The following is a 57,671-nucleotide window of genomic DNA, read 5'->3' on the forward strand; positions in this document are numbered from 1 at the left end:
CCAAGGCCTTTACCTAATATTTTTTTTATTGCAGCCTGGGAGCGGTGTCGCTCAAAGGAATCATTAATTTTCCGGCCGGATTCATCTACCCTGCTTGAAACAATATGCACGTGATTATTGGCGGTATCTTTATGAAAATAGAGCAGGTAAGGATTATTTATGTAACCCATCTTTTCCAGGTACTGTTCGGCGATGGCTTTTAACTCCAAACCAGAATATTCCCTGCCTTCGCAGGAAATAACCGCGTGAAATTGGGGTTTATCGATCATACCTCTTTCATTGGTAGACCAGGCTTTAAAAAATTGCTGGTACTCATGGACAGCTCGGCTCCTGGCGCTCCCATTTAATTCCAGAAGACCGAAATTTTCTACAGCCAACGGTTCAGCAGTGCCTAAACTGACTTTACTTTCATTATATTCTACTCCTGAAAAACTACCGGCAGAAGAAAGAATTTTTACAATCATGCATTTTTAACTATTAAATTGAACAACAAGCATTAAACAATGAACAATGAATAATAAACAATGCACATTACAGGCAAAGAAAATGAACATTACGCAATGCTTATTAAACATTGCGTAATGAGCAGTGCACATCAAACATTACTTTTTAGAAACGGAACGGAGATAAGCCTTAATGGCTAACGTGTATTCTTTCTGTACTTCTATCATCTCCTTGAAGCAGGTACTATATTCGGCAATAAACTTCTGATCCACCATATTATTCTTATCCAGATAATTCACGTACCGGGCTATTTGATTGATGTTGTTACCGACCTTGTTTAATTCGGGATTTAGTCTGTTCAGTGCCTTAAATAAAGATTGTGGGTTATGGTTGGTGCTGTTAGTCTTGGATAGTAACTTATTTCGAAAATACACTAGGGGCTGTTTCCATCCCAAATCTTCACTTTCTTTATAGAGCTGATTTCTCTCGTCTTCAGTGAATTTAATCAGCACCGGTTTATCCCGCCGCTCCTTATCGCTCTTTTTGGGCCTCCCTCCTTTTGGGTTCCAGTTTTTGATTTCTTCTTCCATGCTGATAAAAATTATGAGTTGCGAATAATTTTACCCTTACTTCAGGGCTCCGCCCCGAAGTAAGGCAAGAAGTTTTCGTATATACGAAAACACATCTTGCAAAGCGAACTCCATTAAGGCCAATAGTGATTATTTATTGCAAAGTTTATTCCGATATGCTGTTTCTAACAAAAGGGAGGCAAGTTTATGATAAAGGTTTCAAATTATTTATAGCGTAGATCCAGATGGATCCAAATGGTTAATTGGAAGCTTTGTTCCTTGGGTGGCTTTTTAGGACTAAAGCACAAAGGGCAAGAGAATCGATGTTTAACAGTTTGGCCACTTCATCTACCTCGGAAATTTTTAAACTTGTCGGATCTTCCAGCTTTGCTTTAAATCGAATATGACTCGTATTTAGTTTTTTGGCGATGAGACTATATGGAGCAATATCGAACAAGTCCTTAAACTCATTAATCAAGCCTTGGTCAAAAAGTAATTTAGCTTTATCAAACTTTTTATTCGGCGTGGTCTCGGGGATCATAGTACTGGATTTTAATTAGCTCAATTTTGAGTACATTAAATACCTTTAGTATCAGATTATATATTTATTTCGGTAAGGTATGGTTCAAGTCCAGAAATATCTTGAAATCCGGTCACGTTTTGAATTTCGTTGAGTTCGTGATTATAAATAACCTCAGCATAAAATCCACCCATATCATAGAGGTTACCTCGATCCTGGCAGCACTCCAAGAAGTTACCAAAATGGAAAACGTGTTCCGCTCGTTCCGCAATGGTCAACCGTAAAAAGTCCGCTAGTATCATGATACTATATTTTAACTTGGCTACTAAACAATTTACCATCTGCATCACTGGCCAGCAGGATGGATCCATTTAGTTGTTGCGGTTTAGCCTTCCGGTATTGCAACTGATAGGTAAAAGAAAGATGCACCTGCTTTTGACCTGCTACCCATTTCACTTTTTCAGAAGTGAACACAATTTTAGAAACCTCAAAGGGTTCTGTTTCAAACGCGGACCTTTGTTTGATGTCCCGAATTATAGCGGCTTTGGTTTGGCTCAAGTAATCTACTTCTGCGGTATTACTGTACCGCGCTTCTTCATACTTAACTCTCCTAGCTCGCAAGTTATCATTGTGTTTAATATTGTTGACCTGGGTCGTGTTTTTTCCCTTGATTAAAACTAATAATGCTGTTGGGCCGGTAAAGCTCACTAGGGCAGCTCCGAATACCAGGATACCGATGTATTTTAGTTTCATAAGCTGAATATAAAAGCATCATTGTAAATATGTCAGTTTTAAATAGAAAAGTGAAGGTTTTAAACACAATTTTTTTTTGCATTGAATAAAAAAGCCTACCTTTTACGGGTAGGCTTTAAATATTAAACTTCTATTGCTTCGGTATCCTGTTGTTCTTGATCCTGGTGTTCGGGTTTGTGACCCAGAATAAAACCGGCTGCCTTAAATGCTTTGGTGCTAGCATATATAATCATGGTTTTATCATCCTTTAGCTTCTTGATCCAACCCTGTAAATAAGCTACTGAGTTTTCGAAAACTATTTCTTTAATTCCTGTAAAAGCATTCAAGAAACTCGCTCCCATCTCTGCTACTAATTCTTCTTTGGAATAATTTATATCTCCAAATTGGGTTGCTTTATCTTCTTCGGTAAAGCGGTTTAATCTTATCTCGTGGCCAGTAGAATGAATTAACTCATGAAATAAAGTAGAATGGTAGGCCTGAGCATTGATGAAGGTTTTAATATCAGGCATCTGAACCTTGTCAAAAGCCGGTAAATAGTAAGCTTCTGAACCACCGTGTTCTATCCATGGTGCCGGTTCCAGATAGTTATTTACAACATTCTGGCAAGCTTCTATAATTTGATTGTCAGTCCGCTCTACATCACCCGGAAGATTAAAACTAACACCTTCTACCTGGTCAATATTAAATACGGTCCACATGAAAGGCACAAACTTGGTTTGTACTATATCCTTGGTTTCGCCGGCTGGAGTAGTCTTCTCTCCTATCTTATTATTAAATATTTTCCAGAAGATAATCTGAGTGCCCTTTTCACCTTTTCTCACATTACCTCCTAAATCTTTAGCCTGTTTAAAGGTTAAAAAGTACGGAGTTTTATATTTTCTTTTCCCCGTAATGTAGTTAAGGTAAAAAGCGTTAAAGCCTTCGTACGCACGATCCGATACGTAATTTTTAGGCAATCCATACGAGCTCCACGGCTTTTTCCAGAAAACTTTACCTTGCTCTAATTGAGCGATTACTTCATTTGTTACTTCTTCGGCTAACTGGGTGAATTTTTGGTTAGAGGTCATTAGGGTTAGTTTCAAAGTGCTGCTGTTTGATTAATTACTTATACAAATATATACGTTTTATACATAAATGTGTTTGTTTTGTACATATTTATTTATACACAAAATCAAGTACTTTTTCTTCCCTTTTGTAAAAAACATATTATTTCAGACTCTCAATTGTACGCCCGATTTTAAAATTTATGAAATATGGTTTTCCTTTCAAGATTAAGCAATGCAGATAATTGTGAACAAAGTAATAAAAGAATATTAGAGATATAATATTGAAGTAACATTAAACATATTTATTACTTTTAACAAAATATGGTTAGTAACTTTTATTATCGGTAAGTATTCTATTAATTTGAAGATTGATAGAAACAAAATCTTAAAGCAACAAATGAAAGTATTTGCCCTTCTCAATCACAAAGGTGGTGTTGGAAAAACCACTAGTACCATTAATATTGGTGCAGCACTTAATAGAGCGGGTAAATCTGTTTTGCTGATTGACTTAGATCCACAAGCTAATTTATCGCAAAGTTTAGGCATTCAAGAACCAGCTCAGACGATTTATGGCATTATCAAAGGCGATTACCTCGCTAGTGATGCAGTATTGAATATCAGGCCAGGGTTAGATGTGATACCATCGACCTTAGATTTAAGTGGTTCTGAAATAGAATTGAGCACTAAAATAGGTCGGGAGCTTATTTTACGGGAAGCAATTGAACCATTAAAAAAGAAGTACGACTTTATCCTGATTGACTGCCCTCCCTCACTAGGTCTGCTTACGGTTAATGCCTTAACTGCTTCTGATAAAATTCTGATCCCGCTGCAAGCCGAATTCCTAGCTATGCAGGGGCTTGCCAAAATGTTAGAAGTAGTTTCAATAATTCAGAAACATCTGAACAAATCCTTAGAGTTAGGAGGTGTTTTCATTACCCAGTATGACAGCCGTAAGGTTCTTAATAAAAATGTATTTGATACTATCACAGAACACTTTCCGAAAAAAGTCTTCGCTACCAAAATTCGCGATAATGTTGCTTTGGCAGAGGCACCAGCTACTGGCCAAGACATCTTTACTTATAACAGTAAAAGCGCGGGTGCAGCCGATTATGAGTCATTAGCAGAAGAGATATTATCCAAACATACAAAGAAGAAAAGCACCAAATAACACAATAGTAAGAACATAAAGTAATATTAGTAATATGGCTAAGAAAAATTTCTCAGGCGGTTTAGGCAGCTTGCTACAGAAAACAACTGAAAAGACGGAGCAGGAAAAAGTGCAGAATTCGAATCAAGCAGAAGAAGCTACAAACTTTACCGAGCGCCGCACTACATTAATTATAAGGGAAGATTACTTAGATAAAATAAATGCAATAGCTTATTGGGACAGAACCTTAATTAAGGACCAAGTTAATGCTGCTTTTGCTGCATACATAAAGCAATACGAAATGGAAAATGGTGAAATTAAGGTAGCTCCTCCTAAAAAGAAATAGTAACTATTAAATTCTAAAGTTAAATAAGTTTTAAGTAAGTAATTCTTTAAACAATTTCTGCTGACGCTGTAGATTATCTTGTTTACCTGGTGTTTGGGTATCACTTTCAAAATCACCAATGTGTGATACCAATAGGCCAAGTGATTCTGCTGAGAACGGGCTTTGAGCATGGGCACTTTTTAAAACTCGTTAACTGTTTGAAACTTTAAGTGCAATCCTTGGTCTGAAATAGGTGCCATTGCCGAGTTCGGCGACGAATAGGTTTACCCAATGGCCGGGATTGTTGGTGATACCAAAAGCAATGTCTCCGTTTAGGGTAACTATCTTGAAGAGTTTAAGAAAAAATATTTTAGCTTTATTTCTAGCCATATAGCCAAGAATTTGTAATTCCATGTCAACTGGTTCAAGTTTAGGTAACTAGTCTCCCAGCTAATGCTTACTTTATGATTGCTTTATAGTATAGTCAAGAATTTGTAACCGCTTCGGTAGCCGAATTCACCAGATGAGGACTAACTATATCCTATAATTAAAACGTACTTGCCGCAGAAAATCACTAATCACATCATGGCTTATGCTTATTTGTCGGTTAGTTACGTTTATGCAGATGTAATCGAAAGGTGTACTCAATATAAATTCAATATATTCCTTTTACTTTGACTAGAAAACTTTCGAGTAAGTTCCTATCCTTGGAAATAAGCGAAAATCATTTATTTATTTAATTTACTATATATTAAGATTTGCTAAAATTTTTAGCCATTTGGAAGCTTACTTCACTTATAAAACCTGTTTTTTCGCCCGGCCCAGTTTCCTTCCTGTATCAGATCTTTTTTGACTTGATTTCCTTGATTCCATTGTTTGTGCCGAAATTAAATAACCTAATTTCCTTATTCAGATCACAACTTTGTGATTATTTGAAATTATTTGAATTATTTGTAATAGCCATAAATCGTTGATTATTAATTATATATTTGGTTTTTAAAACAGAAATGATAAGTCAATAAACAGAAATGATAAGTCAATAAACAGAAATGATAAGTCACAAAAACAGATTTCATAAGTTAATTAAACAGATTTCATAAGTTAAAAAACAGAAATGTTTAAAGTCTCTGTTTTTTCTCAAGCCTTTTATATAAATTGGGCTCCATGGAACAGCTGGAAATTAAAGAAACCAAAATCCAGGTACGACATCATAATGTAATAACTAATGCCAGGCACGAACTCTCAGCGGTTCAACTGGACATATACTTTATGATGCTCTCTCGGTTAAAGCCTGGTGATAGCAAGGACACCAAGTATATTATCAGTGTTAAAGAAATCGAGGAGTTAACCGGCCGACAATGGAATTACCAGCAGCTGCGGGAAGCTACTGCTGGCCTGATAGGCAAGGTGTTCGAAATCGAAGAAGAGGATGGACTACTCCAGGTGGCCATGATGAGTAGCGCCAAATACTTAAAAGGACAAGGCCGCATTCAACTTTCTATAGCTGAAGATTTAAAGCCATACTTGGTAGACCTGAAAAATAATTTTACCAGTTTCCAGCTATTCTGTGTACTTTCCATGACTTCCAAATACGCTAAATGGCTTTATGTGCAGTTTTCCAGGTGGAAAGATTTAGGTGCTATGACTTTCGAAGTGGAGCAGTTACGATATCGGTTAAACTTGAAAGACCCATCCGGTAAAGCTCCAGAACAATATAAGCAATGGGGTCAATTTAAGGATTATGTGTTAGAACCAGCTATTCGGCAAATTAATGAAGTATCAGATCTACGAGTGGCCTATGCTGTAACAGAAAAGAAAGGTAAATCCATTCACAAACTTACCTTTACCATTAAGATGGTTTCCCACGTACAAACGGTTATTCCTTTCGAGTCTGAAGAATTAGATCGGGAAGCAGCCCAGCTGAAAGGACGTCTAAGAGACATTGGAATACTGGACACTAACCTTATCAACAAAATTCTTAATAGCACAGAGCTCCGAAAAAAAGCCAATAAATGCCTCTACGATATCTCACTTCGCCGGAAAGATATAATAAATCCAGGTGGTTACTTCCGGACAACATTGGGAATATAAACTTATAAAACCTGTTTTTGTAGCTTATAAAATCTGTTTATACTCCTTAAAAAACTACTTTAAAAAACAGATTTTATAAGTGGTATAATCTGTTTATAGACATATAAAATCTATTTTTTTGATATATAACTTATAAACCCTGTTTTTTCGTTTCTTAGCTTATAAAACCTGTTTTTAGTATTCAATTTTCTCAAAGGCATCTGCAATCTTCAAATTGTAATTTCTTTTGTCTCAAAAGAGCCTTAATGGTTAGATTACTTTCTATATCACAGTTTTCTTTCAACTTACGAGATACCAAATCAAATGCTACTTCTAGGTTTTAAGCATTAATCAAGCGATTGTAGATTCTTTGCACTTGAACAGCCTGGAATGCCCCTCCCCTACTAGCTCTAAATCCGGCATTGTTTAGTTCCAATGCAATATCTTTCCAGGACTTATTTTGCTGGCGGTGTAGCTGGATAAGCGCTGCCGCCCGTTTATTGTTTTCATTTGCTCTAGCCTTTTTTTTATTTACTGCTACTGCTAAACTATTAGCAGTCTTATTTATAAAGGGAGTACTTGCTTTCCGCCACTCGCCCAGCCGTTTGGTTTTTTCAGCTAAAGCATTGGCGGTTCTCAGGCTGATCAACTCCCGCTCCCGGTCAGCGATAGCCATAAACAAAGTAAGCGTAAATTTATCCAAGTTCGGAATATCACAACTCTCTAACCTACCGTCTAGTTCAGAATAAATCCAAAGCGCTTGTTCGGTGTTACGGCTTAACCGGTCAATCTTGGCCACTACTAGCACTGCTTTTTCTTTTTTGCATAAAGCCAACGCCTGCTGTAACTTCGGTCGGTTGCTAATATCCTTGCCACTGACATTTTCAGTAAACTCGGCAATTACATTCTTGCCGGTGTAAAAATGGTCGAGGTAAGTTTGTTGAGATTGCAACCCCAATCCGGATTCGCCTTGTTTTTTGGTGGATACTCTAATATAAGTAACGTACTTAGTTTCCTGCATGGGTAAAGTCTGCCAATTTTACAGGTAAAAATACGAAAGAATTATTTTATTTACATTATCACTACGCACGTAGAGGTAATGTAAATAATAGCTTTAAGATCTTCGGCAAGTAGTAAGCCAGAAGATAATCTTCTAAAAAAAACAGTATTCCTCTTAGAACACCGACAACAGAAGAAAACATTGATGTCAGCAGTTAGGAAAATCAATTAAACCAAAAGGTGAGAAACACCACGTAAGCTCACCTAGTAATTTTATTGGCAACTATTTGCAATTTACTTTTTATAGGAAAGAAAAATTATTTGAAACTGATGGGGAAAAGACCCTTAACACGAAGCCGATTTTATCTAGTCTGGTTAAGACCAAGAGCGGGCTTATGGCAATACCTGCTAGTCCTGAATTGGTAAGCCACCGACAACCAGAATAAACTTAGTTTATGTGTACTTAAGTGTCTGAAGACAAGTAATAAAAAATTACAATAAACAAAGTAATATAATAATAAAATAAAAATAATAATATCTATGTTAGTTATTACAATATTAACTAAACACAAAATAGAATGATAATATAGATGCATAATATTACACTACTACGTCAAAATATTAGTAATATAATATTTTTAATAATATTATATTACTAATGATATAATTTTTCTATCCATATGATAATATAAACAATAATGATGTATAATATTATGCAATAATAAAGTAACATTAGTAATATAGTAAGTAAGCAACATAATAGTATAAGTAATAAAGTTATATAGTAATATAACCTTTCGTGAAAACACAATACAAGATTACGGAATTAACTTATTGATAAATTCTGTAATCCTAGATTGCAATTTGTTAGATTACTTTTTAACAAATTATTTATCTGAATGTACAGCAGATTAGAATTACAAAGTACCATTACTATAAATAAGACTATAATACTAGTAACATCAATAGTAATTCGAATAATGTGTTATTAACAACATTATAAGCCTAATAATATTATATTACTCAGAACATATATGATTATATTACTTTTATTACTTATATTTAAGTAATAAAATATGCTTTCAATATATTGCTCACATACAGCAGAATAAAAGTTAATTTTTAAATTTTATTCCAAAATAAACAGACTGCTTCTCTACTTTTATAAAGTCAGGCACCAGTTTAACTGATATATCAATAAAGGATTACAAAAGGGAAAAGAAAGTCTTAATATATATTACATACAAGCAACGGGTAAGTGTGAGCTTGTCAATCTAGGGTACTCTTTATAATATATATATATGAGTACAACGGTTCCAAGAGTATTTCTACCAGAAAGCTTTAGGGATTAAGAATAATTTTTAACTTGAAGGGATAAAAGCTTTACTACACGTACCAGGCTTATGCAGCACCTTCACATCTTTGCCGACGAATTTGGTAATACTAGCCTGAACCTGGAGAAAACTGACACTTTCTCTCATTTTGTTTTAACAGCAGTACTTATTGAAGAAGCGCAAATAGAGAAAGCCCGGAAGCTGCGAGCAGCTATTAGCCGGCGCTATTTCCAAGGACATCCCATTAAGTCTAGCCGTATTGCCAACGATGAGAATGGTTTTCAGAAACGACTTGATATTTTAAAAGAATTGCGGCAATTGGATTTCCTGGTTCTTAGCTTAGTGATTAATAAAAGTAAGATAATAGGGGAGGGGCTTGACCAAAATACTATATTTTACAAATACTTCAACCGCATCTTCTTACAGCAATTCCCTAAAAACTTTACATCCTTCTCCATTCATGCCGACCAGTTGGGTTGGCCGGAGTTCCGGCGGAGCCTACAGCACTATATAAATACCAAGGTCATTCAACGAGATTTATTTACTCCTGATCGAACCTACCAGTTGGTAGAGGATAGGTTGGAAGAACCATTGGTACAGCTAGCTGATTTTATTTCCGGTTGTTTAGGTAAAATTTATTGTACCAGCCATAGTCACGAAAAGGCCACTTTTTTATTTGATTTGTTGCACGACCGTACTTTTGTAGATTTCTTTCCCTTCGAGAAAACCGACTTTTCAGTTTTTATCTCAGAACAGGATCATGAAAAGAATCAGTTGATCTCCCGAATAGCGGCGGAGTCTGTCCAGGAAGCTTTAGCCAATCGCCATAAATTTTCGGAAGAAGCACAATCTGTTTTGCAATACTTGTACCTCATGTTCCGGACTGCTCCAGACCGACTCGTGGAGAAATATGAAGTTATTGATAAAGTTAAAAGAATGTACCCCAACTTTACGGAGCAGCAACTACGGGTATGTATTCAGCACTTGCGAGATTACGGAGTTCTGATTGCCAGTATTCAGGGCAAGTCCGGATATAAAATTCCAGATAGAGTGGAAGATATTGTCGGCTTCTATAACCGCTACTTGAACAGCATCGTTCCTATGATAAACCGCATCAATATTTGTAACCGTAAATTATTGGTTAATAGCCTTCAGGAAGTAAATATACTACAAGCCAACTTGAATTATTCCTTACTCCATGAACTTATCAAAACCATAGATAAAAGTAAACAACCTCATCCTACTTTGAACCTGCTTTAACTTCTATGACAAGTATTAAGGTAACATATCTTAATAAGCAACTTTACGCTCTTGCTACTTATCATAATGCTGGTTATAAGAATTTTCGGCTATTTACCATTAAATAATTTCCTAGAAAGGTGAGCTTTAAGTCAGCATATGGAATAGGAGAAATGTTTTAGGCAGCAAGAGGTTTTCCCTTTTATTTGATAATATCTAGTCTTCAATTATTGTCAAAAATGCAAAATACAACTGATTTAGGCATATGCATATCCTAAATAGCATAGACAAAGAGCAAGATAAAAAGCTACTAAGCCCGACTACTGGCTTAGCTAAGCTTAGCAGTTATCTATAAGTGTGACTATGCTTATGTTCTGGATACTGCAATCTAAAACGCTATTCCATTCCTCACATACTCATTTTGTTTGCTCTAAGAATAGGTACCTTATTTCGATAAGATTAGCTGTTTGACAGCTACCTTTTTGCCATTCACCACTAAGGTATAAATATAGGTACCTGCCTCTAAGCCTACCCCATCCATTTGCACCTGACCACTAGCAGGAGCCTGTAAGGTTTTTACCAGTTTTCCCGTAGCAGAATGATAAACAAGAATTTGAGCAGTTGTATTAGCAGGAACAGTGTAGCGGAATGTAGTAGTGGAGTTAACAGGATTAGGAGTGTTTTGTTCAAGTGAAACACCCAATAAACCTAGATGATCGGTATTGTTACCGCCACTCATCTTGCCGGCTGCTTCTAACGCCGCTATCTTTTTACTTAAAGTAGTAATTGTTTGTTGCTGTTCCTGCATGGCCTTAATCATGATAGGAATTAGTTCTGTGTAATTTATGGCTTTCGTATTCAGAATGTCTCTTGTAACTTGTTGGGGATCTTCCCCTGGATTAGCAAGCCCCTCGTTTGCAGAGGGTCTCATTTCTTGTGGTGTATTATTATTGTGAGTACCCGCATTCAATACAAAAGGCATCTCGTTTACCAGATTAGGTAAAACTTGTTCTAAATCCTGCGCCAGTAAGCCATAGTGATTTCCTTTGGGCAACTGAAGAGAAGCATATTTTCCATCTTCCCGGTACTGATAGTATTTAGGGTTCAGCTTGTTTATTATATCCAGGGCATTGCCAAAATCCTGTATATTTTTCTTTATTTCTTTATCACTAGGCAGATAGAAGCCATACGTAAAAACATTGCCTTTAAAGGCCCCGGCATAAATACCAGTTGCCGTTGATCCAGTTTCGGCCCATAAACCATGGTTGGAACTAGAGTAAAAGTTCCCCCCGTAATTTCTGAAACTAGAGCCCCAAACCGCAATATTGTTGTTGCTGGACCCATAAACTCCAACACCCCCACTGGTAAACCCATAAACCCCATAACTACTACCCACGCCATAAATGCCCGTATCCGTACCTCTCCCGTATACCCCAACATTGCCATTACCATACACCCCGGTACTAGTGCTACTGTAGCCATTCACCCCATAAGTAGTACCCGTGCCATACACTCCTCTTTTACCCGTGCCAAATACCCCCGCACCGTCGGTATTTTCACTAGAACCAGAAACCCCATAGGTGGTTCCCTGTCCCTGAACCCCGGTTCCGGTACTACTGTTGCCATATATGGATATTCCGCCGCCTTCTACGTGCAGTTTAGCCGCGGGTAAATTCGTGCCGATACCTACTGGACCGAACACGTACAAGCCATTACTAGGAGGAACTACATTGGCGCCGATGGAAACACCACCAACATTATGAGCTAGAAGCTTGGTTACTCCATTTACCTGAACCCGAAAAGGAATTTGAGTACCAGAACTATTCACATGTAGCTTCGCATTAGGCGCTTTAACGCCCAGTCCCCATAAACCCGCCCCAGTAATTCTGCCCCTCTCCAAGTTATTTGTTTCAAATATAACCGAATAGCCCGTGTTAGAACCTATCTTTTCCGCGGAAGTAAGATTGTTTCCACCGAGCTTCCATTGAGCTTGGACCGTAGAATTGACAAAAATTAGGAAACCTAAGGCAGTAAGTATAATTGTTTTCATAAAATTGAATTTAAGATAGGTGACAAGTAATGCTTATTTCAGGAGGGCAGTGAAAACAAGTTCCTAAGGTTATACTAAAAGGAACTACCAGGGTGGAGGAATCTTGCAAGCTAAAGCTTTAGGGAATCAGAATGCAAGATTAAATTTAGGAAATACTCGGTTCGGGTGCCGACTAAGTTATTCAATAATAATCACTTAACCAATATGCTTCTGGAGGATAATAGAGTAGTTATACCGCATTAATTGAGAAGCAATTTTTTCAATCCTCTTGCGGCTTATAGAAGCATTCAAGGGCTCGCCAATAATGGCTTTAAATAATCTATAAAAATGATAAGGAGAATAAAAAGCTACGGTGGAAATCAAGTCTAAAGATAGATCGGTGTCTAGATTAACCTCAATGAAATTCAAAGCAAGGTTTATGCGACGGATATAATCTTTTTGTATTTCATCGGGATGTATCCTTTTAAGAATAAGCTAGACCGCTAGCGAAAATACATTAATATGCCTATAGTCACTGTATGGATCTGAAATAGACTGGCAAGTTTGTCTTCAAAATTAATGGAAAAAGGAAATTGGAATAGCCTTGTTTTACATAAGTGTACTTATTTGATCGTGACACAGCTGTTCCCTTCACTGTTTGATAAACTTGAAAGTTTGGCGTCCCTGATCGGTTTCTAATTGCAGCCAATATAATCCGGCAGAAAGGGATGCCACATTTATTTGCAGCTTATCTTTGTCTATTTGCTCCTGCGCGTTCCATAGTACTTTCCTACCTGTAGCATCCACCACTGCGGTTTGCAGCTTGTCTGTGGGAGCAATAAGTAGCACCGTTAAAGTAGTTTTAACCGGATTAGGGTACAGACGAGTTACTAGTTCTCCTGCCTTTGCCAGCTCTCCTTCCATTTCCTGACGTTCGGCTCCCGCGACAGGTATTACTTCTAGGGCGGCCACACACGCTTTATCTACAATCGAGACAAAGCTTACATTTAAGATCCCGTCGGAAACGGAAACGGTTTTGGTAGCAACCAGGGCCTTTCTCGCTCCTCCCGCTAAGGCAAAAATATCGTAATTGCTTAACCAACTGGCTCCTTCGGCGGTCACGTTAAACTTCCGCTTCCCGCCAGCGGTATGGAAGATTTCGGCAAAATGCAGCTTCACCGTATAGGCGCCATTCTTAACCGGAATGCTGTACTGGAAGCTGCCGCCGTTGTTAGTAGCCCGCCGGTTATCCTGATAAAGCGCATCGTTACTCGTATTGGCAATAGCCGAAGCGGTAGTGGAAATGCTGGTTTCTCCGCTAAAGTAAGTATCGGCGCTAAAACTGCCCAGGGAAGTAGCCACCGCACTGCCACCCGTATTAATTCTTACGGTACTAGCTTGCCCCACGGTAATGGTGATAGTTTTAGTAGTAGAACTCTGGCAGCCCCAAATTACCCGAAAATTAAACGAATCGGTGCCGGTAAAGCCCGGGTTAGGCGTGTAGACGCGTTTAGCATTGGAACCAGTTACCGTGCCGTGTTGGGGTTGACCAGCTATCTTAAAGTCTAACGGCGTGCCGCCACCCGTGGCCGTCAGGGTAATGGCTTTCGGCGTGTTTATAGCTGTAGCAACACGCTGGGCATTCGCCACCGGATTGGCTTTTTGAATAACTAAACTACCTAAGGACTCACTACCATCCGTGGTCAGATTTAAATGACGCAACACGGTAAAAGCTCCCTCAGTACTAATTTTAAATATAGTTCCTCCCCTGTTGTTCCCGCCTCGGTTAGTTATGCCATATAAGGTGCCATTGCTGCCCTGTACTAAATCTCCACTGGGGTAACTGCCATCAGTGGCATTATCAAAATCATGCAGCACTACATACGGATTGCCACTCGGTGCTATTTTAAAGATGACACCGTATCCGCTAGCCCCGCCTTCTTGGGTCATGCCATAAAAGTTGCCATCCCGGCCTTGGATTAAACTATTCTTATAAGGATAAGCGCCATTTGTTTTATCTAAGTTTTTGAGGACGGTAAGCGTACCGGTGGGCGTCATTTTAAAAATAGTACCGTACTTTTGGCTACCACCCTGGTAAGTCATGCCGTAAAAGTTATTATCTTTTCCCCGTACCAGGCTGCCAAACGCAGAGCCACCCGTAGTGACGTAATCCAGGTGTCGCAGCACCGTAAAAATCTTGCCCGAAGGGGTGATCTTAAATATTGTACCGTAGCCATTTGTACCGCCAAATAAAGCTGTCCCGTATAAATTACCATCCGCACCCCACACCAAGCTTCCGTTAGGATGGGCGCCATCGTTGGTTTCATCCAGGTTCCAGAGCACCGTTAGGGTACCACTGGGAGAAATTTTAAAAATGGTACCAAAGCCGTACGTTCCACCATTATTAGTGGTGCCGTAAAAATTGCCATCCGGACCTTGCACTAAATTACCCTGGGGATTACTGCCCGTAGTAGCCGCATCAAAAGATTGGATAGTAGTTAAAGTATTCGTGCAAAACTTGAATACGGTGCCGTAATCCTTCACCCCTCCCTGGCGGGTCATTCCGTAGAAGTTACCATCCTGAGCCTGAATAACGCTACCGAACGGTTGAATGCCTTGTCCGCTTTCGGGAAATTGTACGAGTAAAGAAAAGGTACCAGCGGGCGTAATCTTGAAAATCGTACCCAATCCACCCGCTCCGCCTTCCAGCGTGGTCCCGTAAAAGTTACCATCCGGCCGATTAAACACTAAACTACTTCCTGAATCGCCACCGGTATTGACATCTAAATTTTTGAGCACGGTGAAAGTGCCATCAGGCGTCATCCGAAAGATAGTGCCATAGCTCGAATTACCGCCAAATGATGTTATACCGTAAAAATTCCCGTCCAGATGTTGCGTCAAACTACCTCTAGGTGAACCCCCATCTTTCCCATTATCGAAATTTTTGAGGACGGTAAAGGTACCACCCGGAGTCATTTTAAAGATCGTACCGTATACCGAAGTTCCTCCCTGCCGAGTCATCCCATAAAAGTTACCGTCAGTTCCTATAGTTAAATTATTTTGTGCGGGATAGCCCCCATCGGTATTAAAATTTAAATGCCGACGAACCGCAAAAGTACCGGTTGGGCTAATTCGGAAGATAGTGCCATAATAAAATGCTCCCCCCTTAAAAGTCATTCCGTAAAAATTACCATCGTCCGCTAACACCAAACTACCGTATGGCACTGCCCCATCCGTATCATAATATAAGTGCCGCAACACCGAGTAGGTGCCCGTAGGCGTAATACGAAAAATGGTTCCACCTCCCTTCGTGCCGCCTTCACTGGCCAGACCATAAAAGTTGTTATCCTCCCCCATAATTAAGCTGCCGAATGGATAAGCTCCGTCGGCTTTATAATCTAAATGGTGCAGAACAGTATAAGTGCCGGAAGGAGTTATTTTAAAAATCGTACCCCACCCAAGAGTACCACCTTCATGGGTCATCCCATAAAAATTTTTGTCGGGTGCCTGGAGTAAACTCCCATAAGGTGTACTGCCCTCACTAGTACCGTTAAAAGAATGCAGTACGGTAAGGTTACCGGCCGCCGTCATTTTAAACACCGTTCCGTAACCAAAGCCCCCACTGGAAGTCATGCCGTAGAAATTACCGTCCGCCGCTTTAATCAAATTTCCACGTGGCTTACTACCCGAACGAGCAAACTCCCGGTGCAGGGTAAAACCGGTCCCATCGCTTTTCATGGAAAAAGCAGTCCCGCCCTGATGCTTACCGCCCGCAGAGGTTAAGCCCACCAGTACCTCCTGCGCATGGGTGGTAGCGGCGGCTATTAAAATAACCAGGATCGTAAATACCCTTACTACATGCCGGGGGAAGGGTATGGCAGACGGAACCAGGAGTTTTTGTAGTGGGAGAGGAATCGAAAAAGAAAATGGGCGAACCGAAAAAAGTAATTTTAAAGGCATAATAAAGGAGATCAAAGTGGGATGCGGGTGTTCTAACTAAGGAAAAGCATCAATCTGCTCAGGGGTAGCAAGCTTGGAGTAAAAGGTAATTTAGCTGATTATAAAACGATTGCTACTCGAAACCAATAAGTACTCATTTTGCCAGTAGGAGGCCAGCCTCAAGCCAATTTGCGAAGAGAAACACCTAACCTACTGATGATCAAAAGGTAAGTATTTATTTCAGCTAACGCAATACTTGTTTTTAAGTATTTAAGCTGGGGGGCATCTTTATCAGATTAAAGCTTATTACTTAGGGTTGCAGTTTACATTTATAGATAAAGCAATCTAGGTACAGAACAACTTTTTATTTAAAATAATCCCGATTATACCCCATTGCTTTGTGGCTAACCCGGAAATACATTGACCCACGCTTCCTAAAAGAACCGTTTCCCCGAGATCGTACCAAGCTATTAAACATATTCTTACTTATAAGACTAGGTTGAGCGAACAGGAGGGGTGCATTGACAGGTTTTTGCAAAAAGTCCTTTTTAGGTCTTAAAACCATGGTCGTCCACGAAGATTCACTTTCTATATGTTTTTATTCCACCACTACATTGGCCGAAGTGGAAATTAGATTTTTATGCGGGTTAGCGATAAAACGGTTGATTAATTCATTGCCAAAACCCGCCCCATGCGCTTTATCTTTTATCAGCAGTAATTGCGCCTGCGGCATGGTTCGTTTTATCAGCCGATTGTAAAACGGACGGGTCCAAGGATCCAAAGCTCCGGCGGAAATAAGCGCCGGAATGCTAGAATATACCGGGGTTTTAACATACCGCGGTGCTGGTTGTACCTGCCAACAAGCGCAAATTGGGTGATTGACATTATTGAAGGGGTAACCTGCCAACCACGGCAGGATCTTATCTTGTTCCTTAATCTTCTCTGGATTAGAAAAAGCTATTTGTTCCGAACAATAAACCGAGAGCCGCATGCCGTAGGACAGACTTTTGTTGCCGGAGAATTTACCCCTTAATACCTGCTGCACATATTTTTCGTGTTGACCACTCACCAGATCCGCGATTACTTCTGGTACCTTTTGATACTCAGAAGTAGTCAGGCGATCAAAGATAGCGTCTAGCAACTCATTCTTTGAATACAGAAGGGTGTGCTTGGGCTGGTTTGCTGTTTCCTGAAAAACAATCTGGAATTTCTTGCCGGAGATTTGCGTGAAGTATTCCCGGTAACGCTGCTTTAGATTGGGAAAACGCGCGTTTTGCACCGAATCAGCGGCCAAGTTATCGAATAGGTAGTTAAGCGCTTCCTCATGATTAAATAAAGCGTGTTCTTCATAATTTACATATCCGGGCAAAGGGGAGTTCAACAACAAAGATTTTATCCCATTGGGATGATTGCGGGCTACCGTCAGCATCAAACCTCCACTATAAGAAATACCCAGTAAAGTCAGCGAATCTATTTTCAAGGCTTCCTTTAAGTCCTTAATATCGGCCGCGGATTCCACGGTATTGTAGGCCGATAAGTCAATTCCTTGTTTGATCAATTTCTTTCTACACTTGGTTACGGCTAGGGCCACCAGGCTATCTTTGGATCGATGGCGCAGGTAAGCGTTCTTAATGGCTTCATCGATCCCTTCACAATCGAGACAGGGAACAGCGTTTTTGGTGCCGCGTTGATCAAAGAGCAGAATGCCGCCAAAATCTAACCAACCGGAACGGTAAGTAAGACTGTCTCCGACTGGTATGGTGGCGTACCCGGGGCCACCGGTGGTATAAAGCGTTATGTTTTGGGTAGAATCTTGCTGGGGTTGCCGCGCAAAAACGAACGGGATTTTTACTTTATTGCCGCGGGGTTTCTGGCGGTTCTCGGGCACGACTAAATAGCCGCATTTGGTTTTCAAACGACTGTCTACCTTCATTAAACAAGGACAAGGTTCAATGACGGAAAGAGGATGTTGGGCAAGAGCAGAACTTGCAGTAATTAAAACCAGTACCAGGAATAAGCCGAAAACCTTCATAAAGAGGATGTATTTCCGGCAAAGAAAAGCGAAGGAAAACGGCGGGTAAAGTAAAAATCGGACAATCAATCCGGAAGCGTTTGGGTAGTTAGATGAGCGCCGGTAAAACGTTTAACTTCCTTGGAGAAATGCGCAAAATCATAATACCCGAAATCATAGGGAGAGAAAGAGTGTTTATTTTTTTTATAAACGGAGAGTGCCTCCCGACAACGGGTGACTAAAAAGAAATCTTTGGGATTGGTGCCAATGGCTTTTTGGAAGTATCGGTAAAAGGTTTTTTCGGACACGTGCAGCTGACCAGCCAGCTCCTGCAACTTCGCTTCCATGCTGGATTGGGAAAACAAGGCAATAGCCTTTTGGATGGTAGCCACGTAAAATTGATTTGGAAAATTCTTCTGCAGTTTGGCGAGGAAAAGGTCTTCTAAGAAAAGGGCTTTGTCATTTAACGTGGGTAATCCTTTCACCTTCTGGATAACATCTGAGCCCAAGAGATCATGGGCATTAATCACACTAGTGCCAATGGTAGCTTGGCTATAACCAAAGATAGCTTCAAAACCCATGGGTAGAAATTTAATGGTGAAAATATTATCAGTGGGAAAATTCTTGCGTTCCAAAGTGGTACTGCGTAGTACTAAGATGTCAGCGGCCTGATCCACTTTTACTAAGCTACTATCATTGAGCAATTGATAAGGAGCTCCCAGGTTCAGCCAGATGGTAGGGGTGAAGCTAGGGAACAGTTTGACACTAAACCGCTCTTCCTGAATGTAGTGATGAGTGGCTTCTAAGGAAGTTTCGGAGAAAAATTCAATATAATCCATCAACTCCGGACAAGGTGTGCGGAACAAATAAAGCTTTCGGATGTCATCAAATATCTCCGTCATCAATAAGTCGAGGGTAGGGCTTGCCTCCGGTTAATATACTTAACATCTGGTTATATTAAGAAGATCTTAGAAAAAGTTAGTTGTCTAGTAAAAGTACCAGAAAAAGCGATCCAGACAAACCCGTCTAGGAACATTTATATTGTTCAATGGGGAAGCTACCACGTACGAGGTATTGGCGAAGAGGGGAAAATTAGAAAACTTCAGCCATGCCGCAGAGCCAAGTAGAATGACAAAGGTTGAGGCTTGCACTTTTGCCCCTTTTTTCTTCGTTTGTACGGTTTGTGACAATGCCCGCTAACACTTTTGCGCTCGGAGTGGTTGCCAACTGAGATATATAATTATTTTCGGGAAAAGAAGATTGCCGGCGATGAACTCGCCGGCAATCTTGCTTAGGGGATGGTGGAGGTAGGTTATTTTTCGAGTATATCTTTCAACTGGATCAGTTCCTCGTTAACTAGTTCCATTCCCTTTTCAAAATCGGCACTGGGCATTGGGTCCGGTTTGGTAAAAGTGATGAGGAAATGAGCGCCTTCATGGCCGACCACTACCCGGCAGGGAACGAGCCAATGCCCTTCAGCCGGATCAAGAAACTCATGATCGAGGATTCCCAGCGCTTGATTAGCGTTCATCCTCACTTTAGACACTCCTCTGGGGCCAGCCAGGAACCAATAGCCATTTTCCCCTTTTTGAGCATCTTGGACATTATGAATGGCCCATTGCGGCCATTGGGAGAGGTCGCTGACATAGTTCCAAACCTGGTCTGGATTGGCTTTAATGTTGATGGTTTTGGTTAAGGTAAATTCCATGGTCGTTTGAACGTTAGTGCTGCCTATTCCTCACAGGAATAACACAACGGTTAGTAAATGTTTGCTGGGGCTAAATTCAACCTTTCTCCTGTGCCGTAATTGTAAAAAATCGTTTTATGGCAGGGAGATTTGGGAAGATAATTGCTGGTTAAATGGCCGATAAAGCGGGGTTTGTTGGTCCAGCCTAAACCAGCTACTCTACCACAAGCTTAAGGTGCTGGACGCTTGTAGCTGCCCTCAGCCGAGCTAGGTACACCCCTTTGGGATACGGAGCCGCTTGCCATTCTACTTGCACTTTTTCACCGGCCTTGGCTTTGCCGCTGGGCAACTGGCTCACCAACTTACCCGATAAATCATAAATCGCTAAAGTATAGTCTTGATCCTGCTCGAAAGTAAATTCCAAAGTAGTCTTCTCCGCGAAAGGATTGGGGTAGTTCTTAAACACGGGGGCATGGGTTTCTTCCATCGCTACTTCTGCTCCCGGTAGGCTCAAGCGAGCTACAGCAGCTTTGCTGATCTGGATAGTAATAAAACCCACAATGGCGGTAGCCGGATCGGCAGCATCGGTGGTACTCGTCAGGTTGTTATCATAGATTACCTGATTGCCTTTATCTTTGTTCCAGATTTTGATGCGAAACTTATCCGGACGGCCATCGATAAGAGAAACTAAGAAACCGTAATTACCCTGACCGTTGAGCTTGCCTTTACCCGTATAGCGCGCTTTGGTGCCCGCGACCGTTAAAGTCTCGTAGCTGGTACTGGCAAAAGCCATTTTTACTTTACCAGCTTGAAAGGCGAACAAGGTGCTGCCTTCGGGTAGGCTGGTGCCTTTTTTGTAGCGGGCATACAAGCCAAACACGGCGGACCCGGTGAGCTTGAAATCGGCTTTATAGGCTTGTTTGGGCGAAGCAAACCCCCCGGCCCCGGTAATCGCCCCCGACTCGTACACAACCACGTATTCGTAAGTAGTTGAAGTAGCTTGACCGCAGGCGTCGGTGACGGTAAGAATAGGAGAATAGGTACCGGCTTTGGTATATTTATGGTTGCCGCTGATGGTGCTATTATTAAGAGCAGCGGGGGAAGTACTGCCATCGCCCCAGTTCCAGGTGGCGCTATTAACGGTGCTGCCCGAGAAAGGAACACTTACGTTAAAGCTGGTATTTACCGCTACTGGTGCGGTAGGAGCGGTAAACGCCCCTAAAACAAGAGAAGATTTCACCGTTAAGGTAGCACTCTCGGAAGTGAGCGAGGTATTCTTGTTGGTCAGTATAACCGAGTAAGCGCCTTCATCTTCCGGACTTACCGCCTCTATCGAGTAAGTAGGGCTGATAGCACCATCAAGGTTAACCCCGTCCTTTTGCCATTGGTACTTCAAATTAATCCCGATAGCTTCTACCCGGAAGGTAGCCTTTTCGCCGCTGCACAAAGTAGTAGTCTGGGGTTGGGAAGTGATACTGGGGGTGCAGGTAGCCTCTACTTCGGCTAGACTGTTGCAGTTGGCGGCATTGTTGGAAAGGTAAACATTACCTTTAGCCGCCTGGATCACAGACTGCAACAGACAACACTGGGAGAGTTGGGGATTTCCTGAAATAGTAAGAGAGCTAATGGAGTTAAGTTTTTCCAGGCCGGTTAAGTTGTTCAATCTGCCGTTACTATAAATGGTGAAATTTCCTACGGAAGTCAGGTTTTTTAATCCGGCTAAAGAGGTTAAATTAGCGTCACTCCAGATTTCAAGGGCTCCACCCACGGTAGTAAGGTTTTCTAACCCGGCTAAACTGGTTAAATTAGCATTATTTAAGATTTGCAAGCTTCCGCGTTCACCCAGGGAAGTTAATTTTTCCAGGCCAGTGAGGCTATTTAATTGCGTGTTGTAACGAATGCTAATCAGTTCTACCACGGAAGTCAGGTTTTCCAATCCCGCTAAGCTCGTCAAAGCATAATAATTATTATTAAGGTCGAGCCTTTTTAAGGAAGTCAGCTTTTCGAGTCCCGCTAAGTTAGTAAGGTAACTAAAACTAATATTCAGCTCGCCGAGGGAGCTCAGGTTTTCCAGTCCCGCGAGAGTAGTTAAATGGGTATTGGCATTTAATTCTAATCTTCCTCCCACGGAGACTAGATTCTTCAGCCCTTTTAGGTCTTCTAATTGCTCGTGATAACGAATAATAAGATCCTTCTCGATGGTGGTCAGATTCTCCAGCCCGGTTAAGCTACTTAAAGCAGTATTGCCAATATAGAGGGAACCTACTTTCTTTAAACTGGCCAGCGAATGCAGATTAGAAATTGTATTGGTATACCCCGTAATGCTGAGGTCACCCGTCACTTCGGAATAGTTGAAAGCATCTACTTCGGCTTGGCTCGTGAGGCTAATATCCCCCTCGTACGTTTGCGCTTGCAGCAGACCCGGATACAGCAACAAGCTAACCAGTAAGTAATAATAGAACTTGAACCAGCCTGTTGGCCACCACTTGGAAGTATTTGCCGGCGGAGTAGTTTTGTCTTGCGGAAAGGGGAATGGTAAAGACATTTTCATTAGCTTGTGAAGTTTAAGGATGGAAAAAAGGAACCTCACAAAGGTTGCAGCAAAGGCAGAAAAAGGCAGTAACCCACGTTACCAATGTGGTAAATGAGGTTACCTGGAGTAGATTTTATTACTTTTTTAGTTAATTATTCGCTTTGGCGGGCAAATTCCCTGGGGCTCATCTGGTACACCTCCCGGAAACATTTGGCAAAATAAGGCGGACTGTCGAAGCCTACGCGGTAAGCGGTTTCGGAGCTGTTCAGTCCTTCCAGTAAGAAAAAGGTGGCCCGCTTGAGGCGGTAATTACGGATAATATCACCGGCCGGTAAGCCCACCAGTGCTTTGAGCTTACGATGTAAATGCACCCGACTCACGTTCAGCTCTTCGGCTAATTGTTCTACTCCGAAAGAAGTATCATCCAGTCTTGCTTCTACCACCTGGTAGAGTTTTTCCAGAAAAGGATCTAAGGGAGTGGGTGGAGGAGAAGTAGTCGGCGTATTGGCGGGACGAACTAACTCTTGTTGCAGGTACTGCTGGTAACGGCGCTGGCGCTGGAGCAAATTATGGAGGCGCAAATTTAGTTCCGGCACGTGGAAGGGCTTGGTCAGGTAATCGTCAGCCCCCCGGGTAAGCCCTTCCAGGCGGCTGTCCATAGCCGCTTTCGCCGTTAGCAAGATGACCGGAATGTGACTGGTGCGTTCATCGGTTTTGAGTTGGTGGCAGAAAGTGTAGCCATCCATCACCGGCATCATCACGTCACTAATCACCGCGTCCGGTAATTCGGCCAAGGCTTGCTCCAGTCCTTCGGCCCCGTTGGTCGCCCGACTAACTTGGTAGTGGGAAGGCAGACTATCTTGAATAAAATCAGCTAGCTCCGGATTGTCTTCTACCAGTAAAATCAGCGGCACCTCTTTCATACCATTCTGGATCGGGACGGATTGCTCGTTGCTGGATAGGGAGGCGACCTCTACCAGGTTGGATACTGGTTCCGTGGCCGGTTGCAGGGGCAGCCATACCCGGAACGTTGTTCCTTTTCCAAGCTCACTTTCTACGGTGATTTGTCCGCCCTGAAGTTCCACTAGTTCTTTCACCAGGGATAAACCAATCCCCGTTCCGTTAGAGGAACTACCCGCTTTATCGCCATTCACCTGGAAAAACCGATCAAAAATATACGGGAGTTTTTCTGGGGGTATGCCCAGGCCGGTATCGGTTACGGTTAAAAGTACTTTATCTATCACTTGTAGCGAAACGGTTATTTGTCCTCCTGCTGACGTAAACTTTAAGGCATTAGCTACTAAGTTCGAGAGAATGCGTTCTAGTTTACCGGCGTCGAACCAGTAATCCCCGGATAGGTCACTTTGGTAAGTTAATGGAATTGATTTATCAGCGGCTTCTTGCTGAAATAATTGCAGGGTTTGCGCCACCAAGTCCGTAAGATTACCCCGCAACTCCTGGACGGGGAGCATTTGCGCTTCTAATTTAGAAAAGTCTAGTAACTGATTAATTAATCCCAGCAACTGCTGGGCGTTTCGCTGGATCAGCCCCAACCGTTTGCGGTAAGGCGTACTTGCTAACTCGTGTATTAGCCCTTCTAGGGGCGAGAGGATTAGCGTTAAGGGGGTGCGGAAATCGTGGGTGATGTTGGTGAGAAAGCGGGATTTCAGCTCATCGAGCTCCCGTAACTGCCGGGCCTCCTGTTGTCTTAACACCACCGTCTGTTGTAAGCGTAAGCGGTTAACATACAATCGAGTCCCATACCAAATCATGCCGCTCAACAAAAATCCATAGAGGAGATAAGCCCACCAGGAGCGCCACCAAGGCGGCGTGATAATAATGGTTAGTTGGCGCACGTACGGGCTCCAATGTCCGGAAGTATTGGAAGCATTTATCCGCAGCGTATACTCCCCCGGGGGTAAAGCCGTATAAACAGCTTGGGGTTGCTGGCTTTTCACCCACTTATCATCAACGCCTACTAATTGGTAACGATACTGGTTCTTACCGGGACGATTATATTGCAAGGCCGCAAAACTAGCCGTGATAAAATTCTGATTGTAGGGTAAAATCAACTCCTTTACCGTGTGTATAGGCTGGGTAAGCAGCGAATCTTTCCTGGTTTCCACTACCCGGTTATTAATTTGTAACTCGGTTAGTTCTACTTGAGGTTTAAACAAATCATCCTGGAGCCGGGTGGGTTGGAAAACGGTAAATCCTTCTACCCCGGCCATGATCATCTGACCGGTAGTGGGTAACTGCAGGTAGTGGAACCGATTAAATTCATTGGCCAGTAATCCATCTTCGGTGGTATAGACCTGCGTTTGGAAAGTTTTCCGGTTCATCCGGCACAGCCCCTTATTGGTGCCCATCCACAGATAGCCTTGCTCATCCGGTAAGGCGGAATAAATGACGTTATTAGGTAAACCCTGTTGCTCAGTGATCCGTTGGCATTGACCCGTGCGTTTATCGAAGGCACACAAACCACTGCCAAAGGTGCCGATCCATAATCGGTTAGAATCACTAGGATCTTTGGATAAACAAAACAAAGCATTATTGCTTAAGCTGTTCCGCTTTTTAGGCTGGTGCGAGTACTGCCGTAACTTTCCTGTTCGTCGATCGAGTCGAAACAAACCCCGTTCTTGCGTAGCTAACCAGAATGCTTCATTGTCCGCTACCATTTGCACTACAGATTGCGTTCTCTCTAAATTATATTGGTAAGAAGACATAAGCCATTGGCGTTGCTGGGGATCATACCACCAAAACCGGGTATCATGTAGCACCCACACACGCCCTTGTTCGTCCGTGGATAGGGGACTAACCTCCTGCACAAAGGAAACCGGGAAATTTACTTTCTTCGTTTGCCGGGTTTTTAAATTAATGTGATAGAAGGTGGAACTGCCCACATTGAGCCAAATTGCCCCCTGCTGATCCAGGGTGGAGCGGAAATGGTAATAATCATTATCTTTGAGATAGGGCCGTACTAAGGTGGCGGGAACCCTCAGGTACTCAACAAGCAAATCAGTATGAAAGTTAGTTTGGTAGCGGGCCGTTTGAAAACCATCCGAGCGCAAATCATACTTGCGCACCCCCATGCCATTCGTGCCTAACCATAAAACATCCGACTGATCAATAAACAGGCTCCGGCAAAATCCCGTTTGTGCCGTGAGGTTGGTCAGGAACTCCGGTCCGCTCTCGTCGGTAAAGCGAAACAAACGATCCCGCTGGTTAAAGTAAACGACTCCATGGCGATCCGTAGCAAAACGCACGCCCCAGACTAAATCTCCTTCGTCAGACAATTGGTAGGAGCGGATTTGTTTGGCTTGGGGATTAAAGCGGATGAAGTAGTTGGCGGAACCAATCAGGATCTCCCCGTTGGGCCGCAGGTAAAGGGCATGCAGGTCTAGCTCCGGTAGCGCCAATGGCGTTTCTGATGCTAGTCGATAATGAGCGAATTGCTCTGTTTTTTCTTCGTATTGGTCGAGGCCAGCATCGGTAGCTAGCCAGATATTACCGCTTATATCCTCGACGATACTTCGGATGCGGTTACTCCCGATAGAATGGGGCTGGTCAGCTTGGTGGCGGAACCAACGTACTTGACCGGTTTGGAGGTTAAAACAAAGCAAACCTTGGCCATCAAACCCCAGCCACAAACGATTCTGCCGGTCGGGATAACAGTGTTGAATATGAATTCTAGTCCGGTTCTGCCCGGGAAAAATTTGCTCAGAAAAGTTTTGAAAGGTCTCTGATCGAGGATTAAACCGCACAACTTGGCCCAGTTCGGAAGTAATCCAAATATATCCCTGGGGATCGAGTTGTAAAGATTGAAGATCGGAAAAAGATAAAGCGGAGGGGACATTGGACTCCGGACGGAAAACTTTAAACCGATTCCCATCGTAGCGGCACAGACCGTCGCGAGTGGCCATCCAGATAAAACCTTGTTGATCCTGCACAATACCCGGCACAAAGCCTTGGGGTAAGCCTTGCCGGTCGGTAATTAGTTCGGGCGGCGGCAGGTCACTCTGCTGCCCGCGGGCAGATAACCAAAAAAGGTTTACCACCAGTACGAGCAGTAACCATTTCCACATCGGGTACATATTCTAGTAACTTGCCTGAACCTCTAAGTAGACGAATAAGTTATGCTTGAAATAACAAAAAAGCAAATAGAATTAAACCAGATACCTTATTGAAATTTAATTGTATAATGAAAAAGTTAATAAATCAAGTAGGATTTATCGTGCTATTATCAATGAGCTTATTTAGCTGTAATACTCATTCTTCTCAAAAAGCGGGATCATTGGTTCAGCCACCACTATTAGAAGGTACTTTAAAGTCTGCTACGGGAGAGGAACTGCGTTATAGTTTTAACAACGTGATTCATACGTTGATCATCCAGTACCAGGGAGCAACCAGCACCTTAACCGCGCAACCGACTGGTTCCGGAATAAAGTACGCCAATGAAGAGTATGTCTATAGCGAATGGCAGGGGAAATCTACTCTGCAAAAGAACGGTAAAATCATCTTTGAAGCCTCAACAAATTCAGGAAAGCAGAAGTAAAGTGCTTAATTTTCAAAAATCGAAAAAGCGGCAGGTACTGCAATCAGAAGAATGTCAAGTTTAAAAATTGGTTGTGCTCAACGTTTTTAAGACGGGTCAGCCAAAAAAAATCTTGTAAAACAACCGAATAAGTGAATAAAAAAAGACCTGTTCGCAGCAGGTCTTTTCTTTCTCTTTTATATCTTAAATGCCTATCTCACAAACTAAACTAAAAAGCTGATTCTTGAGACGGGTGGAAGAGATACCAGTCCGGCCATGGTTAAACTGCTACAACCAAAGCAAGGCGTTGAATCAAGTAATTTAGCGGATCCATACTACTGCGACCGGCTGCTCCCTAGCCAGGTTAGCTCCACTTATTTCCAAGGGAAAGAAAGCCAAAATAGGGAATTTAATTTTACTCGCTATTTCCTTGCTTTTTCCCGGCAGTTCCCTTACTTTTCCCTAAATAGCACGTTCCCAATAATTTCCCGCTATTTCTTGCTTTTTGTAGACTTTCCTTAATCCCAATTCGCGTCCGTTAACTTATACCTTTATTTTCCTGCCTACTGTATTTCAGCAGAGTAGAAACGCTTCCGTGCTTCTCATTGGGAAAGGTAGTTTTTATGATAAAAGATAAAAATTCCCCGTTTTATTTCTCTCCTACTTACCCGCTTCTGGCGGAAGACAGAGAGAAAGTAAAAAATTAAAGAACTTACTCCCTGCGTAAAAATTTAACCCTAACTGCGATAATCATGAAAAACTACTACTTATTACTGGTGTCTTTTATCTTCCTGCTCGTCGGTTGTCAAGATGCGGCCGAACTAGCGGTTCCCGCCCGGAGTGCTGACCACGTGGTTACTAGCTTACAAAGTGTGACTACCGTCGAGGGCTTCACCACCCCCATGTCCTGCACCACCGAAACCTTACCTACCGGTGAAATCTACCAGATCTGTAAACCAGCCAATTGGAACGGGGAACTCATTATCTACGCCCACGGGTATATTTCCGAATTTGAACCCTTACAGCTGCCAACGGAAGCGAGTAAATACGCCCCCTTGTTCGTCAGCCAAGGCTATGCATTCGCTACTACCAGTTACAGTCAAAACGGGCTCGCCATTCAAACCGGGATTCAGGATATCATTCGGTTGCGGGAAAAGTTTATTCAAGCTAACGGGCAACCGAAACACATCTATTTAACCGGCGCTTCAGAAGGCGGGATTTTGACAACTTTAGCGCTGGAACGTTACCCCAACCTGTTTAGCGGTGGCTTGTCGTTATGTGGGCCCTGCGGCTATTTTCAGGGCCAGATTAATTATTACGGGGATTTCCGGGTCTTATTCGATTATTTCTTCCCGGGGGTGCTACCAGGAAACGCCATTACCATCCCGGACGAGTTAATTGCTAACTGGCAGACGAAATACGTGCCGGCCGTTCTTAAGGCACTGCAGCAGAATCCGGTTGCTACCCTAAAGCTGCTGCGCACTTCCTTGGCGCCTTACGATGCCAATGATCCCACGACGATTGGCCAAACGGTGCTTGGCGTGCTGCGCTACGATGTTGTTTATTACCGCGACGCGTACCGAAAACTGGGGGGACAACCCATTGATAACCGCACAAGAATCTATTTTGGTACGGGTAGTATTGCCGAAGATTTCCGTTTGAACGCCAAAGTGCAGCGTTTTAAGGCGGACCGGACGGCTACTGAAACCATTAAAAAATATTACGAAACGAGCGGTAACCTAAAGAAACCTTTGGTAATGGCGCATACGAGCAAGGACCCCATTATACTAGCCTGGCATTTGCCCCTTTACCAGGCGAAAACTTATCTGAAAGGTACTAATGGCTATTTCACGGGTATACCGGTTCAACGCTACGGGCATTGTACCTTTACCGATGCCGAGATTGTGACGGGATTAGGCTTATTGCTGCAAAAGATCCAAGGTCAGCAAAGCCAAGCCGAGTTGGTGTTAGCCCAGACTGGGGACTCGTCGGGTAAAATCATTCAGGCGGTACGGATAATCCGTTAGGTAATCGGCTGGATAGTAGAGGTAAGACCATGGAATACGGAGAGACGATCCGCCACCCAATAGACTTAACAAAACCAAGTCTAGTGGGTGGCGGATCCCTTTTTATAAGTCTCTCCTATAATCGCCATTAAGCAAAGCAGGAGCGGTTTTAGGTCCGCTGAAGGGGAGTTGTCCTATCCTAAACGGCCTGTTCATCCAGGAGGAATTTACTTTAGGTAAATTTTAAAGTAGTGGGATTTCCTGTTCCGGCAACCTGAATTTACTTCCTTAGATCTATTAGGATTACAATTAATTAGCTCTTGTTCAGCAATCGCTATAGCCGTAATGCTAGGTTAGTGGCAACTAAAATTTTTAGATTTCTATGTCTATTGTGAATCACGGTCTGTAACGCAGTTTATAAAATGATTAGGTAGCATGAATCCACTATTTCAAACATTGGTAACTGGCGCGACTTATGCAGGCTCTTTTCACCATAGTAGTATAAATTATACTTTACTGTTGATTGCTATTTTGCCTCATTTAATGGGAAGGGAGCAGCTGGCGAAAAAAAACCAGAGTAGTTGGCTTTGGACTTTGCTTAGTTCTACTTTAATTCAAATAAGCCTTTGGTTTTTGGTGAATGCCATTGGAATATCTTTGATCTGGAATGCCTTAGCTGGATTTAACTTGCTCTTTTTCACAAGAAATAACTATTTACTGGCATACTTAAAAAGGTTGTTTTTCCTGAGTGGCTTTACAATCATATTTATGGCAATCGTCTATTACTTAATTATCTTTCCGGTAATAACCACTATTGCTCACGTGATAGCAATTCTATTGGGAGTTGGTTTGTACTTTTTGTATAGAGGCCGATAATAGTAGACCCTGTTCAAATTGCTACTAACTAGCGAGTAGCTATTTGAAAGTATATCCAATATCCATTGACTCTATATCTGTAACTAGATTAAACAATATGAAAAGGTAACAGGAGCCTTTGGAGAGCCTTCGAATAAGCGAGAGCTAAAAAGAAATAATATCCATTCCTCGGTATTTTTTGTTAAGCCTACCTGGTCATAAGGGGGTAGGTAGCGCAACACCAGTAGTCATCTTGTTTTCGATTCATCCGAACAAACTTTATTACTCATCGTTTCTACAGTTTTTAAATTATAAAACGAAGGAAGACATGTTTCATCACGTGAAAGAATTACAGTTTAATGCCCGCGTATCTAAGCCAGATCCTCGGTTTGCGAACCTTTTATTAGAGCAGTTTGGCGGAGAAAACGGGGAATTAGCGGCGGCCATGCAATATTTCACCCAAGCATTTGCGGCCAAACAGCCTTATCCGGACAAATATGATATGTTAATGGATATTGCTACGGAAGAGTTTAGTCACTTAGAAATTGTGGGGGCTACTATCCAGATGCTGCTCAAGGGCGTAAACGGCGAGTTAAAAGATGCGGCCGATCAGTCGGAAATTATGGAAGTACTCAATGGGAAAGCAGCGAAAGAAAATGTCATTCACCAGGCGTTGGTAAATCCGCAATTAGGGGTATTAAGTGCGGGCGGGCCTCGTTTAACCAATAGCCAGGGCATTCCCTGGTGTTCGGCCTATATTCATTCTAATGGGGATTTAACCGTTGATTTACGTTCGAATATAGCCTCTGAATCGCGGGCGAAACTGGTCTACGAATACTTAATGCAATTCACCGACGATCCTTATGTGAAAGAGACCTTATCTTTTTTAATGACCCGAGAAATTGCTCATTATGAAATGTTCGAAGCGGCTTTAGCTACTATTAAGCCTAATTATCCGCCCGGGGTGTTACAAGCCGATCCGCGTTTCACCAACCAGTACTTCAATCTATCCCAAGGGGAAAGTGTGCGGGGTCCCTAGAACGAAGGAGAAATGCCGGTAACGGGTAAGAGTTGGGATTATATTGCCGATCCGATTGGCCACGTAAAACAAACGGAAGGTTTGCAAAACCAGGAAAAAGGCATCGCCAAAGAAATGAAGCTTACCGAGAAATTGAATAAAGAATTAAGTAAAGTTAAAAGGGCCGAAATAACCAGTGCGGAACCAGAAGGGGTGGCTCAATGGAGTAATTATAAGGTTCAGGACTCGGAATAATTTCTAAGTAATTTACCGATTTCTCTGCCTCCATTACTTTGAAAGGATGGCGCTGGTCAATAAGAAGATCAGCGCCATTTCTATCCGGAATCCACCTGTACCAGTCAATCAGATTAACTTGCCGGAGAGGGCATGCTTAATTTTCCTAGGAGATACACTAGACTAATTAACTTAGAAGCAAAATTGAACCAGGAAGCCCGCTATACCATGTTTGACAAAATGATTTAACTTTTAAGTTTTTCAATATGTCGGTAAGCAATGGCCCGTATTTCGAAATATTTGCCTAATATGTCTTTTATGCTAAGTAGGATTTAGAACTAATTTCTTCAGACCAACTAAGGAATACTTTTATACTGTTATATAATTTTATTAAAATCAATTATTTCTTATATGATTGGTCTGAACTTAACCTTTTTGTTCTTCACTTGAAGTCAAACCAGTTTTTTGGTCTTTAATGTCTTTAGGACCTCTCCATCTTTTTGACTCTGAACTGGTACGGGAGTAACTGCGCCCAAGTCTTTTCGTTTTTTCTTGCCTTTCAGTTTCAGTTCTACCTATAGAAATAGACAATTCTTTGCCCAATCCTACAGACACTATTTTCTCTAATGTATCTAATTCAATACCAGAGCGACCATTTTCAATCTTAGAAATATAGGTTTTAGTTGTTCCGCTACGTTCTGCTAACTGATCCTGAGTTAGCCCAGCAGATTTTCTGGCCTCCCGTAGGAGCCGCCCATATTTATTTTTATAAGGAGCCTCATAATCTTCGCCAGAATCATATAAAACAACCGGGTCTAAATCTAATGGGGCTTCTTTCATCTCGCCAAGCTTTTCGAAAGATCGAAATTTGACCTTGATGTTAGGCCACGCTAATGTGTGGCTTTCGTTGACTACTACTTGTTGAAATGCATGAATATCCTTAAGAGCATATTTAGGATCAGTTTCTGACACATTGTGAAGCCTTTTACCAAAATCAATAGTTTTATATTCACCCGTATTAAAAACACAGGTAATCTTAAATCCATCTATTTGATGAATTTTTAAAATCCTTGGTACTTTAGTTGACTTTCTCATTTTAATTCTGGGTTAAATTCAAAGAAGATCTCTTCTAGCATTGTCTGAATTCCTTCTTGCTTTGCCCATTTTATTACTTTCTTCCGTTGTTGAGGAGGTATACTGCCTCTGTAAGTTCCTAGTGTTCTTATTACTATTAATTCCACTCTTTCTCCATAAGTAGCATGAAAATGAGGGGGTAAATGTTCATCATAATAAATGTCGATTGTTATTCCCTCAAATCTTATTAACTCGGGCATATACCTTTATACTCATTGAACATAGTAAAGTTATCTAATTGGCTAACAAAATTCAAGCACCATTTTTTAGAAGTTAGTGAATGTAAACTTTAAAAAATTGTTGTGAAAAACTAGCTCTAATGAATTATAAAATTTCCTGGTATTAAAACAGTTCTATAGAAATATATTTACACTAGTTAAAGGCTGGTTTTTTAAAGGGTAAGTGGGCAGCTTTTACTTATGTCAAAGAGCTAGAAGGAATCATCCAAGGAAGAGCAGAAATAGGTGGACAAAAAAAACTTTCTATTTTTCTGCTTAAAAAAGGCGGTTTTTCGGGCTTTTGGCTGGTTAGAAAAACTGGGCAAAAAAGAGTAGTTTTATTCTGTATTCACGTATAATAGCTTCTTTCAAATCGATCCTCAATGAAGGAAATCTTGTTTTACAGGAGGTAAGTAGTCATTTTATTAGCGGTTTAAAGGCGTAGTCTATTCGTTAGGAAATTTTACCTCCTATAACCTGTATATTCCTCAATGAGACTGCTATCTTTAAGGCTTCTAATTGCATTAATTACCCGATGGTCTTTTATCAATCATCCTGCCTAGAAATTTATTACGAAGAAACTTATAAGTTTGTCGAGACCCGCTGGCTGCGTTTTGCCTCTAGTCAGGAGTACCGCGCATCTTTAGCGGCTTACTTAGAAATTATCCAAACCCATGAAGTAAGAAGATGGTTGGGCGATTATCGGCAGGCTCGCGTCGTCCGTTTGGAAGACCAACAATGGGCAGCGCTTACCTGGGCGCCCTCCTTCTTCTCTCAGGCCGGAAATATCGAACGCATGGCAAAAGTTAATGCTCGGGATATCGCTAGTCAAATTAGCGCGCACAACATGAAAAGGGATCTCAATGAAGATAAGCTCCCCTTTCTTTTTCAAGAGTTTGACAATTATGACCAGGCCCGAGCCTGGGTGCTACAATAAACGTTTGCCGTTGATGAAACCTCGCCTGACCAAAGCTAGACCCTTTATGCCCGTTCGAATCAGTCCTTCCCTGCAGCTATGATATTATATCCGGATGCCTTGCTGGCTTTAGAGTATGAGATGAGTACCGATATTCTAACGGTGCCGTGGCCCAACTTAACCGGGGCCGCGCTGCCGGAACTGGAGGTAGCCCTAACCAAATTGATTGATGCGATCAAGCACTATGATGTAAAAAGATTGTTGATTGATTCCCAGAATAGTAGAGTAGACATTCCCCAAGAGATCTATAAACCGGTCATATTTGGCCTCATCCAAGCTTTAACCAAAACGCGCTTAACCAAAATGGCCCGGGTATTACCCGAAGATGTTTTAAGAGAAAGGCAATTACGAAGCTATAATGCCGAAATGGCCAGTAAAAATATGTTTACTTTCCAAACCGGTGAGTTTGCCACCCGAGCGGCTGCTCGCCATTGGTTAAGCGAAGCGGAAGAATTTATCAGATAGCTACATAGGCGAGATAGCGATAACAAGTTGCCCGGGAAATGCCCAGAATCTTCGCTATTTCTTCTGGCCTTTTATCCGATTCAAATAAAACTTTCGCGGACTTGGCTTTTTCGATAGCTTCGGGCGTTAAACCCGCCGGCCTCCCGCCGGCTCTCCCCCGCGCTTTAGCGGCGACTAAACCCGCTTGGGTTCGCTCCTTGATAATCTCGCGCTCAAACTCGGCCAGTGAAGCAAAGATGTTAAAAGTAAAGCGCCCGGTGGGAGTAGCGGTATTAATCCCATCCTGTAAACTCACCAAGTCCACTCCCCTTTTCTGAAACTCGGCTACCAGATCAATCAAGTCCCTTAAGGATCTACCCAGCCGGTCCAGCTTCCAGACCACGAGGCTATCCCCGGGGCGGAGGTGCTGCAGGAGCCGGTGGAGTTGGGGCCGGTCTTTGGATTTACCGGACATCTTTTCCGGAAAGATCTCCAAGCAGCCAGCGCTTTTAAGCGCGTCCAGCTGCAGGTTTAAATTTTGATCCTGGGTGCTGACCCGGGCGTAGCCGATTTTCATATTTGTCTCACGAATGCCATCTCAAATATACCAAATTATATTTGATTGGTGAGATGGTCATTTGATACAGTTTTTAGCCCAAAAATGGCTGTTTTTGGTGAGTAGATTTTCATCTCGTAAAACGGTCGTGGCTGTTGCACAACTCCCTTTTGAGCCGCGTCCTATTTCCCTATCTGAACTCAATGCTGCTCCTAATAGTGCTCTCTTAGTGGAAAAACAGCTTAGTAAAAGCAAAAGAATAGCTGCTAAAAGCAGATTCTTGATTCTTTTGAAGTGCCAAAGCTTGGCTGATCGCTTTCACCGGTTTAAACTTCAGATATTTCTTCAAGTTAAAAGCAGTGGTGGCCAGCAGCATCACCTTGTGAGCCCCGGCTTTACCCCGCACTCCTATTTTCCGGAGACCATAGTAATGAATTAAGCTGCCGAAGACCGGCTCTACCGTGCTTTGTCGAACTCGCTTCATCCGTTTACCTTTTCTACTTTGCTGTCTTTCTAATGCTCGTCGATATTCCGAATCGTATGCAGTACGGGTGATTTGGCGGCATTGGCTTTTGGGAACGCAAGAAGATTTGAGCGGGCAATGTTTACAGTCCTGGTAGGTAGCCCGGTAGATTTTTAGCAAACCTCCCTCCGCATTGGTGTCATAGGTCTTAAAGGCGAGTATCTTCCCGGTCGGACAGGTGAAATAGTCAGCTTGTTGGTCATAAGGAAAACCTTCTATCTCGGACTTGTACTGGCCAAATACGGGTATCCAGCCCGTTATCTTTCTTTGCTCTAAAAAGGCGTAGTTGCTACCGTTAGAATAGCCACCATCCGCTAGCAGTTCCTTTAGACGTAGTTCATTATCTAGTAGCCGTCGCTGCAATCTCAGCGTGATAGCCGGCAAATATTGGCTGTCCCGCCCATCAGCCAAATCCGCTTGAACATGGCTGATAACGCCTTTGGCTGTATCCACCGCCAGGCTGCAATAATAGTTAAGTTGTCTGGCTTTGCCCGGTTTGACCGATATGCGGGCATCCGGATCGGTGGAACTGTAGTGCGTTTTATTGCTGACCAGGCGGGCCTTCTCGTGCTTACCGCCTAAGCCTTTGGGAGATGCTTTCAGCTGATCTTGGTGCTTTTCCAGTTTTCTTAACTGGTACTCCGGAGCCGAGAGGAACTGTTCTGGCTTTCCCTCTTTATTCTGGTTGGACTTCTTTACTACCGCTTCATTCTCGAGGATAACCTTCGTTAAGTGCTTTTTCACCGACTCGGGTGATTGTTTTAAAAGCAGGCTATCCATCGAAGCATTGGCCTTAATGGGGGCGGAGTCAATCGCCTGCCGATGACCGGCTACCATGCCTTTCTCGACACATAAGCGAAAGACTCTATCAAACAGTAGCTCAAACAACTTCTCCGGGTAAAGCTGCCGAGTACGAGAAACCGTGGAGTGCCAGGGCAAGGGCTCATCTATTTGGTAGTCTAAAAAGTAAAGCAGATCTAGTCGGAGGCTACAGTGCTCGATCAGTTGGCGGTCGGAAACAATATTCTCCAGGTAACCCACCAAGCAGAGCTTAAAGAAGACTACCGGATCGATCGACTGCTGACCACATCGTCCGTAGTAAGGTTGGGTAAGCTCGTAGAGAAAATCCAAATTCAACTGCTGTTTCAAGCGGCGATAGAAGTTGTGTTCTGGTACATGTGCCGAGAGCGAAAAAAGCAACGCCTTTTCATCTTCCAAAACCTTTCTGCCTTGCATAACCTTAAAAAATAGTCCTATCCTTCTTCAACGATTAACTTCAATCAAGGGGTTGTGCAACAGCCACCGTCGTTTCCTGAGACGGATTTTTTGTTGACCCGTCCTAAAAAAGTTGACCTATCTATTTTAGAAAAAGCCCTATGTTCCTGAAAAAGATTCTGCTTAAAGCGCCCCTTGTTGAGTGAAGTTAGCTCATTAATGAAATATCGACAATGAAGCAAGCAGAATCCAAGTCAAACCCTTTTATATTCATATTTATTTAACTATATATTGAAACTATACTGCACTTGCATTTTGTATTAATCAAATAGTATCTAAAAGGCAACGCTACTATTAATAGCGGCTAAAAAAAGAATAATCACAAAAGCGTAAATATAATTTTAAATATTATTCTGGATTTTGATCAATGAAATTATATAATTCTTTTTACCTGACCCAGCATCCTTAACTATATAAACTATATATTCCTTGCCTTACTAATTCTTTTAAAAATAAAATTATTCCTTACTCATACTAATTATACCTAAATATTTATGAAGCAAAAACTTTACAAAAAAACTATTTCTTGTCTGGCGCTTTCTGCTTGTTTCTCTATGTACAGCTGTCAAAAAGAGGAGTTTCAACCTAGTACAGCTGCCGAAACCACTTCCATTTCGAATGCTACCCAAGCTAAAAACAAAATTGAAGGACAGTATATTGTCGTTCTTAAAAAAAGTAACACAAAAGTAAATAGGATAGTTAATGCCTTAATAGTAAAAGGTATTATTACGCCCATCAATTCTTCTGATTTATTGGAAGGAGCGGTTAATGGCTTTGTGGCTAAATTAACTCCCCAGCAGGTAGCCCGACTCGAAAAGCACCCCGATATAGCCTATATTGAACAGGATCAGGTGATTACTTCTCAAGCTGTAATGACCACGGATTCTGCTGCGGAAGAAACTTATTCTGCTTTACCTGGAGAAACCATTCCCCAGGGAGTAGGCATGTTGGGCTACAGTGATGGAACCGGCAAAACAGCCTGGGTGATTGATAGCGGCGTGGACTTAAATAATCCGGACCTGAATGTGGATGTAGCCCGTAGTAAAAGCTTTCTTACTACCACCAGCGTGCAGGATGGTTTTGGTCACGGCACAGCTGTTGCCAGTATTATTGGGGCTAAAAATGATGGAGCCGGAATTATTGGAGTAGCCGCAAATGCGACGATTGTTGCCTTGCGGGTTTCCGATGATGCGGGAGCGGGAACCGTATCTAATGCCATTAAAGCCGTGAACCAGGTGAATACCTATGGTAAAGCGGGAGATGTAGTAAATATCAGTTTAGCCTCCGGGGCCTCGGCTGCTTTTGATAGTGCCGTAAAAACGGTAGCAGCTAAAGGTATTTTCGTGGCTATTGCTGCGGGTAATAGCGGGGTGGATTGCAGTACAACTTCTCCTCAGCGCGTTAATGCCCTTAATGTTTATACTGTATCGGCGATGGATTACAATAAAAATTTCTGGACTAGCTCTAACTTTGGATCACCCGTTGACCGGTGTGCACCAGGAGTGAATATTACTGCTTTAAAAATTGGCGGTGGCACAAAACTGGTGACCGGTACTTCCTTTGCTACCCCCCACGTAGCGGGCTTATTATTACTACAAGGAAATGCGATGGGTAATATGGGCTATGTAACCGGTGATAAAGACAGTACCCCTGATTTAATTCCACACCTTTAGAATCTCCACTTTTAAATAATTAAAATATTCCATAAAGCCACTTGATAGTGGCTTTATGTATTTAAAGAAAATAGGTTATAATGTAAAAGGTGCCTTTTCAATTTTAAAGTATAGATAGAATTTATTGTTTTACTACCCGTTTGATTGTTTCGAACCTAGAACCTTTGATTTTCAGCAAGTAAATTCCCGTCCGAAATCCGGACAAATCAATACTGGGAATGGTACCTATTTCTAACTGGTGAGTAGCCACTAATCTGCCGTTTATAGTATAGACTTGCACAATAGCTTTGTCGTTACCAACGCCGATAAAGTCTAGCTTAACAATATCCGGGGTAGGATTAGGATAAACTTTTACTTCTACTGGTATCCGAACCGCATTTGATTCGACCACAATAATTTCGCTATATTCGTACTTTCCATTAAAGTCTATTTGCTTTAATCGATAGTAAGTAGTGCCGGACAAACTTTGGGCATCCAGGAAATTATAATCCCTTTGTTGATTCGTCGTACCTGCTCCGGCCACTTGGCCAATAGACTTAAAGTTGATGGCATCTGTGCTTCTCTCCACTAAAAAGTAGGCATTGTTTTTCTCCGAAGCCGTGAACCAGGTTAATACAACCCCTTTTTCCTGCATTTTACCTTCAAATTTTATCAAAGCAACTGGAAGTAAAATAATTAATCCTTCCTGACGGAAAGCATATTCCCCGTTGGAGGCCGTTTGCAAGGAAACACTGTGCCCGCCGTTATCCACGTCAAATAAATCTACCAGGCCATCCAGATCCGTGTCATGGTAGTAGTTACTACCCTTGGTTAGGAAAGCAGGGTAATCCGGAGCCCACTGTAACCAATTAGGAAATCCGGATTCATCCACGTCCGAATTTATATACCATCCTTTGTTATATTCTTCCTCAAAAACCCGGGCGCGTTCAAATAAATCATCAAAAGACTCTCCTTCCGCATTGTCATCAAAAGCTTCCACATAATCTCCGGAGAAATCATCATCACTATCGGTATCCCGGTAATCAGGCAGACCATCACTTTCAATGTCGATGGGAATAATGATTTTCCCACCCGTAGTGCCATCATACCCATCGCTAAGACCGTCAAAATCGCTATCCGATCCTAAACCGTTCACATACGCGTTGGTCGCTTGAGATTCAAAATTATCTAAAATCCCGTCGTTATCAGCGTCAATATCTATAAAGTCACTTACCCCATCATTATCGATGTCAGGATTAAGCAATGCAGAAACATCGCTATCAGGGTTAGTTTCAATGGCATCAGGCATTCCGTTCGCCCCAACGCTGCCGATGAAAATAGCTTTCGCCGCATCATAGATATTATCCGGCGGCACGATTCCCTCATTTGCCTCAATTGCATTGGGGATACCATCCCCATCTTCATCCAGGTCATACCCAGTGATTAAGCCATCTTCATCCAAATCGAAGGCATCATTGATGCCATCAAAATTCCTATCCCGGAAACCACCGTACATAGGATGGTTAAAGTCAATATCTACATAGTTAGGTTTGCCATCTCCGTCTGCGTCACCCCTAGGATCAACATCAAAATTACCTAAGTCCGATATTCCATCGTTGTTGTCATCTAAGTCATCTTCATCAGCAATTCCGTCCTGATCCCAATCGCCTAAGATGGTATAAATAACAGTACTTGTGGAAATACCGCCCAAAGCATCAGTGGTTTCAATAGTTAGGTTGTAAGTACCCGGAACCAAAGAGAATCGGTTATCTATTTCCAGTTCTCCGTCGTTGTCTAAACGAACCCCAGCCGGTAAAGAACCACTAACAATTTTGGCATTTTGAATGGGTCCATCGGGGTCGGTCACTTCCGCCAAATGTTCTCCTGTTTGATAAGCAAACAGGTGCTTATTGGTGTTTAATACTTGATAAGTAGCTTCCCGATCAGGTACGGTAATATGAATTACTGTACTGTTGTTACCATCTTTGGTATTGCCTCCATTGGGATCAAACTCATTAGCAGCATACTTATACCCCAAGCTATTTAGTACACCAATGGCAGCGGGCTGCGCCAACAAGGTCAAATTCTTAGATTCGTTCACGCCCAGATTACCAATGGTCCAAAGGCCGGCCGCCGGATCAATAGTGGTGCCAGGGGCTGGTGTGCCACTACCAGGCACTAATTTTAAGCCGGGGGCTACTCCGGCTGCTATTACTACTCCAGTAGCTACATTTGGACCCAAATTCGTGGCAGTAATGGTCACCAGGTACTGACCACCTACGGCATAGGGTCCTTCCACAATGGAACTGCTTACAGCAATATCGGCCGTGGCCACGCTTTGGATCGTCGCTGCCTGGCTATTGTTATTGGGATTACTGTCGTACTGACCCACTGATGCAATGGAAGCGGTCGTGGTGTACGAAGCAGGAGAAGTTGGTTTTACCGTAAGCACCAAGGTCTGAGTAGTACCAGGCAATAAGTCGGTTCCAAGGTTCCAAATACCGCTCGCTTCGTCGTAGGTTCCTACCGAAGGATCAGCTCCCACTAAACTAAGACCAGCGGGTAGTTTATCCAAGATTAGCACACCTGTGGCCGCGTCAGTACTATTGTTCTTCACGGTTACGGTAAGGATGGTTGTTTCCCCATTGGGGAGCGTTGTCCGAGCAGCGGTATTGGTCACCTGCAGTTCAGCTACTGGTACCACATTTACCAGAGCTACTGCGCGATCATTCTCCGGAACTAAATCCGTTTGATTCTGGGAGAGTTTGGTGCCGCCTAGATTTAAACGGCCGGTAGTATTAGGTTTACCTTTGACCACTAGGGTAATAGTCTCCCCAGCGGCTAATTCGCTCACCAGCCATTCCCCGGTTTGAGAATTATAACCTTTCCCAGGCTCCACGTAGGTAAAATCTATGGTGCCGGTACGGGTATCTCTACCCACCAGATTAGTTGCCTTATCAGGTCCTTTATTGGTTAACCGCATGGTAAAGGTAGCTTCGGTTAATCCTTTATAGAAAATTCCATTCACATCACCGGTTACATCCACCGTTACCGCCACATCCGCCAATTTCTGAACCGTTAGAGAAGTAGAAGCTGAATTGTTAGTAGTATTAGTATCTGCCTCATTAGCCGAGATTTTAGCAGCAGCAAAGGTATAGTCTTTATTACCAGTAGTGGTATTATCCACGTTGGGAGTAACTATTAGAGAGAGTTCCGCTTCGCCGCTAGCAGAAAGGTTCCCTACTGTCCAGGTGGAACCGTCATAGGAACCTATTTGAGGATCTGCCTGCTTTAAAGTAAAACCAGCGGGTACGGGCACATTCACCTTCAGGTCGGTTGCCGCATCTTGGCCCGCGTTTTTTACCCGGACAGTCAGGGTGATTTCCTGACCGGTATAATAAGGTCCCGCTGACTTTAAAACCGACACCTGGATGTCCGCTGTAACTACTCCGGTTCCGGAAGTAATGGTGTTAGAGGCACTATTATTTCCAGTCACATCATCAAATTCGGTGTGCGTTTGGGAGGCAGTAGTTGTGATAACAGCGCTCTGATTGACCGTTGCTGTTAAAGTAAGTGTCGCGGAATTGCCACTGGCTAAGGTGCCAATATTCCACGCCCCGGTGCCGGAGGTATAGGTGCCAGTTGTCGGAACAGCGTTGTTAAAGCTTAAGCTACCAGGCAATTTATCGGTCACCACCAAGTTAGTAGTTGGGCTAGGTCCATTGTTCTTTACTGTCACCGTGTAGGTAATTTGATCTCCATTAGCATAAGTGGTTTTTATCGGAGAGGTAACCACATTGGTGACAGCTACTTCTGCGGTTGGTTTTACGGTAATGGTACTAGTGGCTGCATTATTTAGGCTATTGAAGTCGTATTCGGAATGCGATTGAGAAAGAGTTAAATTAATAGTTCCGGTGGTGGTGGGTGTTGCCGTGAGAGTCAGAGTCTGAGTGTTGCCAGCAGGGATAGTGCCAATATTCCAGGTTCCTGTGCCAGTTCCCAGACCTACTGTTCCAACCGAAGCTGTATAACCGGTAAAACTCAAGCCGGAAGGCAAAGCGCCACTTACGATGACATTCGTCGCATCGTTTGGTCCATTGTTAGTGGCCTGGATAGTATAAGTAATACTCCCATTCTGATTGGGAATAGCATTAGAGACTACATTCGTTACAACCACATCCGCGGCCGGCGCGATCGTGATGGTAGTAGCTGAAGTATTGTTGTTGGAATTATCATCCAATTCATAACCGGTACGGCTACCCAACTCGGCCGTAGTAGTGATGGCGCCTAAAGATGATACTTTGGCTTTCAAGGTCAGGGTTTTTGTTTCATTCAGGGCTAAGGTGCCAACCGCCCAGGCACCAGTGGTAGCGTTATAACCCGCAGGAGCCGTTCCTTCCAGAGTTAGTCCGGTGGGTAGTTTATCCGTAACAATAACTCCGGTTGCCGCATTGGGTCCTAAGTTCTTGGCCGTTATCGCGTAAGTCACTACGTCACCATTATTATAATTGGTTTTATCACTGGTGTTCTTTACTTCTATGTCTGCCGCGGACTGCACGTTGATAGTAGCTACGGCTTTGTCGTTGGTAGCAACATTATCCGCTTCGGTGTGCGTTTGGGTAGCGGTGGCGGAAATAGCACCCAGCACCAAGGGTTTGGCCGTAATGGTTAAGGTTCTGGAAGCACCCATGGCTAAAGAGCCTATGTTCCAAACGCCCGTGCCAGAGTTATAGCTAACATCGGAGGAGCTTATAAATGCTAATTTTGTCAGGTCTAGTTTATCGGTGACTTGGACGTTGCTCGCGGCGACCGGTCCATTATTAGTAACCGTAAGGGTGTAGGTAACCGGTTTTCCGATAATGTAAGGCGCTGGCTCCACGCTATTAGTCACGGCTATATCAGCACTACAATCATAAGTAAAAACCGCCGTTCTACTGGAGGATTCGGTGTGTCCATAGGTCCAGGTATTGACAGTCTTTAAATCTCCCGCAGTGGTCGTGGCAGACCCCCAACGGTGCACCCCAGCCGTAGAAACGATGCCATAAAGTTCCGTTTGAGGAGTTGGGAAAGCCACAGTAGGAAGATTAGAGTCGTCCCAAAATAATAAACCATTGTAATTAGAACCCACAAGTGGCCGAACATCCTGTACCCGGAAACCATCCGCATTGGCCTCCGCATCCCACAAGGGAAAATGAAGGGGAGCACTATTATTGCGGAAGAAAAAGTTAAGGGAGGTATTTTTAGCTACCACTTGGCCTAAACCATTTAAACCATTCCACTCCAGGGTGCGGGTACCTTTGGCACCGGTAGATTCCAGTAATACGTCAGCCGTACCAGCCTGATAACCTTCCACCCCGTTCAGGTTAATCAAAACGAGAAAGGTGCCACTTTCGCTGGTGTTCAGCGCAAATACGGATTTACCCCCATTGGTAGTGGTATTGCAGCTAAAAGAAAGGATAACTGAAAAAGTAGGTGCCGTGGCACTTTGCCAAATCGTAGGATCAGGATTGTTCACGAAATTAAATAATTCCGGATAGTCGGTTTGACTGGTCTGACTTTTTCTTCTTTCGGTAACGGCTGTTCCGCCAGCCGTAGTGGAGCCAAATCGGTTCGTGACAAAGCGAAAGAAGTTCTGGGGGGAGAGACCAGCTAGTTCCACTTTCTTCACAAAGTACCGGTCTGGCTGATCCTCACTGGGAATGAGTGGATACATGTTAAAATCTTTAGAGAAAACATTCTCTGCTCCACCTGCAGAAAATGACCACAGCTTACTCCGCATCCGGCCAGGCTTTTCATCGCCGTTCGCATCAATCACCGTAAAATCCCACAAGTCATAAACGGAAAACCGCCGTGCATCATCTGTCCAGGTGCTTTCGCCTACTTGCGTGAATTCTACATAATAGTCATAGTCTACTGCCGTATTATTGTAAATACTCAGGGGCGTATAGCCATTTGTTACCGTTTTTCCATTTATACTTCTATTAGGTCCATTTTCTGCTTCGGTGGCATTATCAATCACGCCGTTCTGATTGGCTACTAATAACATATCTCTTGTGGAGGTAGTATTAGCAGTGAGGGTGTTAGCTTGTGAAAAGGTAGCATCGTCGACACTGGTGGCGGCATTGGTTCGGCGTAGAGTGATCGTTAGATTGGCTTGATTAGCATTGGTTTGATCATGAATAGCTCGGTGCACCCCATAGAACAGCCTCTCTCCTGCTTTCACACGAATGTACAGCCGGTGATCTTTCGAGTAAGTTGCTCCATTCCGGCTAAAACCGGTGGGCTTAAGGAAACTGAGGGAAGTAATAGCTACGCCGGTCGCACTTGGTAAGTTCGCATCATGTGCTAAATAACCGGCTTTATCATTTAAGGTGCTGGTTAAGGCTGCTGCTGATTTATTCGGAGTTAATTGCTTGGATCCTTCCCCGTACAAGATAAAAGGTAACAACAACCAAGTAAAAATTAGGAAGCGGAATTTTTGAACCATTAACTTGCCTATATTGAATAATTGAAGTCCACCAACTGCAAAACCTGGCTTAAAACTTAAATAATATTAAGTTAGGAACTAATGTTTATTACGCAGTCTCGTCTTAAAAGTACAAAACCAGGCAACTAATTCCAATCATTAAATCTTATCTGGCCAATACTACTCAGGGGGCTTTATACCTATTTTGAAGGGATAAATCTTAACAAATACGATAAATAATTATGAGTAAGTAGAATCAAACTTTACTTAGTTAAAATATTGTTTATTTAAAAAGTAATATTTTATATAAAAATAACAATTAACTTATATAAAAATAACAATTAACATTCAACTAATAGTACTTAAATGATTGACCAATTTAGTGGATCACTTTATTAATTAGAGCTAGGTTAAATAATGTGCATTTGAATACAAGACTGTAGTAGCAATATTATTTAAGTAGAATATTTTACAAGCAACTTTTTAATTTTTGCCTTCAAATATAAAATTTAATGACTTATAAGTGGAGTTATGTTTAATAAACCGCTGTAATCTTAGAAAAACAATCAATTAAGTAACTTGTTGAATCCAGAGCAGGCATAGTTGAAACAGACTGTTAACAAGGAGTCGGCTTGTGAATTTGTTGGATTAGAAAGTAGTACCTTCCTTTTCCAGAAACTCACCCTAGCGTCCTCTTTCCTGCTTAAACTGCCTGATTAGCTGAATTATTCCCCAACCTTTAGAAAAAAGTAAATTACCGTATCCATTAATCTATTGCTATTTGAATAGTAGAATCGTGTAATTCCTAGAACTTACTAGCCGTATAAGCTACTTTGCTGCTGTGTGCTGACCTAACAAGCCTATTTATGATACTTATTGTAGACGATGATGCTACTACCCGTTTTTGATGAAGAGGGTAATCACCAGCGTGGATCAACATAACCAAATCTTAGCCGCCAGCAACGGGCAGGAAGCATTGACCGTGTTAAATCAAGCTTGTTTAGTTAACAACTGTCCCGAGCTCATCCTCCTGGATATCAACATGCCCGTCATGAATGGGTTTGAATTCTTACGGGAATTGCAGAACCTATCTCTAGATGCTGCTGTCTTCAAAATTGCTATTCTTACCTCCTCCAACAATCCGCTTGATTATCTAATGGCCCACAAGTACCCCATCATCGGGTATTTAGAAAAGCCTCTTACCGAAGAAAAGTTTAGAAGCGTAATGGTAGAATAATCTAATAAGAACCTGAGTATAGTTTACTTCTTGGCTTCCGCCAATGCGTATAATCTTGCAGAACTTCGCCCCGATTTCTTATTGGTTGTTTTAAAGTAAATAGGTACACCAGCGGATGGATGGCTAATTCCACCCGTACTACTTTGCCCAACCAATATGATTGTATTTGAAAGTGAAAATTTTGAGTTAGAGTATCATCCCGAATATAAAACGTTAGAATTAAGATGGATCGGCGTTTTAGAGTCTCAGAAATGGGAGATCCTTATTTCGGAATTAATTAAAGTAGCCAATATGTATCAGATAGAAAGTTTGTTATTAGATGCTAGTTACGTGGACATGCAAGAGAGCATGCCGGCCGTGCAGCAGGTGCCGCTACAACAATATTTCAAGGGGATGCGCTTTATTCCCACGCTCACTAAAATTGCCCGCGTGGCCTCGGGTAGCACGGATTACGATAAAGTAGTCCAGGAACAATATGCGGCTTTACTAATCTCTTATAACGGGATAGAATTTAAAAGTTTTGAGCATTACTACCAAGCCATGTATTGGATTACTGGAAAACCTTCCTAACAAAATGTGAAATCAATCGGGCTCTTTCAATTATATTATTAATACCCTTTAAAGAAGTTAGATTATTATCTTAAAATAAGATCAACTTATATTTTGGAATATAACTTTTTTTATACACTGTAACCTTCCGGTTACGATGCTGGTAAAGGCTGCTATTAGACTTTGTTGGATTACAGCTGCCTTTTTGTTTCTCCACTACTTTTGTTTGCAATTACTCACCTTATTGTCTTTCAGTTAATTAGTGCTGAACACCTAATTGCCGTTGACGTTCTTGCGCTGGAAAGTTCCCGGAAAACTTGCTTTCGGGATTCCTTTACTACCCAGGGCGGTACTGATGGTACATTCTCCTTAGTTTAATATAGCAACCTTTTAACTGAATTTTCACCTTTTTAATGCTTCATAATGCACCTTAACCCCAACACCCAACCCCACAAGAACCCTGTTTATTCCTTCATCAATAGATCGCGACTCCTTTATTTTTTAACCATTTTGGGCTTGGTAGTAACTCTTTCGTCTTGCCAGGACGATGATTCGGATACCGGCATTGACCCGAGTAAACCCAAACCCGAGTGGGGACCCACCATTAAACCCGAGATGCAGGCGGTGATCGAAGCCCTGGATAGTTTATCCAAAAGCGTGCCCCTGAATACCCTTACCCCGCAGCAAGCCCGCTTGGCTCCGACGGCTACCGATGCGGTAATGGCCGTGATGAAGAACAACAACATTGCTATGCCGCCTTCCATAGTGGATACCATGGGTTACACCGTACCGGTATCGGGCGGCAGCATTCACGTCCGTAGCTATAAGCCTAAGAATGCTTCTGGCGCTTTGCCCGGGATTGTGTATTACCACGGGGGTGGCTGGGTGATTGCCACTATTAATACTTACGATGCTTCCGCCCGGGCCTTGGCCGAACAAACCAACGCAGTAGTAGTATCAGTAGAGTACCGCAAAGGACCCGAGTTCAAGTATCCAACGGCTCATCAAGATTCCTACGCCGCTTACCAGTGGGTGCTAGCTAACGCGGCCACTTTGGGCATCAACCCGCAGAAAGTAGCGGTAGCGGGCGAGAGTGCCGGCGGGAGCTTAGCTTCGGCCGTTTGCATCATGGCCCGGGATAATGGCGTTCAAATGCCCCTGCACCAATTACTGGTTTACCCAATTGCCGATAACAATACCAATACAACTTCTTATAATCAGTACGCCAATGCCAAGCCTTTGAGTAAAGCTTTGATGCAGTGGTTCTTTACCCAGTACTTCAACACGCCGGCCGATGGGGACAGTCCTTATATCTCCCTGGTAGATGTGGCTAACGTCACGGGTTTACCACCCGCTACGGTGATTAACGCCGAGATTGATCCGTTGCAGAGTGAAGGCCAGGCTTATGCCGCCAAGTTAAAAGGTGCCGGCATTGCGGTAACTTCCAAAGTGTACGAAGGCGTTACACATGAATTCTTCGGCATGGCCACGGTAGTACCGCAGGCCAAGGAGGCCCAGAAATTAGCCACGGACGAGCTCAAGAAAGCGTTGCAATAGATTTGTTATAGATAAAAAATCAACCCCTAGCTCGAGTAATCTGGTTAGGGGTTGTTTGTTTTTAGGGTTCTCATCTTTTTAAAGCCGCAAAGTTAATTATAGCTAGACAAGTCCTTTTCCTACATATTACCCGGCTCCAATAACATTCGGTATTTATTTTATGAGAATAGCTGGTTTGGGAATTCAAAGTTCTATCTCCAAAGTTTTACGAGGTAGTTCTAACTCTAGAATGGGTACTAAGGCGGATACAAATCCGTAGAAAATACCGGCCTTTTGCGCGTATACGCTAGCTGACGGAACTTGATAACAGGCACGTATATGGCAGGATTAATCGATCATATTTTTGAGAATATAGTTATTAAGCAATTAACCCGTACCGATATAGCGGACTATGTCCGCTATATCTCAGAAATCTTGCAGCAGAATCTGACGCTCGATCAGAAAGTGCGCTACCAACAATTAAAGGTGCAGCTAAATCAAAGGTTACGAACCTTGAACCAAGAAGAATTTACCGAAATACTCCGTCCCATCCATAAAACCAAGGACTAACCCGCAAGAACATAAGGATACCTTTACCGTATACGCCAGCACTATGATCTTATTTGACAACGGTCATTTTCTGCTGGATTATGATTCGTCTACTGACACCTTATTTGTGACTTTACCCGATATGCAAACCCCGGCCTTAAGCCAGGCCGAGCTTTGTTTTGAGATCATGGTGGATCACGTGCGTAATTATAACATCCACCACTTACTGCTAGACTCCAGCCAGGCCGTCGTGGAAGTGGCCGAACCCGAATACCACGACCTGATTTACCGTGTTTCTCTGCAGCTGCAAAAAACGAATCTGCGTAAAGTGGCGCGCCTGGTTAGCGCGACGACCCCGTTGGAGGCAATGGCCCGGCGGGTGCAACAAGACGTACTCAGCAGTGAAGCACCAACCTATTTAATTCAGAACTTCACGGATCGCGAGCAAGCACTCACCTGGTTAACCGGGAAGCCTTTTCGTACGACAATCAGGTAAAGCTTGCCAGGCTGGTAGCTTTTGCCTATTTGCATCTCCTGAAATTGGCTAATACCCTCCCAATACGGTGGTAAACACCTTGTTGGGAGATGCTTGGGGGAAAAGTTGCCCGGCCCGTTGTATTTCGGCTGCGTAGTCCGGGGCTAAGACGCGCAAGTGTCGTCCTTCTTCGCCCAACTGATAATCCCACAAACCGCTGTTGTGCCAATGATCGTCGTTTTCCCAATCCGAACGATCCAGGATGGGATACAGGCAAACGCCCAGCAAGGGAATCTGCTGACTAAGCACTTGTTGTACTTCACGGGTGATCATGCGCATCCAGGCCGGTCGGTTCCCGCCGTAGTGGCTGGTCTCGCTGATGATCATTGGTCGCTGGTAGCGCTTATACACCTGCTGAATCAAACGGTGTAGGGGTACCCAATCCGGATCCGGTGTTTCCTCGTGCCAGGAAACGTAGGCTCCCCGGCAAAACCACTGGTTATCGTGGTAGAAGTTGCAGCCGATAATATCCAGGTATTTGGCAGCGCCGCCCAGTTCCGGGTGGCGCCATCCCGCCATGATGTTGTAGGCTTCGAATTGAGTGGCGTGATCCGAAAGGGCAGTTTCCGCTAGCTCCGGACGATCTCGCGGCACCGCCACGTGAATCAAGGGCTCGACGTGGACAAAACGCGCCTGGGGGCTAACTTCCCAGATGGCATCCATGCTGGCCAGCGCCGCGCGTACTAGTTGCAGCTTCATTTCGTAACCCCGGTCTTTGGCGTAGGGGTAAACGGTGCCTACCTCCCCGCCGACCCAACAGAAGTAAGAGATCTCGTTAACGGGCGTGAAGAAAGGCGGCCCATCCGTGTAGGGGTTTAGAAAAGCAGCCGCTGCCTGGCTGAAAGCGGCGAAGCGGGTAACAAAAGCGGAGCTAAAAATATCTAAGTCATCGTGTCGGCTTCCCGTTTTCAGAACTGGTTAAAAGTATAAAAATAGTTTAAGTTGATAAAAGTTGTTCCCGTTGTTTTTTCTTCGCAAACTCAATGGGAGAGAGTCCACCTAAAGCATCATGTGGTCTTTTATAGTTGTAATCCTCTAACCAAGTAGAAGTAATTTCCCGGACTTCCTGGAGGTTGTCCAACAAGTAAGCATCCAGTACATGCCGGCGGAAAGTACCATTAAACCGTTCTACAAAGGCATTCTGGGTTGGTTTACCGGGCTGAATGAAGATAAATTCTATCTCTTGCATCTGGCTCCACTCGGCCATGAGCGTGGTCACGAACTCGGGCCCGTTATCCATTCTAATCCGCTTTGGTTTTTCCCGGCGCTGGATTAAATGATTGAGCACCCAAACTACCCGATTGCTCTTTAGGGAATAATCTACCTCGATATGCAGCGCTTCCCGGTTATAATCATCCAGCACATGAAAAGAACGGAACTTTCTCCCGTTCATTAGGGCATCACTCATGAAGTCAATCGACCAAGTATGGTTTATCTCTTTCGGCACCTGTAAAGGCTGTTGAATACGCGCCGGTAATCGCTTTTTGGCTTTGCGCCGCAGGTTTAAACCCAGGGCGGTGTAGAGCCGATGTACCCGTTTATGATTTCACGGCTGTCCTTCTTGGCGCAACCGCCTATAAACTTTCCAGAACCCTTCTCGGGGGTACTGCTCGGCTTTCTGCTGTAAAGCCTCTTTCACCACTCGATCCTCTTGGTACGATTGATAATAGTACACTGACTTACTCAAGTTTAACACCCGACACGCCCTGTTAATGCCGGCTTGAGGCTGTTGAAGTACTTCCTGCACGATCTGTCGCTTCTGACAGGGCTTTAAAGCTTTTTTTCGATAATCTCCTTGGCTAGCTTTAGATCCAGGGCTAGTTCGGCGTACATGGCTTTCAGCCGCCGGTTCTCTTCTTCTAAGTCCTTAAGTCGTTTGAGTTCGGTGGCATCCACGCCATTGTAACGTGGCCGCCATTTGTAAAAAGCCCCTTGGCTCACACCATGCTCCCGGCTTATCTCGGCGGCGCTTTTGCCTTCCTCAAACTCTTTGAGGATTTTGGCAATCTGTTGCGAAGGGAAGGTTTTTCTTTTCATAAGCACTGTTCTAAGTTAAGATTTTTTCTCTTCCTAAACAGTTCTATTTTCAGGGAAGCTTACATTTCTTGTAAAGAACTTTTTATAATAATTGTCCTAAATAACTTTATAACTTTTGCCAAGATTGTAGATTCACAGGTATGCAATCATTTACTCCGTTCTGTTTACCGATAAGCTGCCCTTGAAAATACGAATGCAAATAGCTAAAATTAAGATATAATTGAGGTAGAAGAACTATTAAGATAAAAATTATAATTGCATTAGTAATATTACTGTTAAGTCTTTAATTTAGACAAAAACTTAACCTAAAGGATAGTTTTCTTTTTGGAAAATTAATTATTGTCCTGTAAGAGAATTAACTTTTTTATATTTTATTTATTTTCGCTACTCACCGTTGTCCTTATTAGGGCGTTTTCTTACTTACTCTCCCACGATATAGGATGTCCAATCCTCTAGAATGTTCCTATTTATTTTAGGATTCTCCTTGTAGCAACATAAAATTTAATTGAAGTTTATTAGGCTCCCTTGAAAGGTAATTAAGCATGTTTTGGTTTGGGTGTTAACAATGAAAACCCCAAGGTGCCTTCCAGATTGCATTTGTAATTGGCTTTACTATACAAATGTTATATTCCTTGATCTTAGTAGGCATTATTTAATCTGCTAATAATCTGCTAAAAATATAGATAAAGCAATGAGCAAATCTAATAGCTTTTAAGTTACAGCCTTCTCAATTGAATTTTGAAAGAAAGTAGAATCTATTCAGAAAGATCTATTCAGAAATTCTAGCATATGGACCTTAAAATTACTTAATCTAAAAAGTTTATGTACTTCACTATTGGAACTACCCTAAGTTTTAGTATGCCAACTAAGCAAATAGATTTCTCTGAATCAGCAGCCTTTCTAATCGAAATACTATTTCTATTAATATTATTAAATCATCCTATTGCTGTTTCAGCGCAACCTTCACAAGTCAAAGAACCCTTTCATGTCAATCTGATTCCCCCATCGCCGGAGGCGGCGGCGTTGGCCAAGTATGCGGATATACCGGTTAGCTTGTATTCAGGAACCCCTCAAATCACTATTCCTCTTTATGAAGTGAAAGAACGGGAACTCTCGCTTCCCATTTCCTTGAATTATCATGCATCCGGAAATAAAGTGGGTACCATTGCCCCAAGAACCGGCTTGGGCTGGATTTTGGAAGCTTCCGGCGTGATCACCCGCACTGTGAGAGGCTGGCCCGACGAGTACGGTAAAAGAGGCTTTTTATATCAGGCCACACAACATCAAATCTCTGATTTCACCCCAGGAATCCTTCCGGCAGAGCAGCAATACCCCTGGATTAATGCGATAGCTGAAGGGTGCATAGATATTGAACCGGACATTTTCTATTTCAACTTCGCCGGCTACACGGGTAAGTTCATGTTCAACTGGGATGGAGAAATTGAAGTTGCCTCCAGCAGCAAGTTGAAAATTACCCCCAGGTATAAGAAACAGGGTACTTTAGACATCATAGGTGGCTGGGAGGTGGTAGGGGAAAACGGAACTGCCTATAGCTTTGCTTTTACGGATTATGAAACGACGCAAGTAACTTCTAACCCAACGATCAGTTGCAGCCTGACTCTCAACGATGGCAAAATACCCCAAAGCTGGTATCTTTCTCAGATCAGTTCGGCCACTATCCGAGAAAGAAACAAGAGCTGGATTCGCTTTACCTATGAGCCCTATGAGCAAAGAACCAAAACTTGGTCGATGGAAACGCAGATGCATTCTTATTCGCTTGCTCCTGCAACCGTTAAGAGGGAATTATTAACGTTAACTCTTCGGGGAAAACACTTAAGTCGCATTACCACATCTTCTGGGCAAACCACCATTGAGTTTTTAAAAGGCGATCGGCGCACCGATGTGGAGGGAGAATTGTATACGCTGGGAAAAGTGCTGGTCACAAATAACCGAGGGCGAACCATCAGAGACTGGAGATTTGAGTATAGCTCCGATAAGATATTGATGCTTAAACAAATCACGGAGTGGGGTGGTTCGTTTGCCAAACCACCATATATCTTTTCCTATGTTGGCGGCGGTTCGCTTGACCCATTGTCATATAGACAGGATCATTGGGGATTTGCCAATGAAAACAGTGCCCAAACGCTGATACCAGCCACGACTACGTATAAGCCTTATCCCCCGACACGAGATCCTAATCGGTATGATTTGCCAGGTGCAAACCGGGAACCTTCTAAGAATGGGGTACTGACGGGTATGTTAACCGAGATCCAGTATCCAACTGGAGGCCGGGACGTATTGGAGTTTGAACCTCATGATTACAGTTTCCAACAGCAACAGGAATTGATTACGGAAATAACCATTCCAAGGCATTATGATGGATCGGCACCCAATGGCCAGGGGAAGGTCGGTTCCGTATCTACGTTTGAAAAGGAATTTACACTCCCCTACCCAACGTCAATCAGCCTTACTGCGGAGTTTACGTATAGAATGCACTTCGGAGGTGGCACCTACCCAATCTCTGCATATGTAATCAATAAAAAAACGAAAGAACGAGTTGGATGGTCTCCAGGTGGCAGTGCTCATCAAGACCCAAATGGCGAGTGGATTCCTGAAATAATACAACATTCTAAAATATATGATCTACTTGCCGGAGATTATTCCTTTGTGGTGAGCGCCCGAATTTCACCCGAACTCCTTGGTGGTCAGAATTCCGTATGGGCAACGGTTAATTATCAGGAAGGTACCAGGCGTTTCTTTACGGAGATTAGACAGGGAGGAGGAATCCGGATTGCCCGACTCACCCGTCAATACGGCAATGGCAATCCTGATAAAGTGACTCGGTACACTTACCGGATTACAGAAGACAATCAGGAGAAATCTTCCGGTTCATTGCTGGAATCGCGGTTTAAGTACGATTATTGGACACGCTATGTGGAGCCGATTGGAAATGAGGGAACTGTTCAAACAGTCCAAAAATTCTTCCGCTTTTCTCAAAATCGGACTACATTTGGCACCACTCAGGGAAGCCATGTGGGTTACAGTTCGGTCACGGTGTGGCAAGGGGAAAATGGTGAAAACGGCAGGACGGTGTATACTTACACTTCTCCCCGCCAAGTAGGCGACTTCTCGCTTTTAGAGTTGCCCTTTCCCCCAGCATCCAGTTATGATTATAAAAGGGGGCTGCTACAGGATCAAACCGAGTTTGACCAGAAGGGGGCTCTCTTGAGAAGGATCCAACACGAGTATGCCTTCCGGGAGAAAAAAATACCAGCCATTAAGGTGGGTTGGGCCGTTCCTGGAACCGGTCGTACTGGACCGGATATGATGGCTCGGTATGCGCTGGGTAATTACGAAAATATCTTGGGCTATAGCCGCTTGAAAAATAACCGGGAAACCACCTATTATCCTGCTAATTCCGGAAGCATCTCACTTCAAACCACCCAGGTCAATACATACAATGAAAACACCCATAAACAGTTAGTAAAGTCCGTCCAAACGGACAGTGAGAATGATTCTCTGATCACTCAGCTTACTTATCCGGAAGATTACCGGGCAGGTACCAGTGCTATACTTGATGCAATGCGTAATCGCCATATGGCCAATTCCGTAGTGGAAAAGCTCGTCTGGAAGAAAAACACCGCGGCCCAGGTTTCCCTTTTGTCTGCCCTCAAGACCACTTTTCAATTCCACGATGGAAGGATCCTTCCATCCTCGGTGCTTGGAGCACGCATCAGTGATCCAATTATAACGGGTAATCCCTACCGAACCGCCCAAGGCTTGTACGAAGAAAGGCTGATCTATCACCGCTACGACACCTACGGCAACCTCCTTGAGCATTCCATGAAAGACGGCATGCATACTTCCTACCTCTGGGGAGAGAACGGAACCGTAGTGATTGCCAAGGTGGACCACGCCAAAGCCCAACAACTATACCACACTAGCTTTGAAGAAGATCTCCAAGCGACTACCCTTCAGCATAAAACCGGCAGGAAATCCAGATCGATCACCGGAGCTTATACCATCCCAACCGCAAACCGACCAACCGAAAAAGGGAACTATGTACTCACCTATTGGTTGAAGCAAGGCTCAGGAGGGTGGGTGTATAAGGAAAAGAGCATTGCGAGTTATATTCCTGGCAATTCAATTGCAACCGAAACAATCAACGGTTATCTGGATGAAGTCCGATTGTACCCTAAAGGAGCCAAGATGACTACTTTTACCTATGAACCCCTGGTCGGTATCACCTCAGTGACGGATGCCAATAATGTGACGGTGCACTACGAATATGATGCCTTCAACCGCCTGAAATGCAAACGCGATCAGGATGGTAACCTTCTGGAATGCTATGACTATGTCTTTCAGGAAGAGGTGCACTATGCCATTCAGGATTAATTTAACTCAAGCCATTAAACGATTTCCATGAAGTCAGGCCAATCTCTTGTGCTACTAATAACGATGTTGCTGGTAGGTGCACTGATAAAACCGTTACAGGCAAAACCCACCGAAGCTTTGTTTGCTCCATCCATCAGTATTACCAGTGGTCCAACGGTCCGCATTCCGGGAATTACCACGGCCACCGTTCTTCTACTAAGCGGCTACAATACCAATTTCCCAGTGCGATGGCTGCGCAACGGCGGAGCAGCAGGTAGCGGGCCAACTTGTAGCGTAACTCAGGCAGGCACCTATTCAGCCGAAGTGAACTTTAGCACCAACCCTAACAATCCCTTTTGGAGGCATGTTGCTTCGTTCACGGTGTCAGCCTTATCCCACAATATTAGCATAAACGGTCCGGCTATCCTGGATCCCAATGCAAGGACCCGGCTGTGTGTCACCTCTAATGCCGACGCCTACATGACTGAACGGAGATGGTTTATGAATGGCGTGGATGAGAACCGGTCCACCACAAAGACATGCCGGCCGGCAGTCGTTCCGGCAGAGTACAGCATGGAGGTGACTTACCAGTTTGGCAGCCAAAGCAGCACCCTGACTATTGCAGCAGTAACCATTCACCCAGCTACCCAGGCTCCTACTGTACGCGTTTCCAAGACGGCCTACGATCCTGTATCCGATGCCCCTGTTTTTAAAGTCAGCAATTTCAGCACCTTCAGCGATGTCACCTGGTATCGGAATGGGCAGCTTGTCCGTCCAATGACCACCGACACCTTTACCGTTTCGAGTCCGGGCCGGTATCTAGCTTTGGCTACCTATTCCGGGCTGCAAGTTTATTCGGGTGAAATCGCGATCACCAAAGGCTTCATCCCCCAACCTAATATCTCTTCGGACAACGGGAGTTTTGTGCTTACCTACCAGGATCCTCAGCTGAGGTTATCTGTTCGGGATAATTACAAGGCGGGTTATACCTGGTACCTTGATAACCAGGTGATGGAAGGAATGAACCAGTATTACATCGATGTCTCCCAACCCGGCAATTACCAAGTAACCGCCTGCGCCACCCATCCTGATGGTGAAACTGAGTGCCAGACCTCAGCCCAGCAAAATATTACCGGGGAAATCTTAAAGGTAAACTATGTAAAGCAACAACGAATGCGGGTGGAAGGTATTCAAAGTGTGTCGCAGCTGGAAGGTCGGCCGAAAGAACAATTCAGCGTTTCCACCACTTACGCGGATGGCTTTGCCCGTTCGCTGCAGACAGTGCAGCAGGCGGCTTCACCCAAGGGAAAGGATGCCGTTGCTTTTTTGTCTTATGATGCCTTTGGCAGGGAGCCTAAAAAATACCTTCCTTTTGTCCGAAAACAGAAAGATGGCAAATACTATCACCTGAAGGCTTCTAATCCTGTAGCACTCAATGAATTTTACCAAGGCAACAATGACCAGATAGCCAACACTCGGTATCCTTTTTCTGAAACTGAGTACGAATCCTCCCCGCTCAACCGGGTGGTGGAACAAGGCGCCCCGGGGGAAGACTGGCGGTTGGCGGGCGGGCACACCACCAAGCAGCAGTATAAGACTAATCAAACTTCCGATAACGTACGAATCTGGAAGAAAAGTGCAGTTGGCCTTTCTTCAACGACTTCCTACGCCGCTGGTATGCTAGAAGTTAACCAAACGACTGATGAGCACAGCCAGACTGCTTACACATTCACGGATAAAACAGCACGAATGGTATTATCAGAGAGCCCGGGTGAAAATGGCGAGCGGTTGCGCACGTATTACGTCTACAATGACCTGGGTATGCTCTGTTTCGTTATTCCTCCCAAAACTGTAAAATCCTTAGGTAATGCGGCTACCCTGACCATTAACGAGTTAACATTGCAGAGGGAATGTTTTTACTATCAATATGATGAGCGAGGCCGGTTGATAGTCAAACACGTGCCAGGCGCTGCTCCCGTATTTTTTGTGTACGATTTATGGGATCGACCGGTGTTGTCACAGGATGGCAACCAACGTGCTCATGGCAAGTGGAGCTTTACCAAATACGATGCTTTAGACCGGGTAGTGCTGAAGGGAGAAATAACCCATGCCGGAAATCAGGCATCAATGGTCCAAGCGGTAATGAATTTTTATTCCAAGATAAGCCAGAACCCCTCTCTCCGTTATGAGGACCGAGGGAAAGCCGTACATGGATATACTAACCGTTCGTATCCGGTCCTTACCCATGAGTTGGAGGTAAATACGGTAAATTATTACGATAACTATGATTTTCTTTCCTCCCCCTATCAATTTGTGCC

At 43.2% G+C, this 57,671-nt stretch carries 40 protein-coding genes and 1 pseudogene (2 of these 41 running past the window's edge); 19 read left to right on the forward strand and 22 right to left on the reverse strand.

Annotated elements, in window-relative coordinates:
• From AHMF7605_RS28980 to AHMF7605_RS29005, 6 genes are all read right to left on the reverse strand, one after another.
• Positions 1 to 464: the 5' portion of a relaxase/mobilization nuclease domain-containing protein gene (locus tag AHMF7605_RS28980; RefSeq protein WP_106933754.1), read on the reverse strand. Its footprint begins 1,126 nt before the window's first position; 464 of the gene's 1,590 nt are visible here — the first part of the coding sequence; the start codon lies at positions 462 to 464; its stop codon lies off the left edge, out of view.
• 138 nt (positions 465 to 602) lie between these two features.
• Entirely contained in the window at positions 603 to 1,034 is a 432-nt protein-coding gene (gene mobC, locus AHMF7605_RS28985) for a plasmid mobilization relaxosome protein MobC (protein ID WP_106933755.1), read from the reverse strand.
• 238 nt (positions 1,035 to 1,272) lie between these two features.
• Positions 1,273 to 1,554: a hypothetical protein gene (locus AHMF7605_RS28990; protein ID WP_106933756.1), complete on the reverse strand. Its 282-nt coding sequence runs from the start codon at positions 1,552 to 1,554 to the stop codon at positions 1,273 to 1,275.
• Positions 1,555 to 1,610: 56 nt separating this feature from the next.
• Positions 1,611 to 1,835: a hypothetical protein gene (locus tag AHMF7605_RS28995; protein WP_106933757.1), complete on the reverse strand. Its 225-nt coding sequence runs from the start codon at positions 1,833 to 1,835 to the stop codon at positions 1,611 to 1,613.
• A 4-nt stretch (positions 1,836 to 1,839) separates the two neighbouring features.
• Positions 1,840 to 2,286, reverse strand: coding sequence for a hypothetical protein (locus tag AHMF7605_RS29000; RefSeq protein ID WP_106933758.1), 447 nt, complete (start codon positions 2,284 to 2,286; stop codon positions 1,840 to 1,842).
• A 122-nt stretch (positions 2,287 to 2,408) separates the two neighbouring features.
• Positions 2,409 to 3,368: an ArdC family protein gene (locus AHMF7605_RS29005; RefSeq protein WP_146153706.1), complete on the reverse strand. Its 960-nt coding sequence runs from the start codon at positions 3,366 to 3,368 to the stop codon at positions 2,409 to 2,411.
• A gap of 361 nt (positions 3,369 to 3,729) precedes the next feature.
• Between AHMF7605_RS29005 and AHMF7605_RS29010 the strand changes: the two genes are divergently transcribed.
• Positions 3,730 to 4,500, forward strand: coding sequence for a ParA family protein (locus AHMF7605_RS29010; protein ID WP_106933760.1), 771 nt, complete (start codon positions 3,730 to 3,732; stop codon positions 4,498 to 4,500).
• 34 nt (positions 4,501 to 4,534) lie between these two features.
• The gene (locus AHMF7605_RS29015) at positions 4,535 to 4,825 is read left to right on the forward strand and encodes a hypothetical protein (protein ID WP_106933761.1); all 291 of its coding nucleotides are present in this window, start codon (positions 4,535 to 4,537) and stop codon (positions 4,823 to 4,825) included.
• A gap of 189 nt (positions 4,826 to 5,014) precedes the next feature.
• Here AHMF7605_RS29015 and AHMF7605_RS29020 read toward each other — a convergent pair whose 3' ends face one another.
• Positions 5,015 to 5,218, reverse strand: a complete 204-nt coding sequence (locus AHMF7605_RS29020) for a hypothetical protein (RefSeq protein WP_106933762.1) — start codon at positions 5,216 to 5,218, stop codon at positions 5,015 to 5,017.
• Between the two features lie 750 nt (positions 5,219 to 5,968).
• Here AHMF7605_RS29020 and AHMF7605_RS29025 point away from each other — a divergent pair.
• Positions 5,969 to 6,895 carry a replication initiation protein gene (locus AHMF7605_RS29025; RefSeq protein ID WP_146153707.1) on the forward strand — a complete coding sequence of 309 codons (927 nt, stop codon included), beginning with the start codon at positions 5,969 to 5,971 and terminating at the stop codon, positions 6,893 to 6,895.
• Between the two features lie 319 nt (positions 6,896 to 7,214).
• Here the strand turns inward: AHMF7605_RS29025 and AHMF7605_RS29030 are convergent, their stop codons facing one another.
• Positions 7,215 to 7,895 carry a recombinase family protein gene (locus tag AHMF7605_RS29030; protein WP_106933764.1) on the reverse strand — a complete coding sequence of 227 codons (681 nt, stop codon included), beginning with the start codon at positions 7,893 to 7,895 and terminating at the stop codon, positions 7,215 to 7,217.
• Between the two features lie 1,381 nt (positions 7,896 to 9,276).
• On the opposite strand from AHMF7605_RS29030, the gene AHMF7605_RS29035 reads away from it, so the two are divergent.
• On the forward strand, positions 9,277 to 10,467 hold the full coding sequence (locus AHMF7605_RS29035) for a DUF3800 domain-containing protein (RefSeq protein WP_106933765.1): 1,191 nt from the start codon (positions 9,277 to 9,279) through the stop codon (positions 10,465 to 10,467).
• A 424-nt stretch (positions 10,468 to 10,891) separates the two neighbouring features.
• Here the strand turns inward: AHMF7605_RS29035 and AHMF7605_RS29040 are convergent, their stop codons facing one another.
• The 7 genes from AHMF7605_RS29040 to AHMF7605_RS29075 all read right to left on the reverse strand — a co-directional run bounded on the left by AHMF7605_RS29040 (position 10,892) and on the right by AHMF7605_RS29075 (position 26,739).
• Positions 10,892 to 12,496, reverse strand: a complete 1,605-nt coding sequence (locus tag AHMF7605_RS29040; RefSeq protein WP_106933766.1) for a tail fiber domain-containing protein — start codon at positions 12,494 to 12,496, stop codon at positions 10,892 to 10,894.
• 630 nt (positions 12,497 to 13,126) lie between these two features.
• Positions 13,127 to 16,435, reverse strand: coding sequence for a choice-of-anchor tandem repeat GloVer-containing protein (locus AHMF7605_RS29050; RefSeq protein WP_106933768.1), 3,309 nt, complete (start codon positions 16,433 to 16,435; stop codon positions 13,127 to 13,129).
• A gap of 577 nt (positions 16,436 to 17,012) precedes the next feature.
• Positions 17,013 to 18,446 carry an alpha/beta fold hydrolase gene (locus AHMF7605_RS29055; RefSeq protein WP_106933822.1) on the reverse strand — a complete coding sequence of 478 codons (1,434 nt, stop codon included), beginning with the start codon at positions 18,444 to 18,446 and terminating at the stop codon, positions 17,013 to 17,015.
• Between the two features lie 65 nt (positions 18,447 to 18,511).
• Positions 18,512 to 19,327, reverse strand: coding sequence for a helix-turn-helix domain-containing protein (locus AHMF7605_RS29060; RefSeq protein WP_106933769.1), 816 nt, complete (start codon positions 19,325 to 19,327; stop codon positions 18,512 to 18,514).
• A 410-nt stretch (positions 19,328 to 19,737) separates the two neighbouring features.
• Positions 19,738 to 20,133 carry an SRPBCC family protein gene (locus tag AHMF7605_RS29065; RefSeq protein ID WP_106933770.1) on the reverse strand — a complete coding sequence of 132 codons (396 nt, stop codon included), beginning with the start codon at positions 20,131 to 20,133 and terminating at the stop codon, positions 19,738 to 19,740.
• Between the two features lie 193 nt (positions 20,134 to 20,326).
• Positions 20,327 to 22,657 carry a T9SS type A sorting domain-containing protein gene (locus AHMF7605_RS29070; protein WP_158267666.1) on the reverse strand — a complete coding sequence of 777 codons (2,331 nt, stop codon included), beginning with the start codon at positions 22,655 to 22,657 and terminating at the stop codon, positions 20,327 to 20,329.
• Between the two features lie 140 nt (positions 22,658 to 22,797).
• A complete protein-coding gene (locus AHMF7605_RS29075) occupies positions 22,798 to 26,739 on the reverse strand; it encodes a hybrid sensor histidine kinase/response regulator transcription factor (protein WP_106933772.1) in 3,942 nt (1,313 codons plus the stop codon).
• 107 nt (positions 26,740 to 26,846) lie between these two features.
• On the opposite strand from AHMF7605_RS29075, the gene AHMF7605_RS29080 reads away from it, so the two are divergent.
• The 5 genes from AHMF7605_RS29080 (at position 26,847) to AHMF7605_RS30730 (ending at position 31,313) form a co-directional block, all read left to right on the forward strand.
• Positions 26,847 to 27,200, forward strand: a complete 354-nt coding sequence (locus tag AHMF7605_RS29080; RefSeq protein WP_106933773.1) for an MliC family protein — start codon at positions 26,847 to 26,849, stop codon at positions 27,198 to 27,200.
• Between the two features lie 731 nt (positions 27,201 to 27,931).
• Positions 27,932 to 29,206, forward strand: a complete 1,275-nt coding sequence (locus tag AHMF7605_RS29085; protein ID WP_106933774.1) for a DUF6351 family protein — start codon at positions 27,932 to 27,934, stop codon at positions 29,204 to 29,206.
• Between the two features lie 414 nt (positions 29,207 to 29,620).
• Positions 29,621 to 30,061, forward strand: coding sequence for a hypothetical protein (locus AHMF7605_RS29090; RefSeq protein ID WP_106933775.1), 441 nt, complete (start codon positions 29,621 to 29,623; stop codon positions 30,059 to 30,061).
• Positions 30,062 to 30,368: 307 nt separating this feature from the next.
• Entirely contained in the window at positions 30,369 to 31,079 is a 711-nt protein-coding gene (locus AHMF7605_RS29095; RefSeq protein ID WP_233219336.1) for a manganese catalase family protein, read from the forward strand.
• A gap of 12 nt (positions 31,080 to 31,091) precedes the next feature.
• The gene (locus tag AHMF7605_RS30730; protein WP_233219337.1) at positions 31,092 to 31,313 is read left to right on the forward strand and encodes a hypothetical protein; all 222 of its coding nucleotides are present in this window, start codon (positions 31,092 to 31,094) and stop codon (positions 31,311 to 31,313) included.
• 405 nt (positions 31,314 to 31,718) lie between these two features.
• Here AHMF7605_RS30730 and AHMF7605_RS29100 read toward each other — a convergent pair whose 3' ends face one another.
• The gene (locus AHMF7605_RS29100) at positions 31,719 to 32,387 is read right to left on the reverse strand and encodes a helix-turn-helix domain-containing protein (protein ID WP_106933776.1); all 669 of its coding nucleotides are present in this window, start codon (positions 32,385 to 32,387) and stop codon (positions 31,719 to 31,721) included.
• A complete protein-coding gene (locus tag AHMF7605_RS29105; RefSeq protein ID WP_106933777.1) occupies positions 32,384 to 32,626 on the reverse strand; it encodes a DUF4160 domain-containing protein in 243 nt (80 codons plus the stop codon). Before AHMF7605_RS29105 ends, AHMF7605_RS29100 begins: the two co-directional genes overlap by 4 nt.
• 553 nt (positions 32,627 to 33,179) lie before the next feature.
• On the opposite strand from AHMF7605_RS29105, the gene AHMF7605_RS29110 reads away from it, so the two are divergent.
• The gene (locus AHMF7605_RS29110; protein ID WP_106933778.1) at positions 33,180 to 33,581 is read left to right on the forward strand and encodes a hypothetical protein; all 402 of its coding nucleotides are present in this window, start codon (positions 33,180 to 33,182) and stop codon (positions 33,579 to 33,581) included.
• A 78-nt stretch (positions 33,582 to 33,659) separates the two neighbouring features.
• Complete coding sequence (locus tag AHMF7605_RS29115) at positions 33,660 to 34,085, forward strand: hypothetical protein (protein ID WP_146153708.1); 426 nt, start codon at positions 33,660 to 33,662, stop codon at positions 34,083 to 34,085.
• On the opposite strand, the gene AHMF7605_RS29120 is transcribed toward AHMF7605_RS29115, so the two are convergent.
• Positions 34,078 to 34,641: a recombinase family protein gene (locus AHMF7605_RS29120; RefSeq protein WP_106933780.1), complete on the reverse strand. Its 564-nt coding sequence runs from the start codon at positions 34,639 to 34,641 to the stop codon at positions 34,078 to 34,080. The two genes, AHMF7605_RS29115 and AHMF7605_RS29120, sit on opposite strands and share 8 nt — an antisense overlap.
• 205 nt (positions 34,642 to 34,846) lie before the next feature.
• Positions 34,847 to 36,379, reverse strand: a complete 1,533-nt coding sequence (locus tag AHMF7605_RS29125; protein ID WP_106933698.1) for an IS1182 family transposase — start codon at positions 36,377 to 36,379, stop codon at positions 34,847 to 34,849.
• A gap of 533 nt (positions 36,380 to 36,912) precedes the next feature.
• On the opposite strand from AHMF7605_RS29125, the gene AHMF7605_RS29130 reads away from it, so the two are divergent.
• Positions 36,913 to 38,091, forward strand: coding sequence for a S8 family peptidase (locus AHMF7605_RS29130; RefSeq protein WP_106933781.1), 1,179 nt, complete (start codon positions 36,913 to 36,915; stop codon positions 38,089 to 38,091).
• Between the two features lie 121 nt (positions 38,092 to 38,212).
• On the opposite strand, the gene AHMF7605_RS29135 is transcribed toward AHMF7605_RS29130, so the two are convergent.
• A complete protein-coding gene (locus tag AHMF7605_RS29135; RefSeq protein ID WP_106933782.1) occupies positions 38,213 to 44,557 on the reverse strand; it encodes a T9SS type A sorting domain-containing protein in 6,345 nt (2,114 codons plus the stop codon).
• An 886-nt stretch (positions 44,558 to 45,443) separates the two neighbouring features.
• Between AHMF7605_RS29135 and AHMF7605_RS29140 the strand changes: the two genes are divergently transcribed.
• The 5 genes from AHMF7605_RS29140 to AHMF7605_RS29160 all read left to right on the forward strand — a co-directional run bounded on the left by AHMF7605_RS29140 (position 45,444) and on the right by AHMF7605_RS29160 (position 48,903).
• The gene (locus AHMF7605_RS29140; RefSeq protein WP_106933783.1) at positions 45,444 to 45,773 is read left to right on the forward strand and encodes a response regulator; all 330 of its coding nucleotides are present in this window, start codon (positions 45,444 to 45,446) and stop codon (positions 45,771 to 45,773) included.
• Between the two features lie 156 nt (positions 45,774 to 45,929).
• Positions 45,930 to 46,343, forward strand: a complete 414-nt coding sequence (locus AHMF7605_RS29145; RefSeq protein WP_106933784.1) for a hypothetical protein — start codon at positions 45,930 to 45,932, stop codon at positions 46,341 to 46,343.
• Positions 46,344 to 46,745: 402 nt separating this feature from the next.
• A complete protein-coding gene (locus AHMF7605_RS29150; RefSeq protein ID WP_199200382.1) occupies positions 46,746 to 47,879 on the forward strand; it encodes an alpha/beta hydrolase in 1,134 nt (377 codons plus the stop codon).
• A 318-nt stretch (positions 47,880 to 48,197) separates the two neighbouring features.
• On the forward strand, positions 48,198 to 48,428 hold the full coding sequence (locus AHMF7605_RS29155) for a hypothetical protein (RefSeq protein ID WP_106933785.1): 231 nt from the start codon (positions 48,198 to 48,200) through the stop codon (positions 48,426 to 48,428).
• 43 nt (positions 48,429 to 48,471) lie between these two features.
• A complete protein-coding gene (locus AHMF7605_RS29160) occupies positions 48,472 to 48,903 on the forward strand; it encodes a hypothetical protein (protein ID WP_106933786.1) in 432 nt (143 codons plus the stop codon).
• A 48-nt stretch (positions 48,904 to 48,951) separates the two neighbouring features.
• Here the strand turns inward: AHMF7605_RS29160 and AHMF7605_RS29165 are convergent, their stop codons facing one another.
• Together AHMF7605_RS29165 and AHMF7605_RS30735 are read right to left on the reverse strand one after the other, a co-directional pair.
• Positions 48,952 to 49,551, reverse strand: coding sequence for a hypothetical protein (locus AHMF7605_RS29165; RefSeq protein ID WP_146153709.1), 600 nt, complete (start codon positions 49,549 to 49,551; stop codon positions 48,952 to 48,954).
• A gap of 361 nt (positions 49,552 to 49,912) precedes the next feature.
• Positions 49,913 to 50,979, reverse strand: a pseudogene (locus AHMF7605_RS30735) (IS3 family transposase); the annotation flags it as partial.
• A gap of 822 nt (positions 50,980 to 51,801) precedes the next feature.
• Between AHMF7605_RS30735 and AHMF7605_RS29185 the strand changes: the two are divergent.
• Together AHMF7605_RS29185 and AHMF7605_RS29190 are read left to right on the forward strand one after the other, a co-directional pair.
• Entirely contained in the window at positions 51,802 to 55,374 is a 3,573-nt protein-coding gene (locus tag AHMF7605_RS29185) for a hypothetical protein (RefSeq protein ID WP_106933791.1), read from the forward strand.
• Between the two features lie 756 nt (positions 55,375 to 56,130).
• Positions 56,131 to 57,671, forward strand: partial view of a DUF6443 domain-containing protein gene (locus AHMF7605_RS29190; RefSeq protein WP_199200383.1) — the 5' portion only. The gene runs 2,809 nt beyond the window's last position; 1,541 of the gene's 4,350 nt are visible here — the first part of the coding sequence; its start codon is at positions 56,131 to 56,133; its stop codon lies off the right edge, out of view.

Source organism: Adhaeribacter arboris (assembly GCF_003023845.1).
GTDB classification, from domain to species: Bacteria; Bacteroidota; Bacteroidia; order Cytophagales; family Hymenobacteraceae; genus Adhaeribacter; species Adhaeribacter arboris.

Bases quoted from the DNA above. Each gene is read 5' to 3' on its own strand.
- AHMF7605_RS29150 (WP_199200382.1), top strand. From the start codon at position 46,746: ATGCACCTTAACCCCAACACCCAACCCCACAAGAACCCTGTTTATTCC.
- mobC (WP_106933755.1), bottom strand. From the start codon at position 1,034: ATGGAAGAAGAAATCAAAAACTGGAACCCAAAAGGAGGGAGGCCCAAA.
- AHMF7605_RS29130 (WP_106933781.1), top strand. From the start codon at position 36,913: ATGAAGCAAAAACTTTACAAAAAAACTATTTCTTGTCTGGCGCTTTCT.
- AHMF7605_RS29085 (WP_106933774.1), top strand. From the start codon at position 27,932: ATGAAAAACTACTACTTATTACTGGTGTCTTTTATCTTCCTGCTCGTC.
- AHMF7605_RS30730 (WP_233219337.1), top strand. From the start codon at position 31,092: ATGCCGGTAACGGGTAAGAGTTGGGATTATATTGCCGATCCGATTGGC.
- AHMF7605_RS29145 (WP_106933784.1), top strand. From the start codon at position 45,930: ATGATTGTATTTGAAAGTGAAAATTTTGAGTTAGAGTATCATCCCGAA.
- AHMF7605_RS29000 (WP_106933758.1), bottom strand. From the start codon at position 2,286: ATGAAACTAAAATACATCGGTATCCTGGTATTCGGAGCTGCCCTAGTG.
- AHMF7605_RS29050 (WP_106933768.1), bottom strand. From the start codon at position 16,435: ATGCCTTTAAAATTACTTTTTTCGGTTCGCCCATTTTCTTTTTCGATT.
- AHMF7605_RS29120 (WP_106933780.1), bottom strand. From the start codon at position 34,641: ATGAAAATCGGCTACGCCCGGGTCAGCACCCAGGATCAAAATTTAAAC.
- AHMF7605_RS29020 (WP_106933762.1), bottom strand. From the start codon at position 5,218: ATGGAATTACAAATTCTTGGCTATATGGCTAGAAATAAAGCTAAAATA.
- AHMF7605_RS29035 (WP_106933765.1), top strand. From the start codon at position 9,277: ATGCAGCACCTTCACATCTTTGCCGACGAATTTGGTAATACTAGCCTG.
- AHMF7605_RS29030 (WP_106933764.1), bottom strand. From the start codon at position 7,895: ATGCAGGAAACTAAGTACGTTACTTATATTAGAGTATCCACCAAAAAA.
- AHMF7605_RS29155 (WP_106933785.1), top strand. From the start codon at position 48,198: ATGGCAGGATTAATCGATCATATTTTTGAGAATATAGTTATTAAGCAA.
- AHMF7605_RS29100 (WP_106933776.1), bottom strand. From the start codon at position 32,387: ATGAGAAAGTCAACTAAAGTACCAAGGATTTTAAAAATTCATCAAATA.
- AHMF7605_RS29015 (WP_106933761.1), top strand. From the start codon at position 4,535: ATGGCTAAGAAAAATTTCTCAGGCGGTTTAGGCAGCTTGCTACAGAAA.
- AHMF7605_RS29075 (WP_106933772.1), bottom strand. From the start codon at position 26,739: ATGTACCCGATGTGGAAATGGTTACTGCTCGTACTGGTGGTAAACCTT.
- AHMF7605_RS29110 (WP_106933778.1), top strand. From the start codon at position 33,180: ATGGTCTTTTATCAATCATCCTGCCTAGAAATTTATTACGAAGAAACT.
- AHMF7605_RS29125 (WP_106933698.1), bottom strand. From the start codon at position 36,379: ATGCAAGGCAGAAAGGTTTTGGAAGATGAAAAGGCGTTGCTTTTTTCG.
- AHMF7605_RS29060 (WP_106933769.1), bottom strand. From the start codon at position 19,327: ATGACGGAGATATTTGATGACATCCGAAAGCTTTATTTGTTCCGCACA.
- AHMF7605_RS29090 (WP_106933775.1), top strand. From the start codon at position 29,621: ATGAATCCACTATTTCAAACATTGGTAACTGGCGCGACTTATGCAGGC.
- AHMF7605_RS28990 (WP_106933756.1), bottom strand. From the start codon at position 1,554: ATGATCCCCGAGACCACGCCGAATAAAAAGTTTGATAAAGCTAAATTA.
- AHMF7605_RS29135 (WP_106933782.1), bottom strand. From the start codon at position 44,557: ATGGTTCAAAAATTCCGCTTCCTAATTTTTACTTGGTTGTTGTTACCT.
- AHMF7605_RS29025 (WP_146153707.1), top strand. From the start codon at position 5,969: ATGGAACAGCTGGAAATTAAAGAAACCAAAATCCAGGTACGACATCAT.
- AHMF7605_RS29095 (WP_233219336.1), top strand. From the start codon at position 30,369: ATGTTTCATCACGTGAAAGAATTACAGTTTAATGCCCGCGTATCTAAG.
- AHMF7605_RS29185 (WP_106933791.1), top strand. From the start codon at position 51,802: ATGTACTTCACTATTGGAACTACCCTAAGTTTTAGTATGCCAACTAAG.
- AHMF7605_RS29160 (WP_106933786.1), top strand. From the start codon at position 48,472: ATGATCTTATTTGACAACGGTCATTTTCTGCTGGATTATGATTCGTCT.
- AHMF7605_RS29040 (WP_106933766.1), bottom strand. From the start codon at position 12,496: ATGAAAACAATTATACTTACTGCCTTAGGTTTCCTAATTTTTGTCAAT.
- AHMF7605_RS29140 (WP_106933783.1), top strand. From the start codon at position 45,444: ATGAAGAGGGTAATCACCAGCGTGGATCAACATAACCAAATCTTAGCC.
- AHMF7605_RS29055 (WP_106933822.1), bottom strand. From the start codon at position 18,446: ATGAAGGTTTTCGGCTTATTCCTGGTACTGGTTTTAATTACTGCAAGT.
- AHMF7605_RS29070 (WP_158267666.1), bottom strand. From the start codon at position 22,657: ATGTCTTTACCATTCCCCTTTCCGCAAGACAAAACTACTCCGCCGGCA.
- AHMF7605_RS29105 (WP_106933777.1), bottom strand. From the start codon at position 32,626: ATGCCCGAGTTAATAAGATTTGAGGGAATAACAATCGACATTTATTAT.
- AHMF7605_RS28995 (WP_106933757.1), bottom strand. From the start codon at position 1,835: ATGATACTAGCGGACTTTTTACGGTTGACCATTGCGGAACGAGCGGAA.
- AHMF7605_RS29115 (WP_146153708.1), top strand. From the start codon at position 33,660: ATGATATTATATCCGGATGCCTTGCTGGCTTTAGAGTATGAGATGAGT.
- AHMF7605_RS29065 (WP_106933770.1), bottom strand. From the start codon at position 20,133: ATGGAATTTACCTTAACCAAAACCATCAACATTAAAGCCAATCCAGAC.
- AHMF7605_RS29010 (WP_106933760.1), top strand. From the start codon at position 3,730: ATGAAAGTATTTGCCCTTCTCAATCACAAAGGTGGTGTTGGAAAAACC.
- AHMF7605_RS29080 (WP_106933773.1), top strand. From the start codon at position 26,847: ATGAAAAAGTTAATAAATCAAGTAGGATTTATCGTGCTATTATCAATG.